Genomic DNA, 52,252 nt, shown 5'->3' with positions numbered 1-52,252 from the left:
CACCAACACAACCGTGATCTGAGGCACCACCGAACCCACCCCCGAACAGGAACCACCCAACCCACCCCCCAGCCCGGCCCCGGCCCACACACCCGCCCACCCCCCCCCCCACCCAACCCCCACCCCCCCCCCCCGCCCGCCCCGCCGCCCTGGGGGCGGGGCCCCCCCCGGGGCGCCTCCCCCCGGCGGGGGGCCCCCCGGGGTCCCCCCCGCGGCCCCCCCGCCCGGTCGCCGGGTCGGCCGGCTCAGGAGAAGACGACGGAGCGCAGCTTGAGCCGGTCGCCGAGGACCTTGCCCGGGTTCATGACGTAGTAGGTGTCGCCCGAGCAGTCGAAGTCGAGGAAGACGGTGGCCGTCGAGGTGGTGAGGTTCGAGGGCGCGAACGCCGGATGCTCCTCGGTCGCCCCGAAGAGGTTGATGCACGTGCGGCTCTCCGGGTCGGCGATGCCGGCCGGGACCCCGGGGCCGACCTTGTAGAGGAACTCGCCGACCGCGGCGTTGGCGGAGGTGGGAACGGCGAGGACGAGGGCGACCGCGCTGGCGGCGGCGATCGTGGCATTGCGGAGACGCATGGGGCTGGAGCCTTTCACGGCGGTACCCGTGGGTACCGGGGAAATTGATGCGAGATCACCCTAGAAGCCCAAAATCCGCAGAAACGCTTCTTCCGATCCACTCGTTCGAGTGGTTTAGGCCCGAAAACCGCTACCCGCCGCCCTTCCGGACCTCGTCACCCCGGCGGGGCGGTGAAGTAGTACCCCGAGTCGACCAGCACCGGCAGGTACGCCTTCAGCGCGGCCACCGTCTGCGAACGGTCCCCGCCCCCGTCGTGGTTGAGCACGATGGCCCCCGGCCGGACGTCCTTCAGGATCCGGTCCGTGATCACGCTCGTCCCCGGCCGGGCCCAGTCCCGCGGGTCCACCGACCAGGCCATGTTCCGCATCCCGAGGTCGGCGGCCACCTTGAGCGAGGCCGTCGACCAGTCCCCGCCGGGCGCCCGGAACCAGGTCGGCGGCTTCCCGATGGTCCGGTTCAGCAGGTCCGAGGTGCGCGTCAGCTCGTCCCGGACCTGGGTGTCCGACAGCCGTCGCAGGTCGGGATGGGTCCAGGTGTGGTTGGCGATGTGGTGGCCGCGGGCGGCGATCTCGCGGACCAACGCGGGGTGTTCGGCGACGTTCTCGCCGATCAGGAAGAAGGTGGCCCGGATCCCGTACTGCTCCAGGAGGCTCAGCACGGTCGGGGTGTAGCGCGGATCGGGACCGTCGTCGATGGTGAGCGCCACCACCCGCCGCCCGCCGTCCAGCTCGTACACCGGTTTGCTCTCGGCCGCCGTCAGCACCCGCGGCGCGGCCACCGGCGAACCGGTGGCGACACCGGGCAGGGCGGAGGGCGCGGCAGGGGCGGCGGACGACCCGGCCGTGGGGGTGGCGGCGGCCGACGGCGCCGCGGGACCGGGCGCCGCGCCGGGCACCTCCGACGCCCCGTCGGCCGCCCGCTCACCGGCGGCGCCGTCCGCGGCCCCCTGCGGGCCCCTGCACCCGGCGATCCCGAGCAGGGACATCCCGGCCGCGACCAGCAGCAATCTTCGCGAAGTAATCTGACGATCAGACAGCATGCTCGGATGCATCCCCCGGAGCGCTCCGGCCGTCCCACCGGCAACCCCGACGGCCCCCAGCACCACCCGGACGGCCCACCCGGGCACCCGCGCCCGCCCCGCCGCCCGCACCGCACGCCCACGAACCGGCAGCGCCCGCCCGCCGTCCCGTCGGAGGCCGCTACGCTGACCCCCAAAGTGTGATGATCTGCCTTCAGAGGACGTGGCCATGACGACAAGTCAGGACTTCTCCGACCAGCCCGAGCGCGCCGAGGCCGAGCTGAGCGAGTGGGAGCGCTTCGGCGTCGACACCAGGGCCCCGCACTCCGCCCGCGTCTACGACTACTGGCTGGGCGGGAAGACCAACTTCCCGCCGGACCGCGCCATGGGCCAGGCCATCGAGGAGGCCGTCCCCAGCGTCAAGGCGATGGCCAGGGAGAACCGGGCGTTCCAGGGCCGCGCCGTCCGCCACCTCGCCGAGCGGCAGGGCATCCGCCAGTTCCTCGACCTCGGCACCGGCATCCCCACCTCGCCGAACACCCACGAGATCGCCGAGGCGGTCAGCCCCGGCACCCGCGTGGTCTACGTCGACAACGACCCGATCGTGCTGGCCCACGCCCGGGCGCTGATGGTCTCCACCCCGGCCAGCCGCACCACCTACCTCCACCAGGACCTCGGCAAGCCCGACGAGCTGCTCGCCGACCCGGCGCTCACTTCGACCCTGGACCTCGACCAGCCGGTCGGCCTGCTGATGATCGCCGTGCTGATGCTGGTCGCCGACGAGGACGACCCGTGGGGCAAGGTCGCCGCGCTGCGCGACGCGCTGCCCTCCGGCAGCTGCCTCGCGCTCACCCACCCCACCCAGGACTTCGACCCGGAGAGCGTGGCCAAGGTCGCCGAGGCGGCCCGGGCCGGCGGGATGACGCTGGTCCCGCGCACCCGCGACGAGGTCGCCCGGTTCTTCGACGGCTGGGAGCTGATCGAGCCCGGCGTCGCCCCCGTCATGGCCTGGCGCCCCGACGGCGAGCCGCCGGCCGACCCGTACGCCGCCTACTACTGGGGCGGCGTCGCCCGCAAGCCGTAGCGCGACCTCGCGGTGGGCGCGGCCGCGCCCACCGCGGACGCTCACTTCAGCAGCCGCGACAGCCGGCGGTCGGCCAGCGGCTTGCCGCCGGTCTGGCAGGTCGGGCAGTACTGCAGCGAGGAGTCGGCGAACGACACCTCGCGCACGGTGTCCCCGCAGACCGGGCACGGCTGACCGGTCCGGCCGTGCACCCGCAGGCCGAGCTTCTTCTCCGCCTTCAGCTCCCCCGCCGCCAGCCCGCGGGAACGCTCCACCGCCTCGCGCAGCGTGGTGCCGAGCGCCTCGTACAGCCGGGCCGTCTCGTCCTCGGTCAGGCTGGACGCCAGCTTGTACGGGGACATCCGCGCGGCGTGCAGCACCTCGTCCGAGTAGGCGTTGCCCACCCCGGCCAGCACGCTCTGGTCGCGCAGCACGCCCTTCAGCCGACGCCGCTCGTCGCGCAGCAGGGCGGCGAACGCGGCCAGCGTGAAGGACGGGTCCAACGGGTCCGGGCCGAGCCGGGCCACCCCGGGCACCTCGGCCGGGTCGCGCACCACGTACACCGCGAGGCCCTTCTTCGTCCCCGCCTCGGTGAGGTCGAAGCCGTCCCCGGTGTCCCCGGCCAGCCGCACCCGCAGGGCGAGCGGGCTCTTCCCGCCCGGCCGCGGGGGCTCGGCGGGCAGGCTCTCCTTCCACCGCAGCCAGCCCGCCCGGGCCAGGTGGATCACCAGGTGCAGGCCGCCGGCCTCGATGTCGAGGAACTTCCCGTGCCGCGTGACCGGGCCGACCGTCGACCCCTCCAGGGCCGTCACCGGCGGGTCGTAGGTCTTGAGCGCGCTGATCGCCACCGGCTGGACCCGGGCGATCACCCGCCCGGTCAGCCGCTCGGACAGGTAGGCGCTGAGGGCCTCGACCTCGGGCAGCTCCGGCATGCGCCCAGTCTGGCGCAGCCCGCCGGCCTTTGCCTGTCCAGCCCGGGTGGGCGCAGGCTGGAGGTGCCCGCGCACCGCGTGCAGCGGTTCCCGAGGAGGTCCGGCCCGGCCATGAGCACGCTTGAGGAACAGATCGACGTCGAAGCCCCGGTGCTCGCGGCCTGGGAGCAACTCCACCGGGTGCACGACTACCCGCGCTTCGTCTGCGGCGTGCGCAGCGCCCACCCGCACGGCCGGAACCTCGCGCACCTCGGCGTGGAGATCGCCGGCGCCGCCCGCGACGTGGAGACCGAGATCACCGACCGCGGGCGGGGGCGGGTGATGGCCTGGCGGACCGTGGACGGCCTGCAGCTGCACGGCGCGTTCGCCCTGCTCCCGCTCGACGGGGGCCGCACCCGGGTGCAGATCCGGGTCGAGTACGACCCGGAGGCGGTGCACGAGGTGTTCGGCGGCCCGCGCGGCTTCGCGCTGGCCGGCGCGGTCGAGCGCGCGGTCCGGGCCGACCTGGAGCTGTTCCGGGAGCTGGTCGAGGGCCGGGTGGCGGCCGCCGGCGCGTCGGACGACTGACCGGTAAGGGGCACATAAGTGCAGGTCAGGGCGGTCGTGAGGATCTTCACAGCGGGCCGTCGGCCCGGTCGTCGACCGGCCGGCCTGTGGCAGACTCGGATGCCATGCAGCGGTACACCGGCCGCACCGGCCCGGCCTCCAGGACGCTCCGCGCGGCGGTTTTCGCCGCGCTGGTCGTGCTGCTCGCCGGCCTCGGCCAGGTGCTGGTCACCGGCCGGCCGCTGCCGCTCGGCACGCTGGCCGTGGCCGGCGCCGCCGTTTTCGCGATGGCCTTCGCCCTCGCCGGTTCGGAGCGCCGCTACCCGGTGGTCGCGGCGGTCTTCCTACCGCTGGAGCTGGGCCTGAGCGCCCTGTTCGACCTCGCCCAGACCACCTGCCCCGCGCTGCCGCCCGGCTCCGCCCGCGGCTTCGAGCCGTTGCTCTGCGGCGGCGGCTCGCTCGGCGGGTTCCTGCTTGGCCACGAGACCGGCCGGTCCACCGGCGTGCTGCTCCTCGCGCTGCACACCGTGATCGCGCTGGCCGCCGCGTTCTGGCTGCGCCGCGCCGACGCCGCGCTGACCGGTCTCGCCCGGTCGGTGCGCGTCCTCGGCGACTTCGCGCAGCGGGTCCCCGGCGCGGCCGGCCGCTGGCTGCCGCTGCTCGCCGCCCCCGTCCCGGTCCGCCCGGTGGCGCGGGTGCCGTTCCCGCGCGCCAGCCGGGTCCGCGTCCCGGCCGAAGGCGTCCTGCTCACCCCCGCCGTCCGCCGCGGGCCGCCCCTCCCGGTGCCGGCCGGCTGAGAACGCCCTCCCTTCGGCGTCTCCCCCGGTCACCCCGCCGCGCGCCCGTACGCGCCCGCCCCGCTCCGCGCCGGCCGGCCCACCCGCCGACCGACCGACGAGAGCACCGGACCGAGAGCACAGGACGACACCCCCCATGAGCAAGCAGCCCCACCCCTCCCGCCGTACCGAGAACGCCGCCCGCCGCAGCGCCACCGAGCGGCTGCGGGCCGAGCGCGAGCGCGCCGAGCGCTCGGCCCGGATCCGCCGCCGGACCGTCGTCGGCGGCGCCTGCGCCGCCGTGCTCGCCCTCGCCGCGGGCGCGGCCTTCGCCGTGGGCGGCTCCTCGGGCTCCGGCGACGCCGCCGCGAAGGGCCCGCTGGTCACCCCGGCCAACGCGAGCGGCGCCGACGGCACCGTGATCACCTACGGCAGGGCCGACGCCCCGCACACGCTGGAGATCTACGAGGACTTCCGCTGCCCGTACTGCGGGCAGCTGGAGACCACCGACGGCGGGACCATCCAGCAGCTCGCCGACGCCGGCACCTACAAGATCGAGTACCACCTGGCGACCTTCCTGGACCAGGGCCTCGGCGGCAGCGGCTCGCGCACCGCGCTGGCCGCCGCGGGCGCGGCGCTCAACGAGGGCGTCGACAAGTTCAAGCAGTTCCACGACGTGCTGTACGCCCACCAGCCGGACGAGCGCGAGGACGGCTTCGCCGACGTCAACCGCCTGCTCGACCTGGCCGGGCAGGTCCCGGGCCTGAAGACGGACGCCTTCGTCAAGGCCGTCCAGGACGGCACCTACGTCCCGTGGGCCGACCAGGTGAACAAGGCCTTCGACCGCAGCGGCGTCACCGGCACCCCGACCGTCAGGCTGGACGGGAAGAAGCTGGAGGTGTTCGCCGACGGCGCGCCCGTCCCGCCCGACCGGTTCACCGCCCTGGTCGGGCAGGTGACCGGATGACCTCCGCCACGCCCGCCCGGACCCACGGCGCGAGCCGCCCGTTCGCCCTGCTGCTGGTGATCGGCGGCGCGGTCGGCCTGTTCGCCTCCTTCGTCCTCACGCTGGACAAGATCCGGCTGCTGAAGGACCCGTCGTACGTCCCCAACTGCAACATCAACCCGATCATCAGCTGCGGCTCGATCATGCGCAGCGACCAGGCCGAGGCCTTCGGCTTCCCCAACTCGCTGCTCGGCCTGGCCGGCTTCGCCGCCGTGATCGCGATCGGTGCCGGGCTGCTGGCCGGGGCGGCGTACCGGCGCTGGTTCTGGCTCGGCCTGCAGGCCGGGACGGTGTTCGGCATCGGCTTCGTGACCTGGCTGATGTACCAGGCGCTGTACCGGATCGGCGCGCTCTGCCCGTACTGCATGGTGGTCTGGGCGACGATGATCCCGCTGTTCTGGTACACCACCCTGCACAACCTGCGCTCCGGCGTGATCCCGGTGGGGCGCCGGCTGCGCCCGGCCGTCCGGGAGGCCGCCCGCTACCACTGGGTGGTGCCGGCGCTCTGGTACGCGGTGATCGTCCTGCTGATCCTGAAGCGGTTCTGGTACTACTGGAGCACCCTGGTCTGAGCACCCCGCCGATGCGATCGGCCGGTAGCCGGCCCGCCCGAACGGGTGTACCGGCGACGGCCGCCGGGCAACGGTAGGAGGGGGGCTTCCCGCCGAGGAGGTAGTGGACATGCGGCACCCCGACGCTCCGCACATCAGGCCCGAGGGCATCTCCCCGCACGCCCTGGGCAACGACACGCTGCTGCACGAGCTGGAGCAGCTGCACCGCACCCGGCACGAGACCTTCCTCTACGGGTCGGAGGACGCGTTGAAGCGGCACACGCTGCGGACCGGCCAGCTGGAGGCGGAGTACCTGCACCGGTTCCCGAACCGGCAGGTCACGGCCGCCCGCACCCGGGCCGGCGCGCGGGCCCGCGAGGCGGCGGCCCGGGTGGAGTCCCTGCCCGAGTGACGGTCGGTGCCGCGCCGCCCGGCGGGACACGCCGGGCGGCGGTGGCGTGCCCGGGGGCGTGCGGTCGGTCAGGGTGGAGAACCACACCCCGGGCCGCCCCGGGACCACCCGCACGGACACCTGGGAGTTCCCATGCCCATCGCAAGCGTCAACCCCGCGACCGGCGAGACCCTGGAGACCTTCGAACCGCTGGACGCCGCCGGCCTCGAACAGCGGCTGGCCCGCGCCGAGGCGGCGTACCGCGGTTACCGCACCACCTCCTTCGCGCACCGCGCCGAGCTGCTCCGCCGCGCGGCCGACCTGCTGGACGAGGAGCGCGAGGCCATCGCCCGCACGATGACCGAGGAGATGGGAAAGCCACTCACCGCGGCCCGGGCCGAGGCCGCGAAGTGCGCGAAGGCGATGCGCTGGTACGCCGAGAACTCCGAGGCCCTGCTCGCCGACGAGCACCCCGACCCGGCCGACGTCGCCGACGCGGGCGCCGCCCGCGCCTACGTCCGCTACCGCCCGATCGGCGTGGTGCTGGCCGTGATGCCGTGGAACTTCCCGTTCTGGCAGGTGGTCCGGTTCGCCGCGCCGGCCCTGATGGCGGGCAACGTGGGCCTGCTGAAGCACGCCTCGAACGTGCCGCGGACGGCCGTGGCGCTGGAGGAGCTGTTCGTGCGGGCCGGGTTCCCGGAGGGCTGCTTCCAGACCCTGCTGATCGGCTCCGGCGCGGTGGAGGGCGTGATCCGCGACCGCCGGGTCGCCGCGGTGACGCTGACCGGCAGCGAGCCGGCCGGGCGGGCGGTCGCCGCGGCGGCGGCCGACGAGGTCAAGAAGGCCGTGCTGGAGCTGGGCGGCAGCGACCCCTTCGTCGTCCTGCCCAGCGCGGACCTGGACGCCGCCGTGGCCACCGCCGTCCGGGCCCGGGCGCAGAACAACGGGCAGTCCTGCATCGCGGCCAAGCGGTTCATCGTGCACGCCGACGTGTACGAGCCGTTCACCGCCGCGTTCGCCGAGGCGATGCGGACGCTGAAGGTCGGCGACCCGATGGACGAGGACACCGAGGTCGGCCCGCTGGCCAGCCGGCAGGGCCGGGACGACCTGGAGGAGCTGGTCGAGGACGCGAAGAAGCACGGCGCCCGGGTGGAGTGCGGCGGCCGCCGCCCCGAGGGCTTCGACGCCGGCTGGTTCTACGAGCCGACGGTGATCACCGGCATCACCCCGGCCATGCGGATCCACCAGGAGGAGACCTTCGGCCCGGTCGCCACCGTCTACAAGGTCGCCGACCTGGACGAGGCGGTGGCGCTGGCCAACGACACGCCGTTCGGGCTCAGCTCCAACGTGTGGACCGACGACCCGGCCGAGCAGGAGCGCTTCGTCCGGGACATCGAGGCGGGCGGGGTCTTCTTCAACGGCATGACCGCCTCGCACCCGGCCCTGCCGTTCGGCGGAGTCAAGCGCTCGGGCTTCGGGCGGGAGCTGTCGGGGCACGGGATCAAGGAGTTCTGCAACGTGACCACGGTCTGGGTCGCGTAGCGAAGCCCTTCGGCTCCCGCGCCCCGGCCGGGCGAGGTGCCGCCCGGCCGGAGGCGGTCTCCCCCGGCCGGGTCGGACGGACCGGCCGGGTCAGGTGGCCGCCGGCCGGGTCAGGTGGCCATCCGGTGCCTGCCCTGGCCGGGCGTCGCCCAGCGCACCACCATGCCGATCAGGACGACCAGGGTGATGCCCCAGACGACGCTGAAGACGATCAGCCATGGCAGCGAGGACAGTTGGGAGCCGACCGCGCCGAGGCCGAGCGAGAGCCCGAGCAGGAAGACCACGGCCGTGGGCGAGAGGCTCAGCAGGCCGTGCCAGGCCCGGTGCGCCAGGCCCGGGTGCTTCGGCGCGTCGGGACCGGTGTCGAGTGCCTTGTAGGTCAGCAGGTCCATCTGGGATCGCCTCCGGAGGTCGGGGGGACTGCCGGTGAACAGCTCACGGGGCCTTGCGGGGAGCTGCGGACTTCCCGGTGGTGCTTCCCGGCGGAGAACGCCGGGGGCCGTGGGTCGCCCGACGGGCGCACCGCGTACGGGACCGGAGATCTCTCCCACTCTGCCCGGATTCACCCCGATCGGCCACACGGTCCCTCGGCCGCCCCGGTCACGACGACCGGCGGGACAATGGGCGGAGCGAGGAGGTGGCGTCATGGCGCGGACGCGGGCGCAGTCGCCCCCGCCGCCGGACCGGACCACGTACGCGGTGACCTACGCCGTGGCCGGGGAGCCCGGGGTGCGGCGGGCGGAGGTGACGGTGGTGCCCGGGTACTCGCAGGAGAGCGACATCCCGCGGCTGCTGGCCGCCCGCCTCACCGGCCGGCCCGCGGACGCCCGGCGGATCGTCCTGCTGGCACTGCGGGAGACCGGGCCCGCCGCTCACCGCCCGCGCCGCCGAACGGGGCACCGGCGCGTGTCCCCGGGCTGATCGGCCGCGTGTCCTGCCCAAGGCGTGTCTGACGATTCCCGCCGGGCGCGCGGCGTGGGGGCACGCCTTGGCATCGGGGGTCGACCGTGTCGCCCGGCCGCGGGTGAAGCGCTTGGCCCCCCACCAGCGTTCCCGCCGTCGTCCGCGGGCGTTCCCGTCCGGGCCGCGCACCCCGCCCGGCGCGGTGCCCGCGCACCTCGGTGAGTGGTGCGCGCGGCATCCAGGGCCCTGCTCAGGCCCGGAGCGAGGCCAGCGTGACGATGGTGATGTCGGACGGCGCGCCGACCCGGACCGGCGGGCCCCAGGCACCGGCGCCGCGGGTCACGTAGAGCTGGGTGTCCCCGTAGCGCTCCAGCCCGGCGACGGTGGGGTTGGCCAGCTCGGCGAGGTAGTTGCCGGGCCAGAGCTGGCCGCCGTGGGTGTGACCGGAGAGCTGGAGGTCGACGCCGTGCCGGACGGCGTCGTGGACGGTGACCGGCTGGTGCGAGAGCAGCACGGAGGTGCGGGACCGGTCGCGGTCGCCGAGCGCCTTGGCGAAGTCCGGACCCTCGCCCTCGGAGCGCCCGGCGAGGTCGTTGACCCCGGCCAGGTCGAAGCCGGACAGCTCGACCCGCGCGTTCTGCAGCGGGTGGACGCCGAGCTCGCGGACGAAGTCGACCCAGGGCGCGGCCCCGGAGAAGTACTCGTGGTTGCCGGTGACGAAGTACGCGCCGTCGCGCGCCCGCAGCCGCGCCAGCGGTTCGGCGGCGGGGCCGAGCTCGCGCACCGTGCCGTCGACCAGGTCGCCGACGATCGCGATCAGGTCCGGCTGCGCGCCGTTGATCGTGTCGACGATCCGCTGAGTGTGGCCGCGCCCGAGGACCGGCCCGAGGTGGATGTCGCTGACCACCGCGATCCGGTAGCCGTGCGCCCGCGCGGGCAGCTTGGCCAGCGGCACGGTGACCTGCTTCAGCCGCGGTCCGCGCAGCACCCCGTACGCGCCGTTGCCGACGACGGCCGCCGCCGCGCCGGAGGCGCCGATCGCGATCGTCCGGGCCACGAAGAGCCGGCGCTCGGGCGAGGGGGCGGCGCTTGACGGTGCGTCAGCCGCGCTCGACGCGGCCGGATCCGCCGCCGGCCGGCGCGGCAGGCGGAGCAGCAGCGGCCGGACGGCCTCGCCGACCGCGAGCGCCAGCAGCAGGTAGAGCAGGACCGCCAGCCAGAGGTACCCCGGCCAGGCCAGCCAGCGCTCGACGGACATCGGGAGCTTGCGCCCGCCGACCAGCGCACCCACCGCGAGCAGCGGCAGGACGACGGCGAGCACCGTCCCGGTCCGGCGCCACCAGCCGCCGGGGGCGGAGACGTCGCGCACCAGGCGCCGCCAGAGGTACCAGTGCGCGAGGGCCAGGACGGCGAGGACGGCGAGCAGGCCGAGCACCACGAGGACGATCATCACGCCGACAGTATGGACGGCCCGCCGGCCGGCGCACCGCCCCCGAGGGCCCGGAACGGACTGACGATGCATCAGATTTGAGCTTTCCGCCGGCCCGCTCCACCCCCTCTGACCTGGTACTTTGTGTCCGCTGAGCGAACAATTCCCAGTGCCTTGTTCCGATACTCGTAGGTAGAAGTTAGGTTGCACCGCATTGCGCGGGTCCGTCCCCCACCCTCCGGCGTACGAGCCGAGGGTCAGCCGCGCTGGAAAGGCAACAGGGCACCCTCACATGAGTGCGGAAACCACCACCCCGGCCGCGAAGCCGCCGGTCGACGCCGCGACCCGGCACGACCACGGCCACGGCGCCGACGGCCACCTGAAGGCCGGGCTCAAGAACCGCCACCTGTCGATGATCGCGATCGGCGGCGTGATCGGCGCCGGCCTCTTCGTCGGCTCCGGCGCCGGCATCGCCTCGACCGGCCCCGGCATCCTGCTCTCCTACACGCTGGCCGGTGTGCTGGTCGTCCTGGTGATGCGGATGCTCGGCGAGATGGCGGCGGCCGACCCGCAGAGCGGCTCGTTCTCCGCGTACGCGGACCGGGCGCTCGGCCGCTGGGCCGGCTTCACCATCGGCTGGCTGTACTGGTTCTTCTGGGTCGTGGTGCTGGCCGTCGAGGCCACCGCCGGTGCGAAGATCCTCAACAACTGGGTGCCCGGCGTGCCGCAGTGGGGCTGGGCACTGATCGTCATGGCGGTGCTGACCGCCACCAACCTGTTCTCGGTCGCCTCCTACGGCGAGTTCGAGTTCTGGTTCGCCGGGATCAAGGTGGTGGCGATCGCCGCCTTCCTGGTGATCGGCACCCTGGCCGCGTTCGGGCTGCTGCCCGGCACCCACGCGGTCGGCACCACGAACCTGGTCGGCCACGGCGGCTTCCTGCCGCACGGCGTGGGGGCGGTCTTCACCGGCATGCTCACCGTCGTCTTCGCCTTCATGGGCAGCGAGATCGTCACCCTGGCCGCCGGCGAGTCCGAGGACCCGGAGAAGGCGGTCAGCAAGGCCACCAACAGCGTGATCTGGCGCATCGGCGTGTTCTACCTGGGCTCGATCCTCCTCGTGGTCACCCTGCTGCCGTGGGACTCCGAGGCGGTCAAGTCCAGCCCGTACGTCGCCGTGCTGGAGCACGTCGGCATCCCGGGCGCCGGCCAGGTGATGGACGTGATCGTCCTGACGGCCGTGCTCTCCTGCCTCAACTCCGGGATGTACACCGCCTCCCGGATGGCCTTCTCGCTGGGCCGGCGCGGCGACGCCCCCAAGGCCTTCGCCACGGTGACCCGCACCGGCGTGCCGCGGGTCGCGATCCTCGCCTCGGTGGTGTTCGGCTTCATCGCCGTCTTCTTCAACTACACCTCCCCCGACACCGTCTTCTCCTTCCTGCTCAACTCCTCCGGCGCGGTGGCGCTCTTCGTCTGGCTGGTGATCTGCTTCTCCCAGCTGCGGATGCGGAAGATCATCGAGCGCGAGACGCCGGAGCGCCTGACCGTCCGGATGTGGCTGTACCCCTACCTCACCTGGACCGCGATCGGCATGATCGGCTTCGTGATGGCGTACATGTTCACCGACGCCGACGGGCGGAAGCAGATGTACCTGTCGCTGGTCGCCGCGGCGATCGTGGTGGCGGCCTCGGCCGTGGTGGGCCGACGGCGGCGGGCCGCGGCGGTGGAACCGGCTGCCTGATCCGGACCACACCGCCCGTGAACGCCGGGCCCGGGAGCCGTTGCGGAGGCTCCCGGGCCCGGTGGCGTTCTCCGGCCCCTGAGCGCCGGCCCTCGGCGGACCGCCGCGGGACGGGTATGACCCGCCGACGGCCTGCCCCTACGCTGTCCCCCTATGCGAGATCTTGTGGCGGGGATGGGTTACCTGGCCAAGGGCCAGAAGTGGGTGGGGCGGCACGGCCGCTGGTGGGCGTTCGGGATGATCCCCGCGCTGATCACCCTGATCGGGTACGCGGTGGCGCTGGTCCTCCTCGGCGGCTGGTCCGAGGACCTCGCCGCCTGGGCCACCCCGTTCGCCGACCACTGGGGCTCGCCCTGGCAGGGCCTGCTGCGCGGTGCGCTCGCGTTGATCGTCTTCGGCGGCGGGCTGCTGATCTCGCTGATCACCTTCACCGCGGTCACCCTGCTGGTCGGCCAGCCGTTCTACGAGTCGCTCTGCGAGAAGGTCGACGAGACCGAGGGCGGCGCACCCACCCCGCCGGACGTGCCGCTCTGGCGCGAACTGGTGGTCGCCGCCCGGGACAGCCTCTACGTCCTGGTGCGGGTGGCCGGCTTCGGCATCCTGCTGTTCGCCCTCGGGTTCATCCCGGTGGTCGGGCAGACGCTGGTGCCGGTGGCCGGGTTCATGGTGTCCGGCTTCTTCCTGTCGGTCGAGCTGACCGCGGTGGCGCTGCAGCGGCGCGGGGTGCCGCAGCGCGAGCGGATCCGACTGCTGCGCGGGCGGCTGGGGCTCTCGCTCGGGTTCGGCGTGCCGCTGATCCTGGCCTTCCTGATCCCGCTGGTGACCGTCCTCGCGATGCCCGGCGCGGTGGCCGGGGCGACGCTGCTGGCCCGCGACCTGGTCCCGGTCGAGGCGCAGCCGGCCGACGAGGACGACGAGGACGACGAGGAGCGGCGGCCGGAGGGCGTGTCCGCCCCGGAGATCCCGGGCGCACCGGGCGCACCGGGCGCACCGGGTGTGCCGGGTGCGCCGCACTACGCCGACCAGCGGCCGGTGGCCGGCAACCCGTACGCGGCGGGCGGGTACGCGGAGCATCCGTACGCGGCGGGCCCGCGCCCGGAGAACCCGTCCACCGAGCACCGGTACGGCGAGAACCCGTACGCCCGGAACCCCTCCGCCGAGAACCCGTACCGGAGCAGCTGAACGGGTGATCGGCCGGTCACCCTGCGCGCACCCGCGGCCGGTCCGGGTGTGAAGCCGCCCACACGGCCTTCGCCGTCTACTGCCGTGGATAGTGGCAAGCCGTGCGCGGAGGCCGCGCCCGCCGCCCCCGGGGCCGACCCGGCACCGGCCGGGCCCGAGCCGGACGCGCGCGGCGGCCCGGAAGAACGCAGGCCGAGCGGCCGTTCGGACCGATCGTTCGTCGACGGTGCGACCGGTTCACCTGCCGTTTGAACAAAAGGGACATATAGGACAGAAGCGCCCGGCTCCGGCCGGGCGCTTCGCCATTTCGGCCCTTTTATCCACTACTGCCCGTAGTAGCGGGCGTCTTTGCCGCCCGTCGCGCGCTCTGCCAAGAATGGCCCGTCGCCAGGCAGCGCGGACCGGTCCCGGCCGCCGCGCATCCCGCCCGCCCCGCCTCACCGCCGGGGTGCCATGGCCGTCCCGGACGGCATTGCGGGCCCCCTAGCTCACCCGAGCCCTGCCCGCGTGCCGGATGCCCCGCGTCCCGACACGGCCCCGACGGAGAAGGATCGTCCGCTTCATGCAGCTCAGCCACGCCCGCCGCAACTCGCTGATCACCGGTATCACCACCCTCGTGGTGGCGAGCGCGGCCACCGCCGCCCTCGCTCTCCCGCAGGCCGGCGGCAACGCCGCCGAGGTCGCCGCCCCGGTGGCCGGGGTCGCCGGTGTCGCCGGTGTCTCCGTGGACGGGCAGCCGGTCGCCGACCAGGCTCCGGCGCCGGCCGCCCCGGCCCCGCAGGCCGACGCCGCTGCCGCCGCCCAGGCGCAGGCCCAGGCTGACGCCGCCGCTGCCGCCGCCGCGCAGGCCCAGGCCGCCGCCCAGGCGCAGGCCGAGGCCGAGGCGAAGGCCCAGGCGGAGGCCAAGGCCAAGGCCGACGCGGCGGCCGCCGCCTCCCGTTCGCAGGAGCGGCCCGCCCTGAAGGCCAAGCCGTCCTACTCCGGCAGCCCGCGCGAGATCGCCGCCCAGATCGTCCCGGCCGGCCAGCTCCAGTGCTTCAGCAACATCGTGTCCCACGAGAGCAGCTGGAACCCGCTCGCCGTCAACGCCTCCTCCGGCGCGTACGGCCTGGTCCAGGCCCTCCCCGGCTCCAAGATGGCCTCGGCCGGCGCCGACTGGCGCACCAACCCGGCCACCCAGATCAAGTGGGGCCTGAACTACATGAACACCCGCTACGGCAGCCCCTGCGGCGCCTGGGCGTTCTGGCAGGCCCACCACTGGTACTGAGCCGGCCCGGCGACCACGCCGACCGGCAGCACCACCGACCCCGCGCGGAGCTCCTCCGCGCGGGGTCTTCGGCTCTCACCGGGCCGCCCAGGGTGCCCCCGTGCGGGGCCGCAGGGCGTGCCGCAGCAGCGGGAGGTAGCTGCGGGCGATTTCATCGGCCGGGAGCGACGCCAGCGGTTCGAGGCGCAGGACGTGACGCGCCATGATCAGGCCGGCCAGCTGGGAGGCGAACTCGCAGGCCCGCCGCCGGGCGTCCTGGCCGCCGATCCGGGCGGCGATCCGGTCGATCATCTCGCGCTGGAGCACCTCGTTCACCAGGACGGCGAGCGCCGGGTCCTGGGCGGCGCCGCCGAGCATGGCGCGCAGCGGCGTGGCGTTCTCCGGCTCGGCCCAGATGGTCAGGACCTGGGCGAGCACCCGGTCGGGCAGGGTGTCGACGTCCCCTTCGAGGACGAGCGCGAGCTGTTCGGCGGGGTTGCTGGCCAGCGCGAGGGCGGCACCGAACAGGCCCTTCTTGGAGCCGAAGTAGTAGCTGACCAGGGCGAGGTCCACGCCGGCGTCGGCGGCGACCGAGCGCAGCGTGACCGCCCGGTAGCCCTCGGCCAGGAAGCGCCGGCGGGCGACGTCGAGGATCTGGGCGCGGGTGTCGGGGCTGCCGGTCCGCCGGCCGCGGCGCGGCGATTTATTCATCACGGTTGAAATCCTATCGGCGGCGCGCCCACCCTGGCCGCATCGCGCCGCCCCCCGTCCGAGCGACCGGGGCCGGCGCCCGGACGCCAGGGAGAGAAGGACACCGCCATGACCGCCACCGAGCCACGGGCCACCGCCGCCCGGACCACGGACGCCGCCGCCCCCGACGGGCCGCCCGTCCGCCACCAGCTGGTGCTGCTGGTCACCTGCCTCGCGCTGGCCACCGTGGTCGCCGCGATGGCCTCGCTGAACGTGGCGCTGCCGGACCTCGCCCGGGAGACGCACGGCAGCCAGACCCAGCTGTCCTGGATCATCGACGTCTACAGCCTGGTGTTCGCGGCGCTGCTGCTGCCGGCGGGGGCGCTGGGCGACCGGTTCGGCCGCCGCCGCGCGCTGGTGGTCGGCCTCACCCTGTTCGGCGGCGGGTCCGGGCTGGCCGCGCTGACCACCGACCCGACGACGCTGATCGCCCTGCGCGGCCTGCTCGGGGTGGGCGCGGCGCTGGTCATGCCGGCCACCCTCTCCACCATCACCGGCACGTTCCCGCGCGCCCAGCGGACCAGGGCCGTCAGCGTCTGGGCCGCGGTGGCGGGCGCCGGCGCGGTGGTCGGCCTGCTCGCCTCGGGGACGCTGCTGGAGTTCTGGTCCTGGCGCGCGGTGTTCCTGCTGAACGTGTTGCTCGCGGTGGCCGCACTGGCCGGGACGCTGCTGTTCGTGCCCGAGTCCGCCGATCCGGACGCCCCGCGGCTGGACGTCGGCGGCGCGCTGCTGGCCACGGCCGGTCTGGGCGCGCTGGTCTACTCGGTGATCGAGGCGCCGACCCGCGGCTGGGCGGAGCCGGTCACCCTCGGCGGGATCGCGGCCGGGCTGGCCCTGCTGGCCGGCTTCGTGGTGTGGGAGCTGCGCCGCAGCCACCCCCTGCTGGACCCGCGACTGTTCCGCAACCGGCGGTTCGCGGCCGGCACGCTGTCGATCCTCTGCCAGTTCTTCGCCTTCTTCGGCTACATCTTCGTGATCATGCAGTACCTGCAGCTGGTCCGCGGCGACACCGCCTTCGTGGCGGCGGTGAGCGTGCTGCCGATGGCCGTCACGATGGTGCCGTGCTCCCGGCTCACCCCGAGGCTGGTCGAGCGGTTCGGCGCCCGGGGCCCGTGGGTGCTCGGGCTGGTGCTGATCGCCGGCGCGATGGCCGCGCTCGGCGGGCTCGACGCCGACAGCCCGTACTGGCGGCTCGCCGCCGCCCTGCTGCTGCTCGGCGCCGGAGCGGGGCTGGCGATGACGCCCGCCACCACCGCCATCACGGACGCGCTGCCCCGCTCCCTGCAGAACGTCGGCTCGGCGATGAACGACCTCTCCCGGGAGCTCGGCGGCGCCCTCGGCATCGCCGTCCTCGGCAGCCTGCTCAGCGCGGGCTACCGCGGCCACCTCGACGTCACCGGCCTGCCCCCGCGGGCCGCCGAGGCCGCCCGCTCCTCGCTGGCCGCCGCCGCCCGGATCGGCGGCCCGGTCGGCGAGCACGCCCGGACGGCGTTCGTGGACGGCATGCGCCTCACCCTGCTCACCGGGGCGGGCGTGGCCGCGCTGGCCGCCGTCGCGGTGGCGCTCCTGCTGCGCCGCCCGGGCGCCGTGACGGCGCGCGGTTGAGCCCGCGTGGCGGTTGAGCCCGCGTGGCGGCGGGCGGTTGAGCCGGGTGGCCGGGCTTCGGCCCGGCCGCCCGGGCCGTTCCGGGGCGGTGACGTGGACGCGTCCGGTACGCCGCGTGAAGATCTGGCGCACACCCGTACGATTTGACGGGTATTGCTCATAATTACGGACTGTCAGACCTTTGCCACCTCCCGCATCCGCTCCTACGCTCCGGCCTCATGCCCTCACCTCTGATCAGCGTCGTACTCCCCGCCTACGACCAGCAGAAACAGCTCCCGGAGTGCCTGGACTCGCTGCTCGCCCAGTCCTTCCGCGACTTCGAGGTCATCGTGGTCGCGGACCGCTCCCCCGACACCCCGGCCGGCGTCGCCGAGGCCTACGCGGCCCGGCACCCGCGGGTCTCGGTGCTGCACCTGGACGCCGCCGTCGGCGTGGGCGTCAGCCGCAACGCCGGCGCGGCCCGGGCCTCCGGCGAGTACCTGCTGTTCCTGGACGCCGACCACCTGATGCCCCGGGACGGCCTGCAGTCGCTCGCCGACCGGCTCGCCCAGACCGGGCCGGTGGACGTGCTGCTGTTCGGGCACACCCGGCGGCACGGCGGCCGGGACTGGCCCGGTGACGCGGAGGCGCTGCTCGCCGAGGCCGGTCCCGAGGTGTTCGGGCCGACCGCCCGCCCCGAGCTGCTCGGCGCCCCCGCACTGGCCTGGGACCGGCTGCTGCGCCGCGCGCACTGGCGCGAGCGGGCCCTGGCCTTCCCCGACGGCCGGTACGAGGAGATCCCGACGGTCCACGAGGCGATGCTGACCGCCCGGCGGATCGCCGTCCTGCCGCGCGCCTGCGTCCAGCTGCGCCGCCGGGAGACCGTCCACCCGACCGGCTCTCCCGGCAGCAGCCGGTTCGACATCTTCGAGCAGTACGAGCGGAGCTTCGCGGTGCTGGACGAACTGGCGGCACGGGAGCCCGAGCTGGAGGCCGTCCGGGACGCGCTGTTCACCCGGATGGTGCGGCACTACCTGTTCACGTTCGACCTCGCCGGGTGCGTGTCGCGCGCCGAGCGCCCGCAGTTCTTCCACCGCGCCGCCGAGCACCACCGCCGCTACCAGCCGGCCGGGCACCGGCGGCCGGGCGGCCGCGAGGGCGTGAAGTTCTCGCTGCTCGCCGGCGGCGCCTACCCGGCGTTCGAGATGGCCAAGCTCTCGCACATCGCGAAGGGCACGCTCACCGGATCGGCCCGGCGCAAGGCGTCCTGACCGTCGGACGGCGTGGGCCGTGCCGCCGCCGGCGGCACGGCCCACGCGGCGGCGATCCGGCGGGCGGTCCAGGCCCACGCCCCGGCGGACCGCACCGGCAGGACGTCCGTCCAGCGCGGCAGGGTGGAGCCGCGCGGCCGCGGCATGCCCTCGGGGCGGGCGATCAGCCACAGCGGCCCGTGGGCGGTAGGGGCCCGTCAGGGACGGCGGCCCGTCGGCGACAGCGGCCCGGGCCGGCCGACACGCCCCCGGGGGTGGTCCGTACCGTGAGCGGCCGCGGGCTGCGATGATCGGCGGCGGTACGCCAGCGATCCACCCCCGGGAGGACCACCGTGAGCCGACCGTCCGCCGCCCCCGGTGCCGACCTCGCCCGGGAGCTGGCCGCCACGCTGCGCGGCGACGTCCGCTTCGGCGCCGCCGAGCGCACCGTCTACAGCCACGACGCCTCCAACTACCGTCACCTGCCGCTCGGCGTGGTCAAGCCCGCCGACCTGGACGACGTGCGCACCGCGCTCGCGCTCTGCCGGCAGTACCGGGTGCCGGTGGTCCCGCGCGGGGCCGGGACCAGCATCGGCGGGCAGGCGATCGGGCCGGGCGCCGTCGTGATCGACTTCCGCCGCCACCTGGGAGCGGTGCTCGGCGTGGACCCGGAGCGCCGCACCGCCCGGGTCGAGCCGGGCGCCGTACTGGACGACCTGCAGCGGGCCGCCCGCCCGTACGGGCTGCGGTTCGGACCCGACCCGTCCACGCACAGCCGGTGCACCCTCGGCGGCATGATCGGCAACGACTCCTGCGGTGCGCACTCGGTGGCCTGGGGGCGCACCGCCGACAACGTCGAGTCGCTCGACCTGCTGCTCGCCGACGGCACCGAGCTGACCGTCGGCGGTCCGCTCGGACCCGCCGAACGCGCGGCCCTCCCCGGCCTGCCCGGCCCGGTGGGCCGGCTCCACCGCGACCTCCAGGCGTTCACCGACCGACACCTCGCCCTGATCCGCCAGGGCATGCCGGACCTGCCGCGCCGGACCTCCGGCTACCCGCTGGACGCGCTGCTGCCCGAACGCGGTCACGACCTCGCCCGGGCGCTGACCGGCACCGAGGGCACCTGCGCGCTGCTGCTCGGAGCGACCGTCCGGCTGGTCGAGGAGCCGCCCGCCCGCGCCCTGGTGGTGGCCGGCTACCCCGACGAGACCGCCGCCGCCGACGCCGTGCCCGCGCTGCTGCCGCTGCGCCCGCTGACCGTCGAGGGCATGGCCGCCGACCTGATCGAGGCCCTGCTCGCCGCCGGTCCGCGCCCGCCCGCCCTGGACCGGCTGCCCGCGGGCGCCTGCTGGCTCTTCCTGGAGGTCGGCGGCGCCACCCCGCTGGAGGCCTACCAGGCCGCCCGCGGGCTCGCGGACGCGGTGCGCCGCGAGCGCTCGGCCGCCGTCGCCCTGGTCACCGACCCGGCCGAGCGGCGCCAGCTCTGGGGGGTGCGCGAGGCCGGCGCCGGGATCGTCACCCGGCTGCCCGACGGCGGCGAGGCCTGGCCCGGCTGGGAGGACTCGGCCGTCCCGCCGGAGCGCCTCGGCGACTACCTGCGCGACCTGCGGGCCCTGCTGCGCCGGCACAGCCTGCGCGGCGTCCCGTACGGGCACTTCGGCGAGGGCTGTGTGCACCTGCGGATCGACTTCCCGCTGACCGAGCCCCAAGGGGTCCTGGTGTTCCGGGAGTTCATGGAGCAGGCGGCCGATCTCGCGGTGTCCTACGGGGGTTCGCTGTCCGGCGAGCACGGCGACGGGCAGGCCAGGTCCGAGCTGCTCCCCCGCATGTACCGGCCCCAAATCATCGGGCTCTTCGGCGAGTTCAAGCGGATCTGGGATCCGGAGAACCTGCTCAACCCGGGCGCCCTGGTCGACCCGCGCCCGCTCGACGCCGACCTGCGGTTCGCCGGGCCGCTGCGCGAACTCCCGCTCGCCCTGCCGTACGAGCGGGACGACGGCAGTCTGGCCAAGGCGGTCCGCCGCTGCGTCGGCGTGGCCAAGTGCGTGGACCCGAACACCGGGGTCATGTGCCCGAGTTACATGGCCACCGGCGAGGAGCGGCACTCGACCCGGGGCCGGGCCCGGCTGCTCGCCGAGATGCTGCGCGGCGTGGGGGCACCTCCCGGGGTACCGGCCGGGGGAGCGATCCCGGACGGCTGGCGCTCACCGGAGGTCCGGGAGGCCCTGGACCTCTGCCTCGCCTGCAAGGGCTGCGCGAGCGACTGCCCGGTCCACGTCGACATGGCCACCTACAAGACCGAGTTCCTCCACCAGCACTACCGGCACCGGCCGCGGCCGGTGGCCCACTACTCGATGGGCTGGCTGCCGCTCTGGCTGCGGGCCGTCGCCCTCGCCCCCGGCGCGGCCAACCTGCTCGCCCGGTCGCCGGCCGCCGGCCCGCTGAAACGGCTCGGCGGGGTGGACCCGCGGCGGGTCGTCCCGGTCTTCCCGCCCGAGACCTTCACCCGCTGGTACCGCCGCCACCGCGCCGCGCACCCGGCCCCCGCGGACGCGCGCCCGGTCCTGCTCTGGCCGGACACCTTCTCCGAGCACCTCCAGCCGAACGTCCTGCGCGCCGCCGTCGAGGTGCTGGAACACCTGGGCTTCGACGTCCGGCTGCCGGCCGGCCCGGTCTGCTGCGGCCTGACCTGGTACTCCACCGGCCAACTCGGCACCGCCCGCCGGGTGATGCGGCGCAGCCTGCGCGCACTGGCCGCCGCCGGGCTGCCGGAGGACACCCCGGTGGTCGGCATGGACCCGAGCTGCACCGCCACCCTGCGCGAGGACCTCCCCCGGCTGCTCGGCCCCGACGGCCGTCCGCTCGCCGAACGCACCCGCACCTTCGCCGAGTTCGTCGACGAGTACGCGCCGGACGCCCCGCTCCCGCAGCTCCCCGTGGACGCCGTCACCCAGACCCACTGCCACCAGCACGCCGTCCTCGGCACCGCCGCCGACCGACGGGTGGAGGCCCGGCTCGGCGTGCGGAACCGGGTGCTCGACTCCGGCTGCTGCGGCCTGGCCGGCAACTTCGGCTTCGAGCGGGGCCACTTCGAGGTCTCCCGGGCGATCGCCGAGCGCGTCCTCCTCCCGGAGGTCCGGGCCGCCGGCCAGGACACCGTCATCCTCGCCGACGGCTTCAGCTGCCGCACCCAGATCTCCCACCTCGCCGAGGGCCGCCAGGCCGTCCACCTCGCCGAACTGATCCAGCGGGCCCTGCGCCAACAGCCGTGACCGCCCGCTCCGCGCCGCCCGAAAAGCCGATCGGCAGCGTGGTCGACGGTCTTTTCCTCAGGGAACCCGTGGAGTTGAATGACCGTCACCACGATCGGGGCACATCCACTGAGGTTCTGGGGGTTGCGGGGATGCTGGTGGAGGGACTCACCGCGCTGGCGGCGGCCGGAGGTGCGGGAATCGTCCAGGCCGCGGGGACGGACGTCTGGGCCGGGCTCCGGGAACGGGTCGCCCGGCTACTGGGCCGGGGACGGCCGGAGACCGAACGGGTCGCGCTGGAGCGCCTCGACCGGACGCGCGAGGCCCTGGAAACCGCCGCGCCCGGCCGGCTGGCCGAGGTGTCCGAGCGGCAGGCCGCCTCCTGGCAGACCCGGCTGGAGGACTTCCTCGATGACCTCGCGCCGACGGAGCAAGCGCAGGCCGCCGAACAGCTCCGGACCCTGCTCGACGAGGCCGCGGCCACCCGGGCGACGGCGGCCGTCCGCGCCGAGAACAGCGGCGTGACCGCCGGCGGGTCCATCAGCAACCACGGCGGCGCCATCGGCCGCGACTTCCGCGGTCCCGTCACCATCGGCACCCCGGACCACCCTACGTCGCCGGGGGCGGCCCCGCGCTGACCGCTCCCGGGGAAGAACCCGACCCCGCCGCCCCGGCCGGCGGCGTGTCCAGCAGGCGCGATCTCGTCAACTCGGGCGGTGTGGTGGCTCAGACCATCCGCGACGTCCACGTCCACGCCCACCGCCCCGTCAGCCCGCCGGCGGACGGCCGGCCGGTCCGGATCGGCACCGTCCCCGCTCTCGCCGACTGCTTCCGCCACCGGCCTGCCGTCGACGGCGCGCTCGCCCTCCCCGGCGTGCCCGGAACCCTCCCGTCGGTGGTGCTCAGCGGTCCGGCCGGCACCGGGAAGACCCAGACGGCCGCGCACCATGTCCGACTGGCCCTGCGCACCGGCGCGGTCGACGTGGTGGTGTGGGCCGACGCGGGCAGCGGCGCGTCCATCCGGCAGGCCTACGCCCTGGCCGCCGAACACCTCGGCCTCGGCGCCGGACCGGCGGCCGCCGATCACCTGCTCGCCTGGCTCGACACCACCGACCGGCGCTGGCTGATCGTGCTCGACGGCTTGGCCGACCCCGGCGATCTGCCCGGGGTCTGGCCCGCCCCGAGCACCACCGGCCGGCTCGTGGTCACCACCCGCCGGACGGAACGAAGCCTGCGGACCAGCCGGCGCCGGGTCGTCCGGGTGACGGCCTTCACCCCCGAGGAGGCTGCCCGCTATCTGGCCGACCGCCTGGCTGTGCACGATCTCACCCTGCCCTCAGCGGAGTTGGACGAGCTCGCGGCACAGGCCGGCTGGCTTCCCGCCGCGCTGGCGGGCGTGGCCACCCGGATCATCGTCGACCCCGGCCTCGCGCCCCGCGCCGGCCGAGGAACCGTCCGCCCGGGGTGGTTCGGTGACTGCGAGGTGTGCCGGCCGCCGGTCGACGGCGCCACCGTCTCCCTCGTCCACGCCCCCGAGGACGCGCTCTGGGCACGTTGGGTGGAGGCCGTACTGCGCCGCGCGGGCCTGCACGTCCTCCCAGAGGCGGCCGACCGGACGGTGGTCCTGCTCTCCCCCGCCCTGCTGCGGGAGCACGGAAGCCCGCGCGAGCACGGCTGCGAGCGCGGCCGCGAGCCTGGTCGCGCACCCACGGCCGCTCCCGGGCGGGAGGTGACCGCCCGGGTCGAACCGGTGACCGTCGAGGGCCAGGTGCTCGACCTGGTCGGCCTCGGGCCCGAGCAGGCCGCGGAGGCCCTGCTCGGGGCGCTGGGCGGCCCTGTCCGGACACCCGATCTGGCCGGACTGCGCTACCCAGGCTCCGTCCCCGCCCACTTCAAGCTCCCGCCCCGCCACCCCTCCTTCACCGGCCGCCAGGCGGTGCTGGAACACCTGCACCGGCAGCTCGGCGCCGGCGTGGCCGCCGTCCTGCCGACCTCGCAGACGCTCTACGGGCTCGGCGGGATCGGGAAGACCCAGCTCGCCCTGGAGTACGCCCACCGCTACCGAGCCGAGTACGACCTGGTCTGGTGGATCGATGCCGAGCAGAACGAGTCGGTGGCACTCGCCCTCGCCGGGCTCGCCCACCGGCTCGGGCTACCGGTCGGCGACTCGGTCGCGGAGGCCGCTGAGGCGGCCCGCGAGGCGCTGGGCCGTGGCAACCCGACCACGCGCTGGCTGCTGGTCTTCGACAACGCCGACGAGCCCGCCAGCCTCCGGCCGTACTTCCCCGACGGACCCGGCCGCGTCCTGGTCACTTCCCGCAATCTCGGCTGGACCCGAGCCGCCAACGCACTCGCGGTCGACGTCTTCACCCGCCGGGAGAGCATCGAACACCTGCGCCGCCGGGTCCGCGGGCTCACGGCCCAGGACGCGGACGCGGTGGCCGAGGCGCTCGGCGACCTTCCGCTGGCCGTCGAGGTCGCCGCCGCCTGGCTCGACGCCACCGCGATGCCGGTCGCCGTCTACCTCGCGAGGCTGGCACACGCGCTGTCCGCCGAGGGCGCCTTCGACTACCCCCGCTCCGTAGCCGCCACCTGGGGCGTCTCGATCGACCGGCTGCGCGTCGAGTCCCCAGCCGCCGCACGGCTGTTGCAGCTCTGCGCCTACTTCGCTCCCGAGCTGGTCGCGCGAGGCCTGCTCTACGGCAACGAGATGGTCGAGGCGCTGGCGGAATTCGACCCCACGGTGACCGACGCCTTCACGGTCGCCGCCGCCGTCCGCGCCCTCGGCCGCTACTCGCTCGCCCGGGTGGATACCGAGGCGGGCGGTCTCCAAGTGCACCGGCTGGTCCAGGCCGTGGTCCGGGCCGAGATGACCGAGGACGAGCGGAAGGTCGCCGTCCACCGGGTGCACCGTATCCTCACGGGCGCCCGGCCCGTCCTCGGCGGCATCGACGACCCGGCCAACTGGCCCGCCTTCGACGCGATCTGGCCGCACCTCTCGCCGTCCAAGGCGCACGACTGCGACGAGGCCGACACCCGGCAGCTGCTCATCGACCGCGTCCGCTACCTGTGGAAGCGCGGCGAGCTGGAGCGCGCCCGCGACCTCGCCCACGCCCTCGACGACGAGTGGACCAGGAAGCTCGGCGAGGACGACCGGCAGACCCTGCTGCTGCGCTTCCAGCTCGCCAACGTGCTGCGCTCGCAGGGCAACTACGCCGAGGCGCTGGCCCTGGACGAGGCCACCCTGGAGCGCCAGCGCGCCCTGCTCGGCGAGCACCACCCGGACACCCTGGTGACCGCCAGCTCGCTGGGCGCCGACCTGCGGGCCCTCGGCCGGTTCCACGAGGCGCTCGACCTCGACCGCGAAACCCTCGGCCGGTTCCGCGAGTTGCTCGGCGACGACCACCCGCGCACGCTTGCCCTGGCCAACAACCTGGCGATCGACCACCGGCTGGTCGGCGACAGCGAGGCAGCCCGCGACCTCGACCGCGAGACCTTGGAGCGGCGCACCGCCGTGCTCGGCCCGCGCCACCCGTACACCCTCTCCAGCAAGATGTGCCTCGCCCGTGACCTGCGGGAACTCGGCGACCATCACGGCTCGGTGGAGCTCCTGCAGAACGCCGCGGACGCCCTGGACGGCCTCGACCCGGACCTGCCGGAGAACCTGCGCAACGCCACCCTGCTCGGGGCCGCGCTGCGCCGGGCCGGCCGCCCGGCCGAAGCCCGCCGGATCACCGCGGACACCTACCGGCGGTGGGTGGACCGGTACGACGCCGACGCGCCCGATGTGCTGGTCTGCGCCCTCAGCCTGGCCGCGGACCTCAGCGCCGCCGGCGAACACCGGACCGCCCATGACACGACCGCCCGCGCCCACCGCGCGTACCGGCGGACATTCGGCGACGCACACCCGTTCACCCTGGCCTGCGCCGGCAACCTCGCCGTCTATCTGCGCCGCGCCGGAGACTCCGCCGCGGCCGCCCGCGACGGCCGTGCGACCGTGGCCGCCCTGACCCGGACGGTCGGGCGGGCGCACCCCTTCACCCTGCACGCGACCGTCAACCTCGCCAACGCGCTGGCCGACGAGGGGCGTTACGCCGAAGCCGAACAACTCCACCGCGGAGTCCTCGACGACCTCACCTCGCGCTACGGCCCGGACCACCCCGACGCCCTCGCCTGCGCCGCCGACCTGGCGCTCGCCCTGCTCCGGACCGGAGGCGACCCGACCGCCACCGAACGGCACCGCCGGGCCGTCGGCGACCTCGCCCGGTGCCTCGGCGACGACCACCCGGACACCGTGGCGGCCCGCACGCTCCGCCTCCTCGACCGCGAGCTGGAGACCCAGCCGATCTGAGCGGGGCGCGTGCGGCCGGCCGAGGCGGCGCTCCGGACGATCCGCTGACAGTGGACGCGAGGGACCGTCACAATGACGCCATGACGCTCACCACCGCCGAGGCGGACAAGATCCTCGCCGACAACTTCGCGCCCTGGGTGCAGGCCCTCGGCCTGACGGTGGCCGAGACCGGCCCGCGCCACGCGGTGCTGCGGCTGCCCTGGTCCGACCGGCTGGCCCGGGAGGGCGGCGGGATGTCCGGCCAGGCGCTGATGGCGGCGGCCGACACCGCGAGCGTCATCGCGGTGTCGGCGGCGCTCGGCGGGTTCGGGCCGATGACCACCGTCCAGCAGTCCACCAGCTTCCAGCGGGCGGTCACCGGCCGGGACGTCCTGGTGCACGCCCGGGTGACCAAGCTCGGCCGGCGGATGGCCTTCCTCGACATCACGCTGACCGCCGAGGGCGACGACGAGCCCGCCGCCCACGCCACCACGGTCTACGCGCTGGCCGGCTGAGCGCCCCGGAGGCACGGCGAACCGGGCGGCGAAGGCGATCGCCGCCCGGCAGGCGCACCCGGAAGCGGCCGGGACCCCGGTCCCGGGTCCGCGGCGGGGTCTCAGGTCCGCAGCGGCGGCTCCACCTCCGTCGACCTCGGGCTCTCCTCCGCGCAGACCGCGGTGACGAACTCCGCCAGCCGGGCCTGCGGCAGTCCGCGCGCGATGTCCGCCTCGCTGATCATCCCGACGAGCTCGTGCTCCGGGTGGTTGATCACCGGCAGCCGGCGCACCTGGTACTGCTCCATCATCCGCAGCACCTGCTCGGCGTCCTCGTCCGCCTCCACCGTCATCGGGCGACCCTCGGCGAGTTCGCCGGCCGTCACCTGCGCCGGGTCGCGGCCCTCGGCCACGCACTTCAGCACGATGTCACGGTCGGTGATGATGCCGAGCAGCCTGTTCCGCTCGCCGCAGATCGGCAGCGCCCCGACATGGCGTTCCTTCATGATCCGGGCCGCGGCGGCGATGGTCTCGTGCTCGCGGATGCACTCCGCGCCCGGGTGCATGATGTCGCTGGCTCTGGTCATGATCGGCCTCCTGACGTGCCTGCCACTCCCGCTCACTCCATCGTGGTCCGGCGCCGGGGCCACCGCCACCGGGCCCGTCACCCCTGCTCGGCCGACGCCTCCCCGATTCCGTCCCGGGCCTCGTCCGGGGAGCCCGCGCGGTCCGTGCCGTCCACCGGCGGGTCCAGCGGCGAGTGCTCCAACAGCTCCTCCAACGGCGGCAGTTCGAGCTGCTCCACCGCGGGAAGTTTGTGTGGCTCCGCCGCCCCCGGGCCGGCCTCCGTCACGGCCTCCTCCGGCCGGACCGACTGCCGTTGCGCCTCCGCCGCGCTGTCCAGGAACCGCAGCAGCTCGACCGGGAACGGCAGCACCAGCGTCGAGTTCTTCTCCGCCGCCACCTCCACCACGGTCTGCAGCAGCCGCAGTTGGAGCGCCGCCGGGGTCGCGCTCATCACCGACGCCGCCTCCGACAGCCGCGCCGAGGCCTGGTACTCGCCGTCCGCCGTGATGATCCGCGCCCGTCGCTCCCGCTCGGCCTCCGCCTGCCGGGACATCGAGCGCTTCATCGACTCCGGCAGCGCGACGTCCTTGATCTCCACCCGGTCGATCTCGATGCCCCAGCTGAGCGCCGGGCTGTCGATCATCAACTCCAGGCCCTGGTTGATCGGTTCGCGGTTGGCCAGCAGGTCGTCCAGCTCGCTCTTGCCGATGATCGACCGCAGCGAGGTCTGCGCGACCTGCGAGATCGCGAAGTTGTAGTCCTGGACGTTGACGGTGGCCTTCACCGGGTCCAGCACCCGGAAGTAGACCACCGCGTCCACCCGCACGGTCACGTTGTCCCGGGTGATGCCCTCCTGCGCGGGGATCGGCATCGTCACGATCTGCACGTTCACCTTGCGCAACCGGTCCGCCACCGGCACCAGCATCACCAGCCCCGGATCCCGCACCTCGTCGCGCACCTTGCCGAACCGGAACACCACTCCGCGCTGGAACTGCTGGACCACCCGGACACTGGCCGCCCCCACCACGGCCGCCAGGATCAGCACCCCGACGATGACCCCCAGCACCACATCGACGACCATCACGGCCTCCTCGCGCAGCAGCGAGTCCCGGCCGTCGCCGACCCGGCCCGACCGGGGGCCGCCGGAGCACTGGTTCCACGCTACGCCTGCGGGCGCGCCGCCGGAACGCGTCGTTCCCCGGCCCGAGCAGCGCGGCGAGGCGGGAGGACGGACGACGGGGCTTCCGGGCCGGAGTCCAGACGGGACTTTGGGCGGGAGCCCAGACGGGACTCCGGGCGGGATTCCGAGGGCGGGCCCTAGGATCGTGACCATGCCCGACCCCGTCGACCACGGCCCGGCCGCCGATCCCGACGACCCGCGCCACCCCGCCGCGGCCGCCGCCCGGGCGGACGGGCTCGCCGCGCTCGACCGGGTGGTCACCGGCTGCCGCGCCTGCCCGCGCCTGGTCGAGTGGCGCGAGGAGACCGCCCGCACCAAGCGCCGCGCCTACCTGGACTGGGACTACTGGGGCCGCCCCGTCCCGGGCTTCGGGCCGCCGGACGCCCCGCTCGTCCTGGTCGGCCTCGCCCCCGCCGCCCACGGTGCCAACCGCACCGGGCGGATCTTCACCGGCGACCCCTCCGGCGACCTCCTCTACGCCGCCCTGTACCGGCTCGGGCTGGCCAACCGCCCCGAATCCGTCCGGCACGGCGACGGCCTGCACCTGCACGGCGTCCGGATCACCGACCCGGTCCGCTGTGCGCCGCCGGACAACCGGCCGACCACCGCCGAGCGCGACACCTGCCGTCCCTGGATCGTCCGCGAGCTGGAGCTGCTGCGGCCCACCGTCCGGACCGTCGTCGCGCTCGGCGGGTTCGCCTGGCAGGCGCTGCTGCCCGCCATCGGGGCCGCCGGCTGGCGGCTGCCCCGGCCCCGGCCCGGATTCGGCCACGGCGCCCACGTCACCCTGCCGGCCACCGACGGCGGGCCGCCGCTGGAGCTGTACGGCTGCTACCACGTCAGCCCGCGCAACACGAACACCGGCCGGCTGACCACCGCGATGCTGCGCGACCTGCTGCGGACCGCCGCCCGCTCGGCCGGGCTCACGCCCACCGAGGACTGAGCGGGGACCGGACGAAGGGCTGCGGCGCGGGGAAGGAACGAGGGCCGAGCCGGGACCGAACGAGGGCCGGGACCGAACGAGGGCCGGGACCGGACGAAGGCTGAGCGGGGCTGACCCTCAGCCGAAGCGCGTCAGCTTCCGCTTCGCCGCCCGCCGCCACACCGCCGGCAGCTCGCGCCGAGCCGCCTCCCCCGCCGCCAGCTCCCACCCGTACAACACGCCGTACCCGAACGCCTCGCCCGACTCGTCCGCCCGCCCGCGCAGGGCGGCCGCCGCGACCACCGCGTCCTGGTGCTCCCCGAGCACGTCCTGCACGGCCTTCATCCGCTCGACGTACCGCTCCGCCGCCCGCCCGGCCACCGGCACCGCCGTCTCCCCCGCGTACCGGGCCCGCTTGGCCGCCTTCCGCGCGTCGTGCAGCGCCTCGTCCCGCCCCGCCCCGCCGTCCAGCGCCCGCCGCACCCGCTCCGCCGTCCGCCGCTGCTCCCGCGCCGCGACCCGGGCCAGCTCCGACCCGGCGGCCCGCCCCGCCCGCCGGCGCAACGGCGGGTCGTCGAGCAGCGCGGCCAGCCCGTCCGCCAGGGCGCGCCGGCGCGGGCTGTCCAGCGCCGCCAGCACCTCGGGCCAGACCCGGCGGTACTCGGCCCGCCCCCACCGCTCCAGCTCCGCCGCCACCCGGTCCGGCCCGCAGTCCTCCGGCAGCTCCCGCGCCCGCGCGACCAGCCGCTCGCCCAGCACCTCCCGGTCCCGGGCCCGCCCCAGCGCCGAACCCAGCCAGCGCAGTTCGGCCACCAACTCGTCGGTCGCCCCGGCGGCGAACAGTCTCCGGTACGTCCGCAGCGCGCTGCGCAGCCGGCGGCTGGCCACCCGCATCCGGTGCACCGCGTCGGGCTCGTCCGCCCGCACGGCCCCGTCCAGCTCCACCAGTACGGCCGCCTGCGCCCCGAGCCGCTCAAGCACCACGGCACCCACCGTGCCCTCGCCCGCACCCATCCGCGCGCACACCCCCTCGTCGGGGCCTTCGGAACGCCTCCCAGGCTAAGGCGTGTCCGGACGATCCGCGTCGGATCAGCGCGCGGCGTCGGGCGCGGGCACCGCGTGGCGGAGGAGGGAGTGGTGCGGTCGGGGCACGCCCGCGGCCCGGGCCGCGGGGGCTCCCGCCCGGCGGGGAATCGTTGGGGCCCGCCTCGGCCCGCCGGACGCCTTCGGGTACGTCAGTGCGGAGGTACGGAACGGGCCGTGTCCTCGCGCCGACCGCCCGGGCGGGCCGGGCCGTCCACTCCCGGCCAACCTCCGACGCGCCCTCGTGCGGGATGTAAGCGTCGTGGCATACTCCGGGGCGTGACGACTTCCACCCCTGCGACGAGGGCCCTGCGGGCCGCGGTGTTCACCGCGCTCGCCGTGCCGCTGTCCGCGCTGGGCCAGGTCGTCATCACCGGTCGCCCGCTGCCGCTGAACCTGGTGGCCGCCGCGACCGCGGTCGTCTTCCTCGTCGCGGCCGCCCTGGCCGGCCGGGAGCGGCGGCTGCTGCACATCTCCGCCGTGCTGGTCCCGGTGGAGCTGCTGCTCAACACGACGTTCAACCTGGGCCAGGCCGGCTGTGGCCCGGTGCTCGGGGCCGACCACGTTCCGGCCCGCGGCATGAACCTGCTGGTGTGCGGCGGCGGCTCGGTGGACGGGTCGTTGCTCTCGGGGCAGTTGGGGCACGCCGGGCCGGTCGCGCCGGCAGTGACCCAGCTGCTGGTCCTGCTGGTGCACCTGCTGGTCGCCCTGGCCGCGGCGGTCTGGCTGCGGCTGGGCGACGCCGCGCTGTCGGGCCTGGCCCGGGCGCTGCGCGCGCTGCACGAGTCGCTGGCGGCGCCGCTGCGGGCGCTGGTCGTACTGCTGGCCCCGGCGCCGGTCCGGCCGGTGCTGCGGGTGCCGCTGCCGGCCTCGGACCGCCCGCGGCCGCGCCGCGAGGACGTGGTGCTCAGCCCGGCGCCCCGGCGTGGTCCGCCGGTCCTCGCGCCTGCCTGCTGACGCCCCGCGTCCGTCACCTCCCCGCTCCGCGGCGGCCGACGTCCGCCCGCGCAGGCAGCGCGCACGACTCCCGCGTTCACCGACCGAGCCCCCTCGTCCCCGCGCACGCGCCGGCGCCCCGCGCCGCCACCGCGCCGAGGCGGGCGCCCCCGCGCGCACCCGCGCGCCGCTCAACGGAGTTGACCCACCATGGCCCAGACCAACAGCACCAACAGCAGCAAGCAGCCCACCCGCAAGCAGTCCGAGCGGATCAGCGCCCGCCAGCGGATCCAGGAGGCGCAGCGCCTGGAGCAGGCGGCCGCCAAGCGCCGCCAGCGGATCGTGGTCGCCGTCTCCGTCGTCGCCGTCCTCGCCCTGGCGGGCGGGGTGACGGTGGCGATCACCGCGGCGGGTGACGACAAGTCGTCCTCCGCGGGCGCGGCCGCGGAGCCGACCGCGCTGGTCGTGCCGGCCAACGCCGGCGGCCCGGACAACACGGTGATCACCTACGGCAAGGCGGACGCCGCCCACACCCTCCAGGTGTTCGAGGACTTCCGCTGCCCGGTCTGCAAGAGCTTCGAGGCCACCAACGGAGACACCGTCAAGAAGCTGGTGGACGACGGCACGGTGAAGGTGGAGTACCACCTGGCCGCGTTCCTGGACAAGAACCTCGGCGGCCGGGGCTCGCGCACGGCGCTGGCCGCCGCCGGGGCCGCGCTCAACGAGGGCGTCGACAAGTTCAAGCAGTTCCACGACGTGCTGTACGCCAACCAGCCCGAGGAGCGCGAGGACGGCTTCGGCGACGTCAACCACCTGCTGGAGCTGGCCGACAAGGTGCCGGGCCTGAAGACGGACGCCTTCGTCAAGGCGGTCACCGACCGCACCTACGCGCCGTGGGCGAAGAAGGTCGCGGACGCGTTCAACGACAGCGGCGTCACGGGCACGCCGACGGTGAAGCTGGACGGCAAGCCGATCACCCTGTTCTCCGGGAACCGCGCGGTGACGCCGGAGCAGTTCACCGCGCAGGTCAAGCAGGCCGCCGGCCTGCAGTGAGCACCACCGGCCCGGCCGAAGTCCCGGCCGGGCCGGCCCTTCCCACCCACCGGAGTGCTCTGCGATGACCGCCCCGACCGCTGTGAACCCCTCCGCGAACCCCTCCCGTCCCGCGAGCGCCGACGCCGTCCCGCCGGGCGGCGCGCCGGTCGGCGCGAGCCGGGCGTTCTCCCTGTTCCTGTTCCTCGGTGCGCTGATCGGGCTGGCCGCCTCGGCCGTCCTGACCTTCGACAAGCTGCGCATCCTGGAGAACCCGTCGTACGTCCCCAGTTGCAACCTCAATCCGGTGATCAGCTGCGGTTCGGTGATGCGCACCGAGCAGGCGGAGGTGTTCGGCTTCCCGAACCCGCTGATCGGCCTGGCCGCGTTCGGCGCGCTGGCCGCGGTCGGGGCCGGGCTGCTGGCCGGTGCCGCGTACCGGCGCTGGTTCTGGCTGGGCCTGCAGGCGGGCACCCTGCTGGGTGTCGTCTTCGTGCACTGGCTGATCGACCAGGCGCTGTACGAGATCGGCGCGCTCTGCCCGTACTGCATGGTGGTGTGGGCGACGGTGGTGCCGCTGTTCTGGTACACGACGCTGCACAACCTGCGGACCGGGGTGATCCCGGTCGGACCGCGGCTGGGCGTGGTGGTGCGGGAGGCCGCCCGCTACCACTGGGTGCTGCCGGTGCTGTGGGCCGCGGTGATCGCCCTGCTGATCCTCAACCGGTTCTGGTACTACTGGTCGACCCTCCTCTGAGCCCCGTCGGCCGGAATCCCGGTTTCTCCGGGTAACCCGGGGCAGTTCGCCCGGGATCGAATTGATGGAGCGTCACCCCGCGCCTACGCTGTGCAATTTCACTGTTGGATGGCGCGTCTAACAACAGATCACGAAACATAACGGTTGCATCACCTCGCATCCGAACGGATTGCCACGGCAGGTCCGGCCTCGCCCCTGACGCACGCCAACTCACCTGAGCATCAAGCGTGTTGACGGTGACTCAGGCCGGACCTGCCGGTGGTTGAAAGGGTTACATCTTCGCAGCGGGATAACGGGCATTCAGCGACCGGCGACCCCTCTGGCAGGATTCCGGCCACTCAATCCACCAGAGGAAGGGACGTGGGAGCACCATGCACCGACGTCGCATGTCCCGCCGCAAGAAGGCGTTGATGACCGCGACCGCCGCCGCGCTCTCCGGCGGCCTGCTGTTCGGCCTCGGCGCCTTCGCCCAGGCCGACCTGGTCAGTGGCACCGTGATCGCCGGCCAGGGGAACTACAGCAGCATCAACCACCGCGACCGGCCCTCCGTGTCGGCCCGGATCAGCGGTACGTCGCGGATCGGCGAGAAGGTCCCGATGTCCTGCCGGACCACCGGCGACACCGTGGAGAACAACCCACGCTGGATCCGCTCCGGCTCGTTCTACATCGCCGACGCCTTCATCAAGGAGAACACCAACAGCCTGCCGGTCTGCGGCTCGACGACGCCCACCCCCAACCCCACGACCACGTCGGCGACCAGCAGGACCCTCCCGATCACCATGCAGAAGCAGGTCAAGACCCAGTGGTGCTGGGACGCCTCCGGCCTGACCATCGCCAACTACTGGGGCCGCACCGGCGTCAGCCAGGACGACTTCTGCCGGCTCGCCGCCCAGGGCACCTGGGTGAACTGCAACAACCAGCCCGCGACCCTGGAGGACATGGCCAACGGCCTGGCCCGGCTCGGGCTGGCCAACAGCGGGCGCAGCCTGTTCCGCAACGCCTCGTTCACCGAGTCCTCCGCCGAGATAGCCGCCGGCCGCCCGTTCGGCGTCCGGATCGGCTGGCGCACCGGCGGCGGGCACATGAACGTCGTCTACGGCTACGACAGCGCCACCAACATGATCGCCGTCGGCGACCCGTGGCCGAGCACCCAGACCTACACCTGGTGGAACTTCAACACCTACGTGAACAACAACTCGTTCCAGTGGACCCACTCGCGCATCGGCATCCAGGGCTGAGGAGACGACCGACCATGCAGCTGATCCGACGCTCCGCCCGCCTGCTCGTCCGCGCCGCCGTCGTCGCCACCGCGACGCTCGCCGCCACCCAGTACGGGGCCCTGGCGGCCCTGGCCGCCGACGGTGACGGCATCGCGGGCTACCAGTCCGCCCAGCAGGTGCTCCAGAGCAGCCAGGTCCGGGACGCCGTCTCCCGGTTCCTGGTCGCGGCCCCGAAGGCCAACCCGGGCAACCCGAACAGCCCGGGGGCCGCGGCCAACGCCCCGGCCAGCTCCGCGGCCGACGGTGGCGCCGTCGGCGCTCCCGGGAACCCGCCCGCGGCGGTCGCCGCCCCGCCCCGGTTCGACCTCAAGGACCCCGTCCCGGTGTTCGAGCTCAGCGCCGAGTTCGTCGCCGGCAAGGCGCAGGCGACCCCGCAGACCGCGCTGCGGCTCACCTACCTGGCCTCCCGGGTCACCGCCGCCGACGGCCACCAGGCCGCCGTGCTGCTCTCGCCCCAGGGCAACCCCGCCCCCGCGTCGGGCGACGGCACGCGGAACGTCGGCGCCGAAGGCTGGCAGCTGGCCGGCATCCGGGACGGCGACACCGAGGTCGGCCTCGCCGAACGCGGCACCCCGCAGGCGCGCACCTTCACCGAGCCGCAGATCCACGCCTGGTACCGGATCACCGCCGACGGCATGGTCGAGCCGCTGAACGAGGAGGCCAACAGCGGCCTCGGCGGGCAGCGGAGCATCACCCTCGCCGCCTACCAGAAGCTGGTCTCCGCCCGGTACGGCGACAAGCTGCCGGGCTCGGACTACGACCGCAAGGGCCTGGCCGGCGGGTTCGCCGGTCTGACGGACGGCCGGCCGGAGCAGGCCGCCGCCGGGGAGGGGGCCACCGGGGAACCGGCCGGGGAACGGATCGCCGGAGCCGCGACGGCCGGGCCCGACTGGCAGCCCGTCGCACTCGCCGGGGCCGCGGCCCTGGCCACGGCCGGCGGCGCCGCGCTGTACCACCGCCGCCGGCGCGGCTCCGCCACCCGCTGACCCGAGCGTCACGCCGCCCGGCGCCGGTCCATCCGCAGCCACGGACCGACGCCGGGCTTCCTCACGCCCGCGTGAACGGGCCGAGCGGCTGCGACCGGAGGTTCCGGCGCCGGAAGCCGGCGGCACCGCTGGCGCCGGTCAGCCCCCACTCCCGCATCAGCCGCTCCACCGTGCACCTGGCCACGTCGAGGCCCTCGCCCCGCAGCTGGGTCCAGACCCGGCGCGCGCCGAAGGTGCGGTTGCTCTCCTCGTAGGCCCGGCGGATCTCGGCCAGCAACTCCGCGTCCCGCACGGCACGGGCCGAGGCCGGCCGGGAGCGGGCGGTGTAGTACGTCGACGGGGGGATCCGCAGCGTGCGGCAGATCCGCTCGACCCCGTGCGACGTCCGGTACGCCTCGATGAACCGGATCAGCGCGGTCGTCGCGGGTCGAGCTCCCGCGTGAAGAAATCCGAGGCCTCCCGGAGTATCTCGTTCTCGTGCTCCAGCTCCCGGATCCTCCGGCGCAGCGCGGCGACGTCGCCGCTCGCCGGCGGCTGCGCCGCACGGCCGGTCCGGGGTGCCGGCGGCACCTGACCCGTCGGGTGCTCCAAGGTCATCCACTGCTCCACATCTCTCGGGGGCCCTGCCACGGCACCCGGGACAACCGTGTGGTCGGTGCCGCGCACGGCCCTGGGAAGGGCTCGTCACCGCGTGATCAGAGCTTGGTGATCAGGACGCCGCCGGACGCCCGGCCGTTCCCTGACCGGTCGTGAGCACGGTCGGCCCGGGGCCGGCCCGCCCGACGCGTCACCCGAAGACGGCCCGCCGGTAGGCGTTGCGGAGGTCGGTGAGCGGCTGGAACTCCCGGTCGTAGTGGACCTTGTTGGTGAGCAGCAGCGCCCAGCGGCCGAGGCGGCGGGAGATCCAGATCCCCGTCCCGGTGAAGCCGTAGTGGACGAAGGTGCCCTCGGCGGGGTCGGTGCCGGCGGCGCAGAGCCAGGAGAGGCCGCGGGCGGGGGCCAGCCCGCCGGTCTGTTCGCGCAGCGATTCGGCGATCCAGGCGCCGCCCCAGGGCAGGCCGGCCGGCGGGTCCAGCAGCGCGGTGAGGAACCGGCCGAGGTCGCGGGCGGTGGAGAAGACGCCCGCGTTGCCGGAGACGCCGCCGAGCAGCCGGGCGGAGGGGTCGTGGACGACGCCGCGCAGGGCCGCGCCGGCCTCCTGTTCGTACTCGGTGGGCGCGGTGCGCGCCGTCCCGGCCGGCCCGAGCGGGCCGTACCGGGTGTCGGTCATGCCGAGCGGCCGCCAGACCTGGCGGGCGGCGAGCTCGTCGAGCGGGGCGCCGGCCAGTGACTCGACCAGGTGGCCGAGCAGCACGGCGGCCCGGTCGGTGTACTCGACGGCGGTGCCGGGCGGCCGGCGCAGCGGCGCGGCGAGCACGCCGGCCAGGATCGCCGCCCGGTCCCGCCCGTAGAGTTCGGCGAACCGGGTGCGCAGCGGCATCCCCGCGGTGTGGGTGAGGAGTTGACGGGCCGTCACCACGCCGGTCGGCTGACCGGCGGCGGCCGGCCAGTAGTCGCCGATCGGGACGTCGAGCGGGAGCCGGCCGGCCTGCCAGAGCGCTCCGGCGCAGGGCCAGAGGGCGACCACCTTGGTGACGCTGGCCAGGTCGAAGACGGTGTCCGGCCCCATCTCCAGCCGCCCGTAGGGCCCTTGGCCGAGGACGCCGACGCTGCCGCCGCCCCGCCGGCCGCCGGCGTCGCCGACGGCCCAGACGGCGCCGGAGCCGACCGCGGGCAGCCCGGCGGCGACCAGCCGCGCCAACTCCCCGCCGGGAGCGGCGAGAACGGCCGGCGGGGCGGGCGCCGGAGTGGCTCGCGTCGGCTCGTTCATGCCCTGCTCCCGCCCCCGCGGCCGCCCGTCGGCCGGTCCGCCGGGAGCCTACCCAGCGGGCGCCGGGTCAGACGGCGGGCGCGCCGCCGAACTCCTTGCCGAGGCAGATGCTCTGCGGGTGCTCGCGGTAGATGCCGAACTTCTGGATCGGCGCGTACCCCTCGGAGGAGTAGAGCGCGACGGCCTCGGGCTGCTCGGTGCCGGTCTCCAGGATGAACCTGGTCCGCCCGGCCTCGGCGGCGGTGAGCTCCAGCCGGCGCAGCACCGCCCGGGCGAGGCCGCGGCCGCGGGCGGCGGGGACGACGAACATCCGCTTCAGCTCGGCGTCGCCGTCCCGCAGCCCGTGCGGGCCGGCCTGCTTGGCCCGCCAGCCGCCGCAGGCGACCGGCGCGCCGTCGAGGTAGGCGATCAGGAAGAGACCGGCCGGCGGGTCGAAGTCGTCGAGGTTCATCTCGGTGAGATCGGCGTCGCCGTAGCGGCGGACGTACTCCTGCTGGACCTCCGCCGCGAGGTGCTGGGCGTCCGGGTGGCCGAAGCCGGTGGCGCGGATCTCTATGCGGTCGCCCTTTCCGTCCCGCAGGACGAAGCCGCCCGGGTCGCCCTTCTGGGCCGTGGTGCTCTCCATGACAAGAGAGCCTACGGCCAGGGGTCAGCGGGCCTCGAACCGGGCGACCAGCTCGTCCTTGCCGAACATGCGGGCGGTGTCGACGGCGGACAGCGTGCCGGCCCCGGGGTCGGCACCGCCCTCCAGCAGCGCGGTGACCACGTCGTCGGCGCCCTTGAACACGGCGCCGGCCAGCGGGGTCTGCCCGCGGTCGTTGGCCCGGTCCGGGTCGGCGCCGCGCGCCAGCAGGGCGGCGACGGTGGCGGCGTGCCCGTGGTAGGCGGCGAGCATCAGCAGGGTGTCGCCGCGGTCGTTGCCGAGGTCGGCGGGCGCGCCGGCGTCGACGTAGGCGGCGAGGGTGTCGGTGTCACCGGCCCGGGCGGCGTCGAAGAGCTTGCCGGCGAGTGCGATCACCTCGGCGTCGGGGGCGTCGGCGGGCTGCTGGTTGGCGGCGTCGGTCATGGCGGGCCTTTCTGCTGCGGTCTGAGGTCCCGGTGGCCGGGATTCCTGCGGTGGGTCGCGCCCGTCGCACGGTAACGGCCGGGACGGGTGTGATCCAGCCGACGTCCGGATGGCGGATGACGTCCGGACGCGCGGCGGCCGCGGCACTCCCCCGCACGACACGCGGGCGGGAGGGTTGCGCAGCCGTTCGAGCGAACTTCCCGGCACCCCCGGAAGCTTCCCGCCCGCCCGCCGGGAATGCCTCGCCGCGTCGGACGGAAGCCGCCCGCTGCCCCGATCGGGGGCGGTTCGCATACCTCCGCCCGGCACCCGGAGCGGCATCGGCCGGGGAAACCACCCATTTGCACCGTTCCATCATCTATTACTTTTTGTCACGATTGTGGCACTTTCCGTGACACCGTCCCTGTCCCCCTCCCCGAGGAGCAGAACGTGATCCTCTCGATTTCCGGCATCGTCCTGTTCGGCACCATCGCCTTTCTCTTCTTCCGCCGGGACGGACTAAAGGTCTCCCACGCGATCGTCTGCGCCCTCTTCGGCTTCTACGTGGCCGGCTCCTCCATCGCCCCGAGCATCACCGCCGGCGGCGCGAGCCTGGCCAGCCTGCTCGGCGGCCTCAAGTTCTAGCGCCGCCACTCCCCCGTACGGGCCCGGGCGCGGATCCCACCGCCCCGGGCCCCGTCGTACCGCCGGACCCCAGCCGGACACCCCACCCCTGAACCCGACCGTCCCACTCGCCCGGGGAGCCAAGGAATGCCGATCAACCGCCATCTCAGCCGGGGCCGCGAACTGGCCCGCACGGCCGGCGACCACGCCTCCGACATGTTCGCGCCGCTCACCGTCATCGGGCGCGGGCTGCGCCAACACGTCGCCTGGACCAAGGACCGCTGGCAGGCCACCCCGAAGGAGCGGCGCGGGCCGACGGTCTTCCTGGTCGCCGCGATGCTCCTCGGCATCTACCTGCTGCCGCACGGCCTGCTCTTCGCCCTGGTGGCGCTGATGGCCAGCGCCGCCTGGGCCGGCCGCGCGCCCAAGGCCGCGCCGGCGGCACCCGAACCGGACGTCGCCGACGTCAAGCTGTCCGCCCTGTACGCGGCACTGACCCCCTACCTGGGCGGACCGGAGGAGCTCAGCCCGCTCTACCGCCACGAGGGCAGCTACAAGGACGCCTTCCGGGCGTGGGAGTTCGACGGCGAGGGGCGGCTCTCCCGGCTGGAGCTGGCCTACCCGGCGTACTTCACCGACACCGAGCCGGTCGCCCGGGCCCGGATCGAGCAGGTCGTCCAGGGCAAGGCCGGCCGGGCCCGGGAGTACCGCTTCGACTGGGACGAGGAGTCCAACAAGCTGCGGATCGCCGCCCTCGCCCCGCTGCCCACCGACATCGCGGCGCAGCGCTTCGTCGCCGCGCCGGGCGAGGTCGTCCTGGGCTTCACCGACGAGGACGGCAGCGCCCGCACCATCCCGGTCAGCCAGGGCGGGGCGGTGGTCCAGCAGCCGCCGGTGGTCTGGCGCACCGGGCCGCGCTCGGCCGAGCCGCACCTGCTGGCGCTCGGCGTGACCGGCTACGGCACCTCCAGCCTGATCCGCTCGATCGCTCTCCAGGCGCTCCCGTTCGGCGACCTGGTCGTGATCGACGGCGCGGGCACCGGCGAGCACGCCTGTCTGGTCAACCGGCCCGGCGTGCACACCGTGGAGACCAGCCTGCACGGCGCGCTGGCCGCGCTGGAGTGGGCCGCCCAGGAGACCGAGCGGCGGCTCGCCGCGCTGAACGCCGCCCGGCACGTCGGCGCGGCGCCGCCGGAGGACGTCACCCGGCCGCTCTGGCTGCTGCTCGACCACCCGACCGAGCTGAGCGAGCTCGCCCACGCCGAGGGCCGGCCGGACCCGCAGGACCTGCTGGAGCTGCCGCTGCGGCACGGCCGCGCCGCCCGGGTCACCGTGGTGATCGCCGACGACGTGGAGGCCCGCGACCGGATCACCCCGACCGTCCGGGCCACCACCCGGGCCCGGGTGGTGCTCGGCCCGGCCGGCCCCGAGGAGGGGCACGCCGCACTCGGCGCGCCGCTGGACATCGTGCCCGCCGCACACGCCCCCGCCGGCCGCGGCTACGCCCGGATCGGCAACGGCGCGCCGGTGCGCCTCCAGGTGCCGGCCACCGTCGACCCGCTGGACGAGGAGGCGCCCGCCCAGCTGCGGGACGCGGTGATCGCCCTGCTGCCGCACCGGGACACCCGCACCGAGGCGGCCGCGCCGGTCGACGTCCCGCCGCGCCCGGCCGGCCCGCCCCCGGCGCTCCCGGTCGGACTGGACCCCGAACCCCGGTCGGCCGCGGAGCCGGGCTCCGTGGAGCTGGGCAAGGAACACGCCCCCCTGCGCTTCCGCCCGCTCGCCTGAACGGGCTACCGGGTGAGTCGTCAGGATGACGCCCGCCTCCCGGGCGGACCGCCACCTCGACGACTCACCCTGCACGAACGGGGGCGGCACACCGCTCCGGAACCGGTCCCGGTACGCTCGTGTCGGAAAGGCCGACCGATCACCAGATGTGAAATAGGTGACACCTGGGGTGATATCACCGACCAGATGTGACAAATCGGGCGTCGGTGGGTACAAACAGGGGCGGCACGACAGACGACGCATGTCCCGGGACGGGAATCTTCGTCGGAAGCCGAGCGTTGACCGAACGACGAAGAACAGCGACCACTAGTCCTGTGGGCCATAAGCCCGGGAGGCACGATTCATGAGCGAGCGAGCTCTCCGCGGCACGCGACTCGGGGCCACTAGCTACGAGACCGACCGTGGTATCGATCTGGCTCCCCGCCAGACCGTCGAGTACGCATGTCAGAACGGACACCGATTCGAGGTTCCTTTCTCGGTCGAGGCGGAGATCCCCTCGGCGTGGGAATGCCGCTTCTGCGGCCAGGAAGCCGTACTTCTCGACGGTGACGAGCCGGAGGAGAAGAAGACCAAGCCCACGCGCACCCATTGGGACATGCTGATGGAGCGCCGGACGCGCGAAGAGCTGGAGGAGGTGCTGGCCGAGCGGCTGGCCGTGCTCCGCTCCGGAGGGATGAACCTCGCGGTGCACCCGCGGGACACCCGCAAGAGCGCCTGAGCCCGCCCCCGCCGCCCGGCGGGAGCACGCGAAAAGGGACCCTGGCCACCAGGGTCCCTTTCGCGTTGCCGGGCCCGGGTCACGTCGCCGGGCCCGAGCCGTGCCACCGGGGTCGGGTCACCGGGCCCGGTCGTCGCCGGGCCCGGTCATCGGCTCAGCCGTTGACCTCAGCCGTTGATCGGCGGGCGGTAGGTGGCGTCCGGGCCCTGCGGGCCGGTGCCCGGCTCGACCACCTCGCCCTGGATCACCTTGCCGTCCGGGCGGTGGATCCGCAGCTGCTCCTGCAGCCGCATCGCGTCCGCGAACGGGTCGGTGCCGACGGCGGAGGTGCTGCGCAGCGCCTTCTCGGCGAAGCGCCGCCCCGCCGCCCGCCACAGCGCCCGGGTGGGCGGGAGGAGCAGGGTGAGCGCGAGGACGTCCGAGAGGAAGCCCGGCACGATCAGCAGCAGGCCGGCCAGCACGGTCAGGCTGGTGCCGGTCTGCGGCTGCCGCGGCTTCGGGTCCCGGCTCTGGTCGATCGCCGCCGAGAACGCCTTCAGCCCGGCGCGCTTGATCAGCGAGCCGCCGATCAGCACGCCGGCCAGGAGCAGCAGCGCCACGGTCAGGCCGCCCAGCCACGAGCCCACCTGGACCAGCAGCCAGATCTCCAGCACCAACCACGCGGTGATCAGCAGCGGCAGCACCCGCCGGAGCTTTCCGCGCGGGGCGGGACGGTCGGGGGTAGCTTGCTGGGTCACGGTACGAATCCACTCCATGCGGTGCTCTGCGCGCCGCACGGGAGGTCCGGGCCGGCTACGGCACCACCTGGTCCAACGGTCGGACGCCGGCCGGTGTTCCGGGGCCGGGCCCGCCCCGAGCCGGAGCACCGGACCGGGAGGGCCCGGAGCCGAGCGGGCGGTCCACCGCGCGGTCCACCCCGCGGCCCGGCCGGCGGGTCACCCGGCGGGTCACTCCGCGAGCGGGCGGGTCGGCCGCCGACGGCCGACCAGGACCGCCGCGCCGCAGGCCAGCAGGCCGCCGACGGCGAGCGTCCACTCCGGCACGGCGCCCAGCCGGTCCGCGACCGTGGTGCCGTCGCGCAGCGGGACGACGGCGGACAGCTCGGCGGCGGTCAGCTCCTCGGTGCGCTGCCGCACCGTGCCGTCGGGGGCGATCACGGCGCTGATGCCGCTGGTGGCGGCGATCAGCACGGCCCGGCCGTGCTCCACGGCGCGCAGCCGGGACATCGCGAGCTGCTGCTCGGGCTGGCCGGTCTTGGCGTAGGTGGCGTTGTTGGTCTGGACGACCAGCACCCGGGCGCCCTGGTCGACGGTGTCGCGGACGATCTCGTCGTAGGCGACCTCGAAGCAGATGACGTCGCCGATCCGGGCCGGGCCGAGCTGCATGACGCCGTTGTGGTCGCCGGGGTAGAAGTCGCGGGCGACCCGCTGCAGCCGCGTGATCACCTTCATCAGCTGCGCGCGGAACGGCACGTACTCGCCGAACGGCACCGGGTGCTGCTTGGTGTACGAGACGCCGGGGCCGGTCTTCGGGTCCCAGACGATGCCCTCGTTCTGCACGTGCTGCTCGTCCGGGCCGTCCACCAGGGTGCCGACCAGGGTGGGCACGCCGATCGCCTTCACGGCGTCGTCGATGCGCCGGAAGGCGAGCGGGTCGCTGAACGGGTCGAGGTCGGAGGAGTTCTCCGGCCAGATCACGAGGTCCGGCTTCTCGGCCCTGCCGGCCTTGATGTCGGCGGCGAGCTTCTCGGTGGCGGCGGCGTGGTTGTTGAGGACCATCATCGGGCGGCCGAGGAAGTCCATCCCGGGGTTGGGCACGTTGCCCTGGATCACCGCGACCTTGACGGTGTCGGCCGCCGCCGTGGGCACCGGCACCAGGTAGCCCGCCAGCAGCGCGGCGACCGCGCCGAGCGCGGCCAGCGCGGCGGCCTTCGGCGCCCGGCGGGGCCCGCGCAGCCGCAGCGCCGCCCAGCCGAGCAGCGCGCCGGCCAGCGCGACCGCGAAGGTCACCAGCGGGGCGCCGCCGATCGCGGCCAGCGGCGTGAACGGGGTGGCGGTGTTGGCGAAGGCCAGCCGGCCCCACGGGAAGCCGCCCAGCGGCAGCCGGTCACGGGCCCACTCCTCGGTCACCCAGAGGCAGGCCGCCCAGAGCGGCCAGCCGGGCAGCCGGGAGGTCAGGGCGAGGCCCGAGCCGAGGACGGCCAGGAACAGCGCCTCGATGATCGAGAGCCCGATGGTCGCGTCCCAGCCGACCACCCGCAGCCAGCTCAGCAGCAGCAGGAAGAACGGCAGGCCGAAGGCGAAGCCGGTCCAGGCGGCCTGCCGGAGGGTGCGGCCCCGGGTGAGCAGCGAGAGCGCGGCGACACCGACCAGCGACAGCGGCCAGAGGTCGAACGGCGGGAAGGCGAGCGCGAGCAGCAGCCCGGACAGCACGGCCAGCCCGGTGCGGGGCAGACCGGCGCGGACCTTGGCGCGGGCCCGCGCCCAGCGCCCGCGCGCGGGCGCCTCGTCGGGGCTCTCGGGCGCGGTCCCGGACCGCTCCTGGGTGACGGGCATGGCCACCGGCGCACCATCTCTACTCGGCGCCGCCTCGCGGGGGTACGGGCGGCTGTTCGGACGCTGTCCGAAGAAGGTACCCCGGAAAGACACCCGCCCGTGAGGTGAGGGTGCTCCGGGCCGGATCACCGCGGGTGGTAGCGGACCTCGCCGAACGGCCAGGCCTCGGCGAGCCAGCCGGAGACCGTCCGGTACAGCACGGCGTCCAGCTCGGCCCGGTCGGCGCGGACCCAGGAGCTGACGGCGATGACGGACGGGTCGTCGCGGTCGGGGCAGATGTAGACGCAGCCGACCACGGCCTCGCCCGAGGTCTCCAGGACGGTGTAGGCGAAGCCGCGGCGGTGCCCGAAGTCGTCGGCGTGCCGGCGCAGGTCGGCGAGGTTCTGCTCGGGGGTCATGCCCCCGGCCGGCGGCCAGCCGCCGGTGAAGCCGGCCGTCGCGCGGATGTGGTCGATGCTCGACGTCCAGGCCGCGAGGTCGGACGCGTTGTGCTGCTCGCCGAGGGGCTCCAGACGGAACCCCTCGGCGGTGAGCGTGCGGGGGACGGTGAAGTCGGCGGGTACCAGTTCGGTGCTCATGTGGCTCGACCTAGAGCCGGCGGGCCCGCCGGCTCACCGGGTTCTCACTCCGCGGCGAGGTGGACCGTCCGGCCGCGGACCACGGTGCGCAGGCAGGTCGGGAGCGGGCGGCCGGGGGTGAGGTCGGGCAGGCCGGGGGTGCCGGAGCGCGGGTCGGTGGACCAGCCGGCCACCCGGGAGTCGGGGGCCTGGACGACCAGCTCGTCGGCGGCCCAGATCGCGTAGCTGGCGACCGCGCCGGGGACGAGGACGCCGTCCTGGTCGCGGCCGAGCGCGCGCCAGCCACCCCGGGTGTGAGCGGTGAACGCGGCGCGCACGGAGATCCGGTGCTCCGGGGTCCGGTGGAAGGCGGCCGCCCGGACGGTGCCCCACGGGTCGAGCGGGGTGACCGGGGCGTCCGAGCCGAAGGCCAGCGGGACACCGGCCCGCAGCAGCGCGGCGAAGGGGTTCAGCGCGGCGGCGCGCTCGGCGCCCAGGCGCTGGACGTACATGCCGTCCGGGCCGCCCCAGGCCGCGTCGAAGGCCGGCTGGACGGAGGCGGTCAGACCCAGCTCGGCGAAGGCCGCGATGGACTTGTCGTCCAGCGCCTCGGCGTGCTCGACCCGGTGGCGCAGCGCCCTGACCCGGCCGGCGCCGACCCGCTCACCGGCCGCCCGGACGCCGTCCAGGACGGCGGTGATCGCGGCGTCGCCGATGGCGTGGAAGCCCGCCTGCAGCCCGGCCTCGGTGCAGGCGGCGACGTGGTCGGCGACCTGCTCGGCGCTCAGGTAGGAGGTGCCGGTGTGGCCGGCGTCGGCGTAGGGGGCGTGCAGACAGGCGGTGTGCGAGCCGAGCGCGCCGTCGACGAAGAGGTCGCCGCCGGCGCCGACCGCGCCGAGCCTGGCCGCCGTCTCGATCCCGCCCAACTCGCCCCAGTAGCCGAAGACTTCGGGGCCGTCGTGGTCGGCGGCGAGGGCCAGCAGGGCGGCCAGGTCGGCCTCGGAGGAGATCTCCGGGCCGGCGCACTCGTGCAGCGAGCCGATGCCGAGTTCGGCGGCCCTGGTGAGGGTGGCGCGCTGGGCGCGGCGGCGCTGCTCCGGGGTGAGGTGGGCCAGCGCGGTCCGCCGGACGGCGTGGTGGGCGTCGCGGGTGAGCGGGCCGTCGGCCGAGTGGCCGGGCTGGTCGGCGAGGCCGGCGGTGAGCGCGCGCAGGGCGGTGGTGGCGAGCGCGGAGTGCACGTCGGTGCGGGACAGGTAGACGGCGGCGCCGCCGGCGGCCGCGTCCAGCTCGGCGAGGGTCGGCGGGCGGCCCTCGGGCCAGCCGGTCTCGTCCCAGCCGTGGCCGATGAGCACGCCGCCCGGCTCGTCCTGGGCCGCGACGAAGGCGGCGACGGCGTCCAGCGCGGCGGCGAGCGAGGGGCTGCCGGTCAGGTCGAGGCCGGTGAGCGCCAGCCCGGTGGAGGTGGCGTGCACGTGCGCGTCGACGAAGGCGGGGGTGACCAGCGCGCCGTCCAGCTCGACGATCTCGTCCGCCGTGCCCGCGTACGCCTCGGCGGCGCCGTCGCTGCCGACCCAGGCGACGTGCTCGCCCTCGACGAGCATCGCGGTGGCGAAGGGGTCGGCGGGGCTGTAGACGGCACCGCCGCGCAGCAGGACGGTCCGGAGGGTGCGTTCGGTCATGGGCCTAAGTCTGCACCCCGTCGGACGTGCTCGGAGCTTCGGGGGCACACCGTCGGACACCTGCTCAGAGCTTCGGGGGCCGTGCCTCGTAGGGGGTGGAGAGGACGACGGTGGTGCGGGTGGAGACGCCGGCCGCGCTGCGGATCCGGGCCAGCAGGTCCTCGAGGTCGCCGGGGGCGCCGACGCGGACCTTCAGGATGTAGTTCTCGTCCCCGGCGACGCTGTGGCAGGCCTCGATCTCGGGCAGCCCGGCGAGCCGCTCGGGGGTGTCGTCCGGGGCGCTGGGATCGAAGGGCTTGACCGAGATGAACGCGGTCAGCGCCAGGTCGACGGCGTCCGGGTCGATGATCGCGGTGTAACCGCGGATCACCCCGCGCTGCTCCAGGCGCCGCACCCGCTGGTGCACCGCCGAGGTGGACAGGCCGGTGGCCTTGCCCAGGTCCGTGTAGCTCATCCGGCCGTCCTCGAGGAGCAGCTGGACGATGCGTTGGTCGAGATCCTCCACAAGGCGCAAACCTACCCCGTCGGGGGCGTGGCCGGTGCCACGGGTGGAGCGCGCGGTGGCACGGGTGGTGCCCCGGGGTGCCGGGCGGGCATGTGCCGGGCGAATGTGGCGAAGGACACACCGCGTGCATCACAGTGCACCGGCCTGCAGGGTTATGACCCCGCGTCACAGGGAAGTGCTGGTTGTGGCCCCGGGCGACCACGCCGGGCCCGATCCGAGGGGGATCACCATGCGTGCAACTGACCAGCAGTCGCTGAGCGCCGACGACACCCACGATATGACCGGCCGCGACGACCTCGCGGTCCCGAACGGCCCCGCGCCGGGGGTCGACCCGGGCGAGGCCGACACCTGGGAGATCATCCGGGTGCACTGCCCCGAGTGCCGCCGCCCGATCGCCCTGGTCGGCGACGAGGAGCGGCTGCCGCAGCACGCCGTGCTGCCCACCGCCTGGCACCCCTTCTCCCCCGCGCTCTGCCCGGGCTCGGGCGCGCCGGCGGACGACCTGGCCGAGGTGGAGCCGTCCGAGGAGACCGCGGCGGACGGCCTGGCCGCGCTGCTCGCGCTGCCGGCCGAACTCGACTGGCGGCGGCAGCCGTTCTCGCACGCCGTGGCGCACCGCCCGGTGCGGGTGGCGGCCGGCACTCCGGTCATCCCGCAGCAGCGCGGCCGGCTCGTCCGGCACTGACGACGCGATCCGGCCGGGCGGGCGCCCGGCCGGGACACCGACGGGCGTCACTCCGCACCCTGGAGTGACGCCCGTCGGCCGTTGTGGGGGCCGGGCCCGTCGGCCCGGCCCGTCGGCCCGGCCCTCGGTTCAGGCCCTCGGCTCAGCCCTTGGTGAGGTGGCGGCCGATCACCAGTCGCTGGATCTGGTTGGTGCCCTCGACGATCTGCAGCACCTTGGCCTCGCGCATGTAGCGCTCGGCCGGGAAGTCCTGGGTGTAGCCGTAGCCGCCGAGCACCTGGACGGCGTCGGTGGTCACCCGCATCACGGTGTCGGTGCAGAACAGCTTGGCCATCGCCGCCTCCTTGGAGAACGGCCGGCCCGCGTCGCGCAGGCGCGCGGCGGACAGGTAGAGCGCGCGCCCGGCCTCGATCTGGGTGGCCATGTCGGCGAGCATGAAGGACAGGCCCTGGAAGTCGGCGATCGGCCGGCCGAACTGGCGGCGGGTGCGGGCGTAGTCGACCGCGAGGTCGAGCGCGGCCTGGGCGACGCCGATCGCGCAGGCGGCGATGCCGAGGCGGCCGGAGTCCAGGGCGGCGAGGGCGATCTGGAAGCCCTGGCCCTCGGCGCCGATCAGCCGCTCGCGGGAGACCCGCGCGCCGTCGAAGTGCAGCTGGGCGGTCGGCGAGGACTTCATGCCCATCTTCTGCTCCGGCGGGGCGGCCGAGAGGCCCGGCACCGTCCCGGGCACCAGCAGGCAGCTGATGCCGCGCGGGCCCGGCTCGCCGGTGCGCACCAGGGCGCTGTAGAAGTCCGCCTGCCCGCCGTGGGTGATCCACGCCTTGGTGCCGCTCACCACGTAGTCCTCGCCGTCGAGGTCGGCGCGGGTGCGCAGGGCGGCGGCGTCGGAGCCGGACTGCGGCTCGGACAGGCAGTAGGCACCGAGCTGCTCGCCGGAGAGCATGCCGGGCAGCCACTCGGCCCGCTGCTCGTCGGTGCCGAAGGTGGCGAGCGCGTGGCAGGAGAGGGTGTGCACGCTGACGCCGAGGCCGACCGCCAGCCAGCCAGCCGCCAGCTCCTCCAGGACCTGCAGGTACACCTCGTAGGGCTGGTCGCCGCCGCCGTACTTCTCCTCGTACGGGAGGGAGAGCAGGCCCGCCTCGCCGAGGGTGCGGAAGACCTCGCGGGGGAAGCGGCCGACGGCCTCGTCCTCCGCCGCGCGCGGCTGGAGCTCGCGCTGGACCAGCTCCCGGGTGAGGCTCAGCAGCTCGCGGGCCTCCTCGGTCGGCAGCTGGCGGTCCACGGCTTTCGCAGGGGAGGGGGTCATGGCGGCTCGTCGCCTCCTCGTTCGGGCGGCGGACCCTGGTGTGTCGGGCCCGACGCGGGGTGTGGCAGGTCGGCCCGACCGGCACCGGGTTGCGGTGAACGGCCGTTCACGTACGTGGCGATGCGAGTATGCCCGATCCCGGCGCCGCCGTCACGACCTGCGAAGAATCACTGTCCGTATCGGCGTGCGGGCCACCGTAGGGTGGCCGTTGTGGCTCCTTCCGAAACCTCCGAATCCTCGTCCGGCGCGGGAACGGGCGTTCCCGTTCCGGCGCCCGCCGCGGACCTGACCGCACCCGCCGCGGACCTGACCGCGTTCGCCGCGGAGCTGAGCGCGCTGGCGCCGTCCTGCGGACCGGTGCGGCTGGTCGCGGTGGACGGGCACGCCGGGTCGGGCAAGACCACCTTCGCGGGCCGGCTGGCCGCCGTGCTCGGCGGCGCGCCGGTGGTCCACCTGGACGACCTCGCCACCCACGCCGAGCCCTTCGGCTGGACCGAGCGGCTGCGCGACCAGGTGCTGGAACCGCTGGCGGCCGGCCGGGACGCCGAGTACCGGGTGTACGACTGGACGCTGCGCCGGTTCGCCTCGACGGCCGCGGTGCCGCTCGCGCCGGTGGTCCTGGTGGAGGGGGTCGGCGCCGGGCGGCGCGCGGTGCGGCCGTGGCTCGCCCGGCTGGTCTGGATGGAGCTCGCGGCCGAGGACGCGCGGCGGCGCGGCGAGGAGCGGGACGGGCCCGCGCTGGCGGAGTTCTGGGAGGGCTGGGCGCGGGCCGAATCCGCGCATTTCGCCGCCGACCCGAGCCGCCCGTACGCCGGGACGACGGTGGACGGGGTGACCGGCCGGATCTCGCCGAACACGGTCGGTGAACCTTCAACAAGCGCTTGACCTGCGACGTTGTCACGAATTAGGTTCGGACCAGTTGCCGAACCCACTGATCGCGCAACCAAGGACACGGCACCCCCGGCTTGTTCCCCCGTGAGCCGGGGGTGTCGTCCTCTTCCCGGGCGGGCGGCCCCTCCGCCGCCGATCGCGGCCGACTCCGCGCGGCACCCTTCCGGATCAGCGCCACGCCGGTACGATTTCTGGAGGCGCACAGGCGCCCCGGGGGCTTCCGACCACCGGCCGGCTACTCCGCAGACCGATCCGCCGGCCGAGCCCCGTGGCACACCGCGGGGGGCGTGTAGTGACGACGGTGGACAGTTCCGACAGCAACAACGCGGGCGGACCGGCCCCCAACCGGCTCGCCGACCGCGCCTGGCTGCGCGCCATGGACGCCTACACGGCGGGGGCGTACGCCCGCGCGGAGGAGGAGTTCCGCGCGGCCGTCCGGCTGGACCCCGGCATGGCCGACGCCTGGCTCGGCCTGCACGCCCTGCGCAGCGACACCTCGGGCGCGCTGCTCGCGATGTACCGCCATCAGAAACGTTTCGGCGAACAGCGCAGACGCCACCGCAGGCCGCTCAGTTCCTGGTACTGGCTGGGCTGGTGGGTCCAGCCGGTGCTGGAGGACACCCGCGACCTCGCCCTGGCCCACGCCTCGCACTGGCTGGACGGCCGCCATCTCGCCGAGCTCGACCAGGCGTTGGAGCAGTGCCCGGACCCGGCCGACGACCCGTCGGCGCGCTTCCTGCACGCCTGCCGCTCCTACCTGCTGAAGGACTGGGAGCAGCTGATCCGGGACACCGACCGGCTGCTGGACGACCCCCTGCTCGGCATCGAGGCCGGACTGTTCGCCGGCATGGCCCGGGTGCGGCTGGACATGTGCGCGCAGGCCCAGGCGCCGCTGGCCGCCTCGCTGGCCCGCTGCCGCTCCGAGCAGCCGCAGCGCAAGGAGCTCCGGTACTGGCTGGCCCGGGCGTACGAGGGGGCCGGGCGCAGCGCCGCCGCGTTACCGCTCTACCGCGCGGTGCACCGGGCCGATCCGGCGTTCATGGACACCGCGGCGCGGCTCGCGGCGATCTCGGCCGAGGACGGCCTGGTCGACGGGCTGCTGGACACCCTGGCCGCCGGGGGCCGCCCGGCGGGGGCGGCGGCCGGCGAGGAAGGCCTCGGCGACGAAAGCCTCGGCGAGGAAGGCTTCGGTGCCGGGGGCTTCGGCGCCGAGGAGGCGGACGCCGTGGGCGCGGAGGCCTCGGCGTCGGGGGCCACCGCCATCGGAGCCCTCGATGCCGAGGCGTTCCCGGACGACGCGTTCCCGGACGACGCGTTCCCGGACGACGCGTTCCTGGCCGACGCCCTCCCCGCCGACGGCGCCGGGCCGCCGGACCCCGCCGACCCCGGTGACCTCGCCGACCTCGCCGATCCCGCCGACTCCGCCGATTCCGCCGGTGACGACCCGGCGGAGGCCCTCCCCGGTCCGGCGCGCCGGGACGGGACGGCCCAGGGCAAGGCGCCCCGGACGGGGACCGATCCGGGTGACCCGCCCCTGGAGGAACCCGCGGAGAGCCCGGGCGACGGCCGCACCCCCGGGCCGCCGCTGGCCGCGGGCGAGCGCACCGGCCCGGCCGGCCCGCCCGCGCTGCCCGCCCCCGTCGCCGGGCCGGCGCCGGCCCGCGGCCTGGCCCTGCCCCGGGTGGCGAACGCCTTCGCGCCCGCCGAACACGAGGACGGCGCACAGGAGTTGGACGAGGCGCTGGCCGAACTCGCCCGGATGGTCGGACTGGAGCCGGTCAAGCGGCAGGTCCGGGCGCTCTCCGCGCAGCTGCGGATGTCCCGGCTGCGGGCGGCGCAGGGCCTGCCGGTCCAGCCGCCCAAGCGCCACTTCGTCTTCTCCGGCCCCTCCGGCACCGGCAAGACCACTGTGGCCCGCATCCTCGGCCGGGTCTTCCACGCCCTCGGCCTGCTCTCCGGCGACCACCTGGTCGAGGCCCAACGCGCCGACCTGGTGGGCGAGTTCCTCGGCCAGACGGCGGTCAAGGCGAACGACCTGATCGACTCCGCGCTGGACGGCGTGCTCTTCATCGACGAGGCGTACAGCCTCTCCAACTCCGGCTACAGCAAGGGCGACGCGTACGGCGACGAGGCGCTGCAGGTGCTGCTGAAGCGGGCCGAGGACAACCGCGACCGGCTGGTGGTGATCCTGGCCGGCTACCCGGAGGGCATGAGCCGGCTGCTCGCCACCAACCCCGGCCTCAACTCCCGCTTCACCACCCGGGTCGACTTCCCCAGCTACCGCCCCGGCGAGCTGACCGCGATCGGCGCGGCGCTGGCCGGCCGGGACGGCGACGACTGGGACGAGGACGCCGCCGAGGAGCTCGCCAGCATCTGCACCCACGTGGTCCGCGAGGGCTGGATCGACGAGCTCGGCAACGGCCGGTTCATCCGCACCCTGTACGAGAAGTCCTGCGCCTACCGGGACCTGCGGCTCTCGCTGCTGCGCGAGCCGCCGGGCCGCGAGGACCTGGCCACGCTGCGGCTGCCGGACCTCGTCCAGGCGTACGGGGAACTCATCGACGGCCGGGGCTGACCGGCCGGCCACCCGTCCCGGAGCCGCCCCGGACCGGCCGGCCCGGACCCGAGGCGCCCCGGAGCGGCCGGCCCGGACCCGAGGCGCCCCGGAGCGGTGGCTCGCAGCGGTGGCGGGGAGCGCCGGCCCGCAGCGGCTGCCGTCCGTCCGCCGGCC

49 protein-coding genes and 1 other annotated feature are annotated in these 52,252 nt (G+C 75.0%); of the genes, 29 read left to right on the top strand and 20 right to left on the bottom strand.

What is annotated here, in order from left to right:
• Nucleotides 1–245: 245 nt before the first annotated feature.
• Both ACFVHB_RS27815 and ACFVHB_RS27810 read right to left on the bottom strand, forming a co-directional pair.
• Complete coding sequence (locus ACFVHB_RS27815; protein WP_380327687.1) at nucleotides 246–572, bottom strand: hypothetical protein; 327 nt, start codon at nucleotides 570–572, stop codon at nucleotides 246–248.
• Nucleotides 573–727: 155 nt separating this feature from the next.
• A complete protein-coding gene (locus tag ACFVHB_RS27810) occupies nucleotides 728–1,612 on the bottom strand; it encodes a polysaccharide deacetylase family protein (RefSeq protein ID WP_380327685.1) in 885 nt (294 codons plus the stop codon).
• A gap of 208 nt (nucleotides 1,613–1,820) precedes the next feature.
• Between ACFVHB_RS27810 and ACFVHB_RS27805 the strand changes: the two genes are divergently transcribed.
• Entirely contained in the window at nucleotides 1,821–2,675 is an 855-nt protein-coding gene (locus ACFVHB_RS27805) for an SAM-dependent methyltransferase (RefSeq protein WP_380327683.1), read from the top strand.
• A 41-nt stretch (nucleotides 2,676–2,716) separates the two neighbouring features.
• On the opposite strand, the gene ACFVHB_RS27800 is transcribed toward ACFVHB_RS27805, so the two are convergent.
• The gene (locus tag ACFVHB_RS27800; protein WP_380327682.1) at nucleotides 2,717–3,586 is read right to left on the bottom strand and encodes an Fpg/Nei family DNA glycosylase; all 870 of its coding nucleotides are present in this window, start codon (nucleotides 3,584–3,586) and stop codon (nucleotides 2,717–2,719) included.
• A 111-nt stretch (nucleotides 3,587–3,697) separates the two neighbouring features.
• On the opposite strand from ACFVHB_RS27800, the gene ACFVHB_RS27795 reads away from it, so the two are divergent.
• The 6 genes from ACFVHB_RS27795 (at nucleotide 3,698) to ACFVHB_RS27770 (ending at nucleotide 8,398) form a co-directional block, all read left to right on the top strand.
• The gene (locus tag ACFVHB_RS27795) at nucleotides 3,698–4,153 is read left to right on the top strand and encodes an SRPBCC family protein (RefSeq protein ID WP_380327680.1); all 456 of its coding nucleotides are present in this window, start codon (nucleotides 3,698–3,700) and stop codon (nucleotides 4,151–4,153) included.
• 104 nt (nucleotides 4,154–4,257) lie between these two features.
• Nucleotides 4,258–4,929, top strand: a complete 672-nt coding sequence (locus ACFVHB_RS27790; protein ID WP_380327678.1) for a hypothetical protein — start codon at nucleotides 4,258–4,260, stop codon at nucleotides 4,927–4,929.
• Nucleotides 4,930–5,065: 136 nt separating this feature from the next.
• Complete coding sequence (locus ACFVHB_RS27785; RefSeq protein WP_380327676.1) at nucleotides 5,066–5,875, top strand: DsbA family protein; 810 nt, start codon at nucleotides 5,066–5,068, stop codon at nucleotides 5,873–5,875.
• Entirely contained in the window at nucleotides 5,872–6,486 is a 615-nt protein-coding gene (locus tag ACFVHB_RS27780; protein WP_380327674.1) for a vitamin K epoxide reductase family protein, read from the top strand. Before ACFVHB_RS27785 ends, ACFVHB_RS27780 begins: the two co-directional genes overlap by 4 nt.
• A gap of 109 nt (nucleotides 6,487–6,595) precedes the next feature.
• Nucleotides 6,596–6,877 (top strand): DUF6158 family protein, encoded by a 282-nt coding sequence (locus tag ACFVHB_RS27775; RefSeq protein ID WP_380327672.1) that lies wholly within the window; start codon nucleotides 6,596–6,598, stop codon nucleotides 6,875–6,877.
• 132 nt (nucleotides 6,878–7,009) lie between these two features.
• Nucleotides 7,010–8,398, top strand: coding sequence for an NADP-dependent succinic semialdehyde dehydrogenase (locus ACFVHB_RS27770; protein ID WP_380327670.1), 1,389 nt, complete (start codon nucleotides 7,010–7,012; stop codon nucleotides 8,396–8,398).
• Between the two features lie 110 nt (nucleotides 8,399–8,508).
• Here ACFVHB_RS27770 and ACFVHB_RS27765 read toward each other — a convergent pair whose 3' ends face one another.
• Entirely contained in the window at nucleotides 8,509–8,790 is a 282-nt protein-coding gene (locus tag ACFVHB_RS27765) for a hypothetical protein (RefSeq protein WP_380327668.1), read from the bottom strand.
• A 253-nt stretch (nucleotides 8,791–9,043) separates the two neighbouring features.
• Between ACFVHB_RS27765 and ACFVHB_RS27760 the strand changes: the two genes are divergently transcribed.
• Nucleotides 9,044–9,319 (top strand): hypothetical protein, encoded by a 276-nt coding sequence (locus ACFVHB_RS27760; RefSeq protein WP_380327666.1) that lies wholly within the window; start codon nucleotides 9,044–9,046, stop codon nucleotides 9,317–9,319.
• 232 nt (nucleotides 9,320–9,551) lie between these two features.
• Here the strand turns inward: ACFVHB_RS27760 and ACFVHB_RS27755 are convergent, their stop codons facing one another.
• Nucleotides 9,552–10,751, bottom strand: a complete 1,200-nt coding sequence (locus ACFVHB_RS27755) for a metallophosphoesterase (RefSeq protein WP_380327709.1) — start codon at nucleotides 10,749–10,751, stop codon at nucleotides 9,552–9,554.
• Between the two features lie 271 nt (nucleotides 10,752–11,022).
• On the opposite strand from ACFVHB_RS27755, the gene ACFVHB_RS27750 reads away from it, so the two are divergent.
• From ACFVHB_RS27750 to ACFVHB_RS27740, 3 genes are all read left to right on the top strand, one after another.
• Entirely contained in the window at nucleotides 11,023–12,468 is a 1,446-nt protein-coding gene (locus ACFVHB_RS27750) for an amino acid permease (protein WP_380327664.1), read from the top strand.
• A 153-nt stretch (nucleotides 12,469–12,621) separates the two neighbouring features.
• Nucleotides 12,622–13,650: an EI24 domain-containing protein gene (locus ACFVHB_RS27745; protein ID WP_380327662.1), complete on the top strand. Its 1,029-nt coding sequence runs from the start codon at nucleotides 12,622–12,624 to the stop codon at nucleotides 13,648–13,650.
• A 562-nt stretch (nucleotides 13,651–14,212) separates the two neighbouring features.
• Nucleotides 14,213–14,917 (top strand): transglycosylase SLT domain-containing protein, encoded by a 705-nt coding sequence (locus ACFVHB_RS27740; RefSeq protein ID WP_380327660.1) that lies wholly within the window; start codon nucleotides 14,213–14,215, stop codon nucleotides 14,915–14,917.
• Nucleotides 14,918–14,992: 75 nt separating this feature from the next.
• Here ACFVHB_RS27740 and ACFVHB_RS27735 read toward each other — a convergent pair whose 3' ends face one another.
• Nucleotides 14,993–15,607, bottom strand: coding sequence for a TetR family transcriptional regulator (locus tag ACFVHB_RS27735; RefSeq protein WP_380327658.1), 615 nt, complete (start codon nucleotides 15,605–15,607; stop codon nucleotides 14,993–14,995).
• Between the two features lie 108 nt (nucleotides 15,608–15,715).
• On the opposite strand from ACFVHB_RS27735, the gene ACFVHB_RS27730 reads away from it, so the two are divergent.
• From ACFVHB_RS27730 to ACFVHB_RS27705, 6 genes are all read left to right on the top strand, one after another.
• Entirely contained in the window at nucleotides 15,716–17,251 is a 1,536-nt protein-coding gene (locus ACFVHB_RS27730; RefSeq protein WP_380327656.1) for an MFS transporter, read from the top strand.
• Nucleotides 17,252–17,469: 218 nt separating this feature from the next.
• Nucleotides 17,470–18,501 carry a glycosyltransferase family 2 protein gene (locus ACFVHB_RS27725; RefSeq protein WP_380327654.1) on the top strand — a complete coding sequence of 344 codons (1,032 nt, stop codon included), beginning with the start codon at nucleotides 17,470–17,472 and terminating at the stop codon, nucleotides 18,499–18,501.
• Between the two features lie 332 nt (nucleotides 18,502–18,833).
• Nucleotides 18,834–21,752, top strand: a complete 2,919-nt coding sequence (locus ACFVHB_RS27720; RefSeq protein WP_380327652.1) for an FAD-binding and (Fe-S)-binding domain-containing protein — start codon at nucleotides 18,834–18,836, stop codon at nucleotides 21,750–21,752.
• 131 nt (nucleotides 21,753–21,883) lie between these two features.
• The gene (locus ACFVHB_RS27715) at nucleotides 21,884–22,369 is read left to right on the top strand and encodes a hypothetical protein (RefSeq protein ID WP_380327650.1); all 486 of its coding nucleotides are present in this window, start codon (nucleotides 21,884–21,886) and stop codon (nucleotides 22,367–22,369) included.
• Nucleotides 22,370–22,449: 80 nt separating this feature from the next.
• A complete protein-coding gene (gene fxsT, locus ACFVHB_RS27710) occupies nucleotides 22,450–26,082 on the top strand; it encodes an FxSxx-COOH system tetratricopeptide repeat protein (RefSeq protein WP_380327648.1) in 3,633 nt (1,210 codons plus the stop codon).
• Nucleotides 26,083–26,162: 80 nt separating this feature from the next.
• Nucleotides 26,163–26,576 carry a PaaI family thioesterase gene (locus ACFVHB_RS27705; RefSeq protein WP_380327646.1) on the top strand — a complete coding sequence of 138 codons (414 nt, stop codon included), beginning with the start codon at nucleotides 26,163–26,165 and terminating at the stop codon, nucleotides 26,574–26,576.
• A 101-nt stretch (nucleotides 26,577–26,677) separates the two neighbouring features.
• Here ACFVHB_RS27705 and ACFVHB_RS27700 read toward each other — a convergent pair whose 3' ends face one another.
• Both ACFVHB_RS27700 and ACFVHB_RS27695 read right to left on the bottom strand, forming a co-directional pair.
• A complete protein-coding gene (locus tag ACFVHB_RS27700; protein WP_380327644.1) occupies nucleotides 26,678–27,142 on the bottom strand; it encodes a CBS domain-containing protein in 465 nt (154 codons plus the stop codon).
• 77 nt (nucleotides 27,143–27,219) lie between these two features.
• On the bottom strand, nucleotides 27,220–28,203 hold the full coding sequence (locus ACFVHB_RS27695) for a slipin family protein (protein WP_380327642.1): 984 nt from the start codon (nucleotides 28,201–28,203) through the stop codon (nucleotides 27,220–27,222).
• A gap of 250 nt (nucleotides 28,204–28,453) precedes the next feature.
• On the opposite strand from ACFVHB_RS27695, the gene ACFVHB_RS27690 reads away from it, so the two are divergent.
• Nucleotides 28,454–29,245 carry a uracil-DNA glycosylase gene (locus tag ACFVHB_RS27690; RefSeq protein WP_380327640.1) on the top strand — a complete coding sequence of 264 codons (792 nt, stop codon included), beginning with the start codon at nucleotides 28,454–28,456 and terminating at the stop codon, nucleotides 29,243–29,245.
• A 117-nt stretch (nucleotides 29,246–29,362) separates the two neighbouring features.
• On the opposite strand, the gene ACFVHB_RS27685 is transcribed toward ACFVHB_RS27690, so the two are convergent.
• On the bottom strand, nucleotides 29,363–30,208 hold the full coding sequence (locus ACFVHB_RS27685) for a CHAD domain-containing protein (RefSeq protein ID WP_380327639.1): 846 nt from the start codon (nucleotides 30,206–30,208) through the stop codon (nucleotides 29,363–29,365).
• Nucleotides 30,209–30,586: 378 nt separating this feature from the next.
• On the opposite strand from ACFVHB_RS27685, the gene ACFVHB_RS27680 reads away from it, so the two are divergent.
• The 5 genes from ACFVHB_RS27680 (at nucleotide 30,587) to ACFVHB_RS27660 (ending at nucleotide 35,298) form a co-directional block, all read left to right on the top strand.
• The gene (locus tag ACFVHB_RS27680) at nucleotides 30,587–31,264 is read left to right on the top strand and encodes a hypothetical protein (protein ID WP_380327637.1); all 678 of its coding nucleotides are present in this window, start codon (nucleotides 30,587–30,589) and stop codon (nucleotides 31,262–31,264) included.
• 189 nt (nucleotides 31,265–31,453) lie between these two features.
• A complete protein-coding gene (locus ACFVHB_RS27675; protein ID WP_380327635.1) occupies nucleotides 31,454–32,296 on the top strand; it encodes a thioredoxin domain-containing protein in 843 nt (280 codons plus the stop codon).
• A 64-nt stretch (nucleotides 32,297–32,360) separates the two neighbouring features.
• Nucleotides 32,361–33,032, top strand: a complete 672-nt coding sequence (locus tag ACFVHB_RS27670) for a vitamin K epoxide reductase family protein (RefSeq protein ID WP_380327633.1) — start codon at nucleotides 32,361–32,363, stop codon at nucleotides 33,030–33,032.
• 371 nt (nucleotides 33,033–33,403) lie between these two features.
• Nucleotides 33,404–34,270 (top strand): papain-like cysteine protease family protein, encoded by an 867-nt coding sequence (locus ACFVHB_RS27665; protein WP_380327631.1) that lies wholly within the window; start codon nucleotides 33,404–33,406, stop codon nucleotides 34,268–34,270.
• A gap of 14 nt (nucleotides 34,271–34,284) precedes the next feature.
• On the top strand, nucleotides 34,285–35,298 hold the full coding sequence (locus ACFVHB_RS27660; protein ID WP_380327629.1) for a hypothetical protein: 1,014 nt from the start codon (nucleotides 34,285–34,287) through the stop codon (nucleotides 35,296–35,298).
• Between the two features lie 61 nt (nucleotides 35,299–35,359).
• Here ACFVHB_RS27660 and ACFVHB_RS27655 read toward each other — a convergent pair whose 3' ends face one another.
• The 5 genes from ACFVHB_RS27655 to ACFVHB_RS27635 all read right to left on the bottom strand — a co-directional run bounded on the left by ACFVHB_RS27655 (nucleotide 35,360) and on the right by ACFVHB_RS27635 (nucleotide 38,234).
• Nucleotides 35,360–35,590, bottom strand: a complete 231-nt coding sequence (locus ACFVHB_RS27655) for an IS3 family transposase (RefSeq protein ID WP_380327627.1) — start codon at nucleotides 35,588–35,590, stop codon at nucleotides 35,360–35,362.
• A gap of 45 nt (nucleotides 35,591–35,635) precedes the next feature.
• Nucleotides 35,636–35,752, bottom strand: a sequence feature (AL1L pseudoknot).
• Nucleotides 35,707–35,895 (bottom strand): hypothetical protein, encoded by a 189-nt coding sequence (locus ACFVHB_RS27650; protein WP_380327625.1) that lies wholly within the window; start codon nucleotides 35,893–35,895, stop codon nucleotides 35,707–35,709. Its footprint overlaps the feature before it by 46 nt.
• A 190-nt stretch (nucleotides 35,896–36,085) precedes the next feature.
• Nucleotides 36,086–37,168, bottom strand: coding sequence for a serine hydrolase domain-containing protein (locus tag ACFVHB_RS27645; RefSeq protein ID WP_380327623.1), 1,083 nt, complete (start codon nucleotides 37,166–37,168; stop codon nucleotides 36,086–36,088).
• A gap of 67 nt (nucleotides 37,169–37,235) precedes the next feature.
• The gene (locus ACFVHB_RS27640; RefSeq protein ID WP_380327621.1) at nucleotides 37,236–37,793 is read right to left on the bottom strand and encodes a GNAT family N-acetyltransferase; all 558 of its coding nucleotides are present in this window, start codon (nucleotides 37,791–37,793) and stop codon (nucleotides 37,236–37,238) included.
• A gap of 24 nt (nucleotides 37,794–37,817) precedes the next feature.
• Nucleotides 37,818–38,234, bottom strand: a complete 417-nt coding sequence (locus tag ACFVHB_RS27635) for an ankyrin repeat domain-containing protein (RefSeq protein ID WP_380327619.1) — start codon at nucleotides 38,232–38,234, stop codon at nucleotides 37,818–37,820.
• Nucleotides 38,235–38,663: 429 nt separating this feature from the next.
• Here ACFVHB_RS27635 and ACFVHB_RS27630 point away from each other — a divergent pair, with 429 nt between their 5' ends.
• From ACFVHB_RS27630 to ACFVHB_RS27620, 3 genes are all read left to right on the top strand, one after another.
• Nucleotides 38,664–38,858, top strand: a complete 195-nt coding sequence (locus ACFVHB_RS27630) for a hypothetical protein (RefSeq protein WP_359963678.1) — start codon at nucleotides 38,664–38,666, stop codon at nucleotides 38,856–38,858.
• 126 nt (nucleotides 38,859–38,984) lie between these two features.
• Complete coding sequence (locus ACFVHB_RS27625) at nucleotides 38,985–40,625, top strand: hypothetical protein (protein ID WP_380327617.1); 1,641 nt, start codon at nucleotides 38,985–38,987, stop codon at nucleotides 40,623–40,625.
• A 343-nt stretch (nucleotides 40,626–40,968) separates the two neighbouring features.
• Complete coding sequence (locus tag ACFVHB_RS27620) at nucleotides 40,969–41,343, top strand: RNA polymerase-binding protein RbpA (RefSeq protein WP_030396357.1); 375 nt, start codon at nucleotides 40,969–40,971, stop codon at nucleotides 41,341–41,343.
• Nucleotides 41,344–41,510: 167 nt separating this feature from the next.
• Here the strand turns inward: ACFVHB_RS27620 and fxsA are convergent, their stop codons facing one another.
• The 5 genes from fxsA to ACFVHB_RS27595 form a co-directional block, all read right to left on the bottom strand.
• Complete coding sequence (fxsA, locus tag ACFVHB_RS27615; RefSeq protein WP_380327615.1) at nucleotides 41,511–42,080, bottom strand: FxsA family membrane protein; 570 nt, start codon at nucleotides 42,078–42,080, stop codon at nucleotides 41,511–41,513.
• A gap of 210 nt (nucleotides 42,081–42,290) precedes the next feature.
• Entirely contained in the window at nucleotides 42,291–43,898 is a 1,608-nt protein-coding gene (gene lnt, locus ACFVHB_RS27610) for an apolipoprotein N-acyltransferase (protein WP_380327613.1), read from the bottom strand.
• A gap of 125 nt (nucleotides 43,899–44,023) precedes the next feature.
• Complete coding sequence (locus ACFVHB_RS27605) at nucleotides 44,024–44,476, bottom strand: GNAT family N-acetyltransferase (protein WP_380327611.1); 453 nt, start codon at nucleotides 44,474–44,476, stop codon at nucleotides 44,024–44,026.
• Nucleotides 44,477–44,520: 44 nt separating this feature from the next.
• Nucleotides 44,521–46,134, bottom strand: coding sequence for an amidohydrolase (locus ACFVHB_RS27600; RefSeq protein ID WP_380327609.1), 1,614 nt, complete (start codon nucleotides 46,132–46,134; stop codon nucleotides 44,521–44,523).
• A 64-nt stretch (nucleotides 46,135–46,198) separates the two neighbouring features.
• Nucleotides 46,199–46,639 carry an Lrp/AsnC family transcriptional regulator gene (locus ACFVHB_RS27595; RefSeq protein WP_045694655.1) on the bottom strand — a complete coding sequence of 147 codons (441 nt, stop codon included), beginning with the start codon at nucleotides 46,637–46,639 and terminating at the stop codon, nucleotides 46,199–46,201.
• Nucleotides 46,640–46,868: 229 nt separating this feature from the next.
• On the opposite strand from ACFVHB_RS27595, the gene ACFVHB_RS27590 reads away from it, so the two are divergent.
• Complete coding sequence (locus tag ACFVHB_RS27590) at nucleotides 46,869–47,324, top strand: hypothetical protein (protein WP_380327607.1); 456 nt, start codon at nucleotides 46,869–46,871, stop codon at nucleotides 47,322–47,324.
• A gap of 142 nt (nucleotides 47,325–47,466) precedes the next feature.
• Here ACFVHB_RS27590 and ACFVHB_RS27585 read toward each other — a convergent pair whose 3' ends face one another.
• Nucleotides 47,467–48,630 carry an acyl-CoA dehydrogenase family protein gene (locus tag ACFVHB_RS27585; RefSeq protein ID WP_380327605.1) on the bottom strand — a complete coding sequence of 388 codons (1,164 nt, stop codon included), beginning with the start codon at nucleotides 48,628–48,630 and terminating at the stop codon, nucleotides 47,467–47,469.
• Nucleotides 48,631–48,915: 285 nt separating this feature from the next.
• Here ACFVHB_RS27585 and ACFVHB_RS27580 point away from each other — a divergent pair, with 285 nt between their 5' ends.
• Entirely contained in the window at nucleotides 48,916–49,515 is a 600-nt protein-coding gene (locus tag ACFVHB_RS27580; protein WP_380327707.1) for a uridine kinase, read from the top strand.
• 307 nt (nucleotides 49,516–49,822) lie between these two features.
• Entirely contained in the window at nucleotides 49,823–52,096 is a 2,274-nt protein-coding gene (locus tag ACFVHB_RS27575; RefSeq protein ID WP_380327603.1) for an AAA family ATPase, read from the top strand.
• Nucleotides 52,097–52,252: the final 156 nt, after the last annotated feature.

Source organism: Kitasatospora sp. NPDC127111 (assembly GCF_042677465.1).
GTDB lineage: Bacteria > Actinomycetota > Actinomycetes > Streptomycetales > Streptomycetaceae > Kitasatospora.
This window is presented reverse-complemented; position numbering and strand designations above follow the sequence as displayed.

Excerpts from the sequence above, each read along its gene's own strand:
- ACFVHB_RS27815 (WP_380327687.1), bottom strand. The coding sequence starts at position 572 with ATGCGTCTCCGCAATGCCACGATCGCCGCCGCCAGCGCGGTCGCCCTC.
- ACFVHB_RS27810 (WP_380327685.1), bottom strand. The coding sequence starts at position 1,612 with ATGCTGTCTGATCGTCAGATTACTTCGCGAAGATTGCTGCTGGTCGCG.
- ACFVHB_RS27805 (WP_380327683.1), top strand. The coding sequence starts at position 1,821 with ATGACGACAAGTCAGGACTTCTCCGACCAGCCCGAGCGCGCCGAGGCC.
- ACFVHB_RS27800 (WP_380327682.1), bottom strand. The coding sequence starts at position 3,586 with ATGCCGGAGCTGCCCGAGGTCGAGGCCCTCAGCGCCTACCTGTCCGAG.
- ACFVHB_RS27795 (WP_380327680.1), top strand. The coding sequence starts at position 3,698 with ATGAGCACGCTTGAGGAACAGATCGACGTCGAAGCCCCGGTGCTCGCG.
- ACFVHB_RS27790 (WP_380327678.1), top strand. The coding sequence starts at position 4,258 with ATGCAGCGGTACACCGGCCGCACCGGCCCGGCCTCCAGGACGCTCCGC.
- ACFVHB_RS27785 (WP_380327676.1), top strand. The coding sequence starts at position 5,066 with ATGAGCAAGCAGCCCCACCCCTCCCGCCGTACCGAGAACGCCGCCCGC.
- ACFVHB_RS27780 (WP_380327674.1), top strand. The coding sequence starts at position 5,872 with ATGACCTCCGCCACGCCCGCCCGGACCCACGGCGCGAGCCGCCCGTTC.
- ACFVHB_RS27775 (WP_380327672.1), top strand. The coding sequence starts at position 6,596 with ATGCGGCACCCCGACGCTCCGCACATCAGGCCCGAGGGCATCTCCCCG.
- ACFVHB_RS27770 (WP_380327670.1), top strand. The coding sequence starts at position 7,010 with ATGCCCATCGCAAGCGTCAACCCCGCGACCGGCGAGACCCTGGAGACC.
- ACFVHB_RS27765 (WP_380327668.1), bottom strand. The coding sequence starts at position 8,790 with ATGGACCTGCTGACCTACAAGGCACTCGACACCGGTCCCGACGCGCCG.
- ACFVHB_RS27760 (WP_380327666.1), top strand. The coding sequence starts at position 9,044 with ATGGCGCGGACGCGGGCGCAGTCGCCCCCGCCGCCGGACCGGACCACG.
- ACFVHB_RS27755 (WP_380327709.1), bottom strand. The coding sequence starts at position 10,751 with ATGATCGTCCTCGTGGTGCTCGGCCTGCTCGCCGTCCTCGCCGTCCTG.
- ACFVHB_RS27750 (WP_380327664.1), top strand. The coding sequence starts at position 11,023 with ATGAGTGCGGAAACCACCACCCCGGCCGCGAAGCCGCCGGTCGACGCC.
- ACFVHB_RS27745 (WP_380327662.1), top strand. The coding sequence starts at position 12,622 with ATGCGAGATCTTGTGGCGGGGATGGGTTACCTGGCCAAGGGCCAGAAG.
- ACFVHB_RS27740 (WP_380327660.1), top strand. The coding sequence starts at position 14,213 with ATGCAGCTCAGCCACGCCCGCCGCAACTCGCTGATCACCGGTATCACC.
- ACFVHB_RS27735 (WP_380327658.1), bottom strand. The coding sequence starts at position 15,607 with ATGAATAAATCGCCGCGCCGCGGCCGGCGGACCGGCAGCCCCGACACC.
- ACFVHB_RS27730 (WP_380327656.1), top strand. The coding sequence starts at position 15,716 with ATGACCGCCACCGAGCCACGGGCCACCGCCGCCCGGACCACGGACGCC.
- ACFVHB_RS27725 (WP_380327654.1), top strand. The coding sequence starts at position 17,470 with ATGCCCTCACCTCTGATCAGCGTCGTACTCCCCGCCTACGACCAGCAG.
- ACFVHB_RS27715 (WP_380327650.1), top strand. The coding sequence starts at position 21,884 with ATGCTGGTGGAGGGACTCACCGCGCTGGCGGCGGCCGGAGGTGCGGGA.
- ACFVHB_RS27705 (WP_380327646.1), top strand. The coding sequence starts at position 26,163 with ATGACGCTCACCACCGCCGAGGCGGACAAGATCCTCGCCGACAACTTC.
- ACFVHB_RS27700 (WP_380327644.1), bottom strand. The coding sequence starts at position 27,142 with ATGACCAGAGCCAGCGACATCATGCACCCGGGCGCGGAGTGCATCCGC.
- ACFVHB_RS27695 (WP_380327642.1), bottom strand. The coding sequence starts at position 28,203 with ATGGTCGTCGATGTGGTGCTGGGGGTCATCGTCGGGGTGCTGATCCTG.
- ACFVHB_RS27690 (WP_380327640.1), top strand. The coding sequence starts at position 28,454 with ATGCCCGACCCCGTCGACCACGGCCCGGCCGCCGATCCCGACGACCCG.
- ACFVHB_RS27675 (WP_380327635.1), top strand. The coding sequence starts at position 31,454 with ATGGCCCAGACCAACAGCACCAACAGCAGCAAGCAGCCCACCCGCAAG.
- ACFVHB_RS27670 (WP_380327633.1), top strand. The coding sequence starts at position 32,361 with ATGACCGCCCCGACCGCTGTGAACCCCTCCGCGAACCCCTCCCGTCCC.
- ACFVHB_RS27665 (WP_380327631.1), top strand. The coding sequence starts at position 33,404 with ATGCACCGACGTCGCATGTCCCGCCGCAAGAAGGCGTTGATGACCGCG.
- ACFVHB_RS27660 (WP_380327629.1), top strand. The coding sequence starts at position 34,285 with ATGCAGCTGATCCGACGCTCCGCCCGCCTGCTCGTCCGCGCCGCCGTC.
- ACFVHB_RS27650 (WP_380327625.1), bottom strand. The coding sequence starts at position 35,895 with ATGACCTTGGAGCACCCGACGGGTCAGGTGCCGCCGGCACCCCGGACC.
- ACFVHB_RS27645 (WP_380327623.1), bottom strand. The coding sequence starts at position 37,168 with ATGAACGAGCCGACGCGAGCCACTCCGGCGCCCGCCCCGCCGGCCGTT.
- ACFVHB_RS27640 (WP_380327621.1), bottom strand. The coding sequence starts at position 37,793 with ATGGAGAGCACCACGGCCCAGAAGGGCGACCCGGGCGGCTTCGTCCTG.
- ACFVHB_RS27635 (WP_380327619.1), bottom strand. The coding sequence starts at position 38,234 with ATGACCGACGCCGCCAACCAGCAGCCCGCCGACGCCCCCGACGCCGAG.
- ACFVHB_RS27625 (WP_380327617.1), top strand. The coding sequence starts at position 38,985 with ATGCCGATCAACCGCCATCTCAGCCGGGGCCGCGAACTGGCCCGCACG.
- ACFVHB_RS27620 (WP_030396357.1), top strand. The coding sequence starts at position 40,969 with ATGAGCGAGCGAGCTCTCCGCGGCACGCGACTCGGGGCCACTAGCTAC.
- lnt (WP_380327613.1), bottom strand. The coding sequence starts at position 43,898 with ATGCCCGTCACCCAGGAGCGGTCCGGGACCGCGCCCGAGAGCCCCGAC.
- ACFVHB_RS27605 (WP_380327611.1), bottom strand. The coding sequence starts at position 44,476 with ATGAGCACCGAACTGGTACCCGCCGACTTCACCGTCCCCCGCACGCTC.
- ACFVHB_RS27600 (WP_380327609.1), bottom strand. The coding sequence starts at position 46,134 with ATGACCGAACGCACCCTCCGGACCGTCCTGCTGCGCGGCGGTGCCGTC.
- ACFVHB_RS27590 (WP_380327607.1), top strand. The coding sequence starts at position 46,869 with ATGCGTGCAACTGACCAGCAGTCGCTGAGCGCCGACGACACCCACGAT.
- ACFVHB_RS27585 (WP_380327605.1), bottom strand. The coding sequence starts at position 48,630 with ATGACCCCCTCCCCTGCGAAAGCCGTGGACCGCCAGCTGCCGACCGAG.